Origin of the sequence: uncultured Rhodoblastus sp., from assembly GCF_903903185.1 — a bacterium.
GTDB lineage: Bacteria > Pseudomonadota > Alphaproteobacteria > Rhizobiales > Beijerinckiaceae > Rhodoblastus.
This window is the reverse complement of the sequence record NZ_CAIUXT010000110.1, coordinates 1-54,989: the sequence shown is the minus strand read 5'-3', so window position 1 is coordinate 54,989 and position 54,989 is coordinate 1. Positions and strand designations below refer to the sequence as shown.

The following is a 54,989-nucleotide window of genomic DNA, read 5'->3' as shown; positions in this document are numbered from 1 at the left end:
CCAGTCGGTTTCATAGAAGGTGAGGCTGAAGCCGTCGTCGGGGGTGCCGAATCGTTCCGGCTGGTCGGCGCGGCGGATGGATACGCCGCCCGAGCCATAGGCCGAATAGGACTTGGAGCCGGGATATTGCGGGCCGACGCCCGGCATGCCGGACACGGTGACGATCCAGTCTGGAATCGGCAGCGGCGGCAGCGCGGCGGGCGAAGGCAGGTCGGCGGCCCGCAAGGCGTCTGCTCCGCCAAAGACGAACGCGCCGCAAGTGGCGAGCGAAAGGATGACGTGGCGCGACAAAGATTTCAAAATCCAACCCTCGAATCTGTTCTACTTTTCTAGCAGTAGGAAAGAGCGGCGAACAGCGCCGAAAGGCCTTCGTGGCGGGATTGCGGCAGGCGTCGTTTTCTTGCAACAGTCGGGCGGCGAAGGCGTGCAGGATTAACGATTTGCCAACATCGGGTTCAATGGTTTCAAAAGCGCCGGTCATGGCGGCGCGCGGCCTGATCCGGCTTTATCGGCTCAGCCTTTCCGGGCTGGTCGGCCGCAATTGCCGCTATCTGCCGACCTGCTCGGCCTATATGGACGAGGCGATGGCGCGGCACGGGCTTTGGGCCGGCGGCTGGCTCGGCCTGTCGCGGCTGTGCCGCTGCCATCCTTTAGGCGACGACGGTTTCGATCCGGTCCCGCCGGTCCTCGTCGGCGGCGCCCCGCTCCATCCATGGCGCTACGGCCATTGGCGCCGCAAGCCGCGCTGCGAGGCGGTGGACAAGCAGCAGGACTGAGCCATCCGAATCACTCATGAGCCATGACTTCCACCGCCAGCGCATAGAGCCGCAACCTTTGCAGATCGGGCAGGCTTTGCAGCGCGTCGAGATAGATGAGGCCGTTGCGGCAGGCCTGCGCGTCGGTCAAGGGCGGGTTGGGAGTCTTGCCGTCGAGCAGAAGGTCGATGGCGGCCTTGTCCAGCCCCTTCGACAGCAAAAGCCGCTCAAGATCGTCGAAATCCTGCGAATTCGGCGCCTCGCGGTCGATTTTCTTGTGCGCGCCATCGTCCATGGCTTCGAGGCCGGCCAAAGCCTCGGCCGCCATCAGGGCGCGATGGGCGGCGGTGAAGGCGACGAAACGATCCGCCGGGGCGCCGTTGAGAAAATCGACGCAGAGCGCCGCGTCGCTTGCCCCCAATTCGCGCAAGACATTGCGGTTGGCGTCGAACAGCTGGTCCAGCGCCTGTCCGCCGGCCTTGCCGGCCAGCAACCCGCGCGTCTGCCGCAATTGCCGCATCGCCTCGCTCAGGAAAAGGTCGGCGGCGTTGTCCTGCGCCTGACCGCCGCCGGCCAGCACGGCGCGGATCGCGGCATTGTAATCGCTGGGGTACAGCGCGCGCAGACGGTTGAAAAAAGCCTGATGTTCGCCCGCCTGCGCCAGTCTTTGCTCCTGCGCGTCTTTCGCCTGCGGGTCGACCGGTGTGGAATCAATGGGCTGCGGCTCATTGTCGGGGGCCGGCGCGACCGGCTGGGTCGTCACCTGCTTGACCGGCAGCGGCGGCTCCGCGGCGTCGGGCGTCCGCCCGCCCGTCGCGAGGAACCAGCTGCCGAAGGCGGCGGCGGCGGTGGCGGACAGGGCCAGGAAGGCAATGCGAAGCTGCTTTTTCAAAACGCCTGCTTTTCACCGACGAGAAATCGAGAGCGGCGCAGTTTTGCTCTGTGGCCCGCCATGCGTCAATTGTCCCGAGCCTGCATTGCGGCTTTGAGCGCCAAATTCATTGCGCGGCGCGGGCAAATCGTAATAGGAATCGCTTCGCAAAAAAAGCTTACGCCGGCCCGTCTCGGCGAGTGAGCAAAAGGAGCGATAAAATGGTTGCGATCACTTTCCCCGATGGCGCGCAGCGCGAATTTTTAGCCGGGACCACCGGCCTCGACATCGCCCGGGGCATTTCGCCCTCGCTCGCCAAACGCGCCGTGGCGATGGCGCTCGACGGCCAGCTCACCGACATCGTCGCCCCGATCCATGCCGACGCGAGGCTCGAATTCGTCCAGCGCGACGACCCGCGCGCGCTGGAATTGATCCGCCATGACGCCGCCCATGTGCTGGCCGAAGCCGTGCAGGAACTGTTTCCCGGAACGCAGGTCACCATCGGCCCGGTGATCGACAACGGCTTTTACTACGATTTTTTCCGCTCCGAGCCGTTCACGCCGGAAGATTTCGCGGCGATCGAAAAAAAGATGCGCGAGATCGTCGCCGCCGACAAGCCGATCGTCCGCGAGGAATGGACCCGCGATCGGGCCCGGTCCTGGTTCGAGACCCATGGCGAAGCCTTCAAGGTCGAACTGGTGGACGGCATCGCCGCCGATCAGGCGCTTTCGGTCTACAGGCAGGGCGACTGGCTCGATCTGTGCCGCGGTCCGCACATGCCCTCGACGGGCAAGATCGGAACCGCCTTCAAGCTGATGAAGGTCGCGGGCGCCTATTGGCGCGGCGATTCCAGCAAACCCATGCTCCAGCGCATCTACGCCACCGCCTTCGCCAAACAGGAAGACCTCGACGCTTATCTCAAGCAGATCGAGGAGGCGGAGCGCCGCGACCATCGCCGGCTCGGGCGCGAAATGGACCTGTTCCATTTTCAGGAGGAGGGGCCGGGCACGATCTTCTGGCATCCGAAAGGCTGGACCCTGTTCCAGGCGCTGATTTCCTTCATGCGCCGCCGCCAGCAGGACGCCGGCTATATCGAGGTCAATACGCCGCAGGTGCTCGACCGCGCCCTTTGGGAGACGTCGGGCCATTGGCAGACCTATCGCGAGAACATGTTCATCACCAAGACCGAGGACGACCGCGTCTTCGCGTTGAAGCCGATGAACTGTCCGGGCCATGTCCAGATTTTCAAGAACGGCCTGAAAAGCTATCGCGACCTGCCGCTCAAAATCGCCGAATTCGGCATCGTCCACCGCTATGAGCCCTCGGGCGCCATTCACGGCATGATGCGGGTGCGCGCCTTCACCCAGGACGACGCGCACATCTTCTGCACCGAAGACCAGATCATGGACGAGGCGTTGAAGATCAACGACATGGTGATGTCGATCTACAAGGACTTCGGTTTCCACGACATTGTGGTGAAACTCTCTACCCGTCCCGAAAAGCGGGTCGGCGGCGACGAGGGCTGGGACAAGGCCGAAGCCGCCCTGCAAAAAGTGCTCGATGTCGTGGCGGGGCAGGGCATCAAAACCGGCATCAATCCGGGCGAGGGCGCGTTTTACGGCCCGAAACTCGAATATACCCTTCGGGACGCCATCGGCCGCGAATGGCAATGCGGCACCACGCAGGTCGATTTCAACCTGCCGGGCCGTTTCGGCGCCTTCTACATCGACAATAATTCGGAAAAGCAGACGCCGGTGATGATCCACCGCGCCATTTTCGGCTCGCTGGAGCGCTTTACCGGCATATTGATCGAACATTTCGCCGGTCATCTGCCCTTGTGGCTGTCGCCGGTGCAGGCGACCATCTGCACCATCACCTCCGACGCCGACGATTACGCTTTGGAGATTCTGGCGCTGGCGAAGAAAAAGGGCCTGCGCGTGGAAGCCGACCTGCGCAACGAGAAGATCAATCTGAAAGTGCGCGAATTATCGCTGTCGAAAATTCCGGTGCTGATCGTGGTCGGACGCAAAGAAGCGGCGGAGCGCACGGTGTCGATCCGGCGGCTCGGCTCGCAGGCGCAGACCTTTGCGACGCTGGACGAAGCGCTGGCAAGTCTGGCGCAGGAGGCGGCGCCGCCGGATTTGCGGGAAGGGTGAGGACGTCTGTCCCCTCTCCCCGCGCGCGGGAGGGGGTCAGGGTGACGGGCCGGGCGACTGGCCGCGATTTTGACCGCATGGCTTCGCCGCGCTTACTGACGACATTGCAGACAATGCACCCCCGCCCCTTGTATCTAGACAATCGCATGAATGTCGGGTGGAAGCGATGTAGTGCTGGGGCCTGCGTCCGATGACGCTTGTCTATAAGGGCGTCGAACTGACTTTCGACATGCCGGGATGGTATGGCGACCAATCGGATGAAAGCATCCAAAATGGCGAGGACATGAGAATTTCCGACCGCGCCTTGAACGAACTCAAGCGTCGGTCCCGCGCCTGAAATCAAACCAGCCCTTCCAGCCTTCGCGCGCCATGAATCACGCGGACGATTTCCGCGCCGTCTTCGAGGGCGCGAAACAGCATGAGATAATTGCCAATCGGAAAAATGCGCACGCCTGCCGCGATCTCGTCATGCGCGACGCCAATTTGCGGATTGTCGCGCAACAGACGGGCGACTTCCTCGAAACGTTCGACCAGCCGCAAAGCCGCGCGCAAATTGTCCAGCGCGATCAGGTCGGCGATGTCTTCGATGTCCGCCGCCGCGCGCGGCGTAATCACAAGACGGTTCATTTATCGCGCCTGCCGCTGCAATTTCCCGCGCAACCCCTCGAAGAACGCCTCGCCCGCAATCGGCGCGCCGCTCGACAGACCCTCCTGCCAGAGCTTTCGCAATTCCTCGATCTCCGACTCCCGGCCGGCGCGCTGCGTTTTCCAGAGGCGCAAGGCGTCGCGCACCACTTCGCTGGTCGAAGTATAATCGCCGGCGCCCACCGCCTCCTTGATCATGCCGATCATTTCCGGCGTCAGCGCAATGCTGAGCTTTTGCACATTGGACATTCTTTCTCTCCTTGCCCCCATGGTAGCAAGATTGCTAAAAATTGGGAGAAAAATCGCCTGTCGGCCGGAAGCGCAACGCCCATGCCCAAGCCCCGCCTCTATCTCGCCGGCCCGGAAGTCTTTCTGCCCGACGCCGCCGCCATCGGCCTTCGCAAGAAAACCCTGTGCGAAAATTTCGGCTTTGTCGGGCTGTTTCCGCTCGACAATGATTTCGCTGCGGAGACCGAAAACATCGACGAGAAAATCTTTGCGGCCAATCTCGCTTTGATGCGCGAGGCCGAGGCCGGGATTTTCAACCTGACGCCGTTTCGCGGCGTCCATGCCGATCCAGGCACGGTTTTCGAACTCGGCTTTTTCAAAGCCCAAAACAAGCCGTTATTCGCCTATACCAACAGTCCTGAACATTATTTCGACCGCGTCGCGGAAAAATTCGGCTTGCTTCGCCCGTCCGATGGCGATTATTGCGACTCTGAGGGACTGATGGTCGAAAACTTCGGCAATGCCGACAACCTGATGCTCGACGTGGCGTTAAAGAGTCAGGGCCGCGAGATCGTCCGGCCCGCCGCCTCGCAACAAAGCCTTGACGATCTGGCCGGATTCACCGTCTGTCTGCGGCAGGCGCGTCAACATTTCGGCTTCTAAAGCGTTTTCAAGCGAAGTGGCCCCGGTTCGCGTGAAGAAAACGCATAAAAACAAGAAACTGGAGCCTTTTCCGTTCCATCGGATCGGAAAAGGCTCCAGCCCTCGCAAAGGAATTTAAGTGGAATTTCGTAAACTCGGCCGCACCGATCTCTCCGTTTCGGAAATCTGCCTCGGCACCATGACCTTCGGCCAGCAGACCAGCGAGGCCGAAGCCTTTGCGCAGATGGATTACGCCGTCGCGCAAGGGATCAATTTTTTCGACACCGCGGAGCTCTATTCCATTCCCCCACGCTCCGAAACCTATGGCGCGACCGAGAAAATCATTGGCGCCTGGCTCAAGAGCCGGGGAGGGCGCGACGGCCTGGTCGTCGCCAGCAAGGTAGCCGGGCGCAGCACGATGAACTGGCTGCGCGAGGGCGGAGCGACGGCGAGGCTCGACCGAAAAAATATTTTTTACGCCGTCGAAGGCTCGCTTAGAAGGCTCGGGATCGATTGCATCGACCTTTATCAATTGCACTGGCCGGACCGGCCGATGGACCTGTTCGATGGCCTCACCAATACTTATCGCGACCTCGGCGGCCCCGACGGCCCGACCTTCGAGGAAACGCTCGGCGCGCTCGACGAACTCGTGCGTCAGGGCAAGATCCGCCATTATGGCCTGTCCAACGAAACCGCCTGGGGCGTCGCGCAGTTCTTGCGCGCGGTTGACGCGGGAGCGGGGCCGCGCCCGGTCTCGATCCAGAACGCCTATAATCTGGTCAATCGCCAGTTCGAAATCGGCCTCGCCGAATTCGCGCTGCGCGAGCAGGTCGGGCTATTGGCCTATTCGCCGCTCGGGCAGGGCTATCTGACCGGGAAATATCTGCGCGGCGCCCGCCCGCCCGGCGCCCGCAGCACGCTGTTCCCGCGCGGCCAGCGCTATGAGAAGCCCGGCGTCGATGAGGCCATCGAGGAGTATGTGAACCTCGCGCAGGAATTCGAGATGCATCCGGTGCATCTTGCGCTGGCTTTCGTCACCTCGCGGCCTTTCGTCACCTCCAACATCATCGGCGCGACGACGCTCGAACAGCTCAAGATCATCATGTCCGCGCCGACGACACTCTCGCCCGAACTGGCGACGCGCATCGACGCCATCCATCAGCTTCGCGGCAATCCGGCCCCTTGAAGCGTCGCCGTCCGCGTTCGGCTTCGCCCCAAGCCATTTTCCGGAATGGGCTTTATTTCGCCTTCGCGGAATCGAGGCTGCGGATATAGGCGACGAGATCGGCGATTTCTTCGCGCGAAAGATGCAGGTTCGGCATTTTCGGATGCGGGTCGGTCAGAAAGGCCGCCAATTCCTGGTCGGTCTTGCTGCGCGCGAGGCTGAGGAAGGGCGGTACGTCGGCGCTGGCGCTCTTCTGGTCCGGCGCGGCGACGTGGCAGGGCGCGCACCAGCGCCTGGCGATGTTTTCGCCCCGCCCGGCGTCGACGTAAGCGAAAGCCGCCGACGGCGCCAGAGCCGCCAGCGCGAGAGCCAGAACAGGGACAACCAAAACAGAGCGCATCGCGCGGCCTCCTTCATCGATTCCAGACTATGCGCCATCCATTTGGCCGGCGCCATGCTTCAACTCATTCCGCCGCCGGCTGCCGGGCCAGAATCTCGACGTCGCGATCCTGATTGGAGATCACTTTGAAGGTCGCCTGATAGGTCTTGTTCTCGTGGCGGGCGATGGCGACATATTCGCCTTCCGCGAGCAGCAGCGAAGGAAAGGCCCCGATCATTTCGCGGATGACGTCCCCGCCGGGGGTGAGGACGGAGAAACTGGTGTTGGCCAAGGCTTCGCCGCCGGCGTTATTGACCAGTTTGAGCGTCATGGCGGCGGCGCGGTGGCGCAGTACGCCCGAGGTGATCTTGCCGGCCTGCACCTTGAGATCGGCGTAAACGGTGGAATTGGTCGGCGTCGTGGCGCCCGGCGTCGCGTCGAGCAGTTTCGAAACGATGTGGTAGGCGCCCTCGGGCAGGCATTCGGACGCGCCGGCCTTGAGATTGGGCAGGATCAGCTTGGCTTCCGGATCGTTGCGGTCGGGAAGGTAGATCATGATGTTGAGCCGCGCCGGCGGGATCGGCGCGTCGCCGAGCTGGGCGGAAATCTTGAGGCCGCCGGCGTTCATCGTCAGCTTCTGGGTCAGCGGCGCGCCGGTGACCTTGATCTGCCTCGCGGCGCCGGCGAGGCCGCAGGCGACATGGACAATATACTCCCCGTCCGGCAGCGCGAAGGCAGGGGTGGATTGGCTGGATTCGGCGACGAGGGCGTGGACGCCGTCGTCGTTCGCATGGGCGTCGAACACCCGCCAGTTGAGGCCGGCGCGAATCGGCTGCGTGTCGCCCTGCGCGTAGACGGCGCTGAGCGAGACCAGGGCATGGGGCGCGGGCGCCGGCGCGACGGGCGGCCCCGGCGCGGGCGCGGTCGGCGCTTGCGCCAGGACGGGCCCGCAAGCCAGCATTGGGCCGAGCAAAGCCAAAAAAAACCTTCCCGATCGCCGCAAATCGTCCCTCCAATTTTCAACAGGTTCCGGCTTCGGTTTACAAAGCGGCCTTTTTAGGGCTTGTCTTTGTGAAAGGCCCGGATGATCGCATGAACGACACGATAAGACTTCTCGAACGGCGCCGCTCCGTCCCGCCCGCGCATATGCGCGGCCCGGGGCCGGACGAGGCGCAGTTGCAAACCCTGCTGACGCTGGCCGCCCGCGTCCCCGATCACGGCAAGCTCGCGCCCTGGCGGTTCATCCTGTTCGAAGGCGAGGGACGCGCGCGGGCCGGGGAGATTCTGGCGGAGATCTATGCCCGTCGCGAGCCGGAGGCCGAGGCCCAGCGCATCGAGACCGAGCGCAACCGCCTGTTGCGCGCGCCGCTGGTGGTCGCGGTGGTGTCGCGCGCCGCGCCGCATGTCAAGATTCCGCTGTGGGAGCAGGAAATGTCTGCGGGCGCGGTCTGCATGGCGCTGACCATCGCTGCGGCCTCGATGGGCTTTCGCACCGCCTGGCTGACCGAATGGTGCGCCTATGACCGCGAGGTTCTGGCCCGTTTCGGCGTCGCCGAGCATGAAAAAATCGCCGGCTACATCCATATCGGCCGGCTGGAGGCGGAAATCGAGGACCGCGCGCGGCCCGTTCTCGCCGATCTGGTCACGCGGTTCTAGAGCGTTTTCAAGCGAAATGGCTCTAGGTCTTTTCCGCGAGAGCTTGCGGGAAAACGTCATTGACGGTTTTCGCCTGCGCCGCCGACAACACCAGCTTGCCGGCAAAACCGTCGCTGCTGGCCGCCGCGCAGGCGCGGAAAAAATCCTCGCCCTCCAAGGGTTCGGCGGCGTCATAGGCCGGCGCGCCCGCCGCCGCCGCCGCGAACAGGCAGAGCGCGCGCGCGACCCGCAACGGCTCCGGGCGCTCCCCCGACGCGCCCGCGGCGACGCCAAGCAGGCGCCGCAACGACAGTTCGTCGCGCCCGATACCGATCAGCCTCCGGGCGCCGCGCGTAAAAGTCCCGAGTTCGAAGATCGCGGCGGGCGAATCGGCGGCCAGAGCCAGGATTTTGCAAGAACCGTCGGGCAAGCCGGCTTCCGCCTCGCGCACCGCCAGCTTGGCGCCCAGATGCTGCGCGTCGCGGCGGCCGTGGGCGTCGGGCAGGAGAATGCCGAAGGGCCGCGCGGCGACGACGGCGTCGAGATCGCCATCGGCCAGACCGGAGCCGAGCCGATGGATGAGCGCGAGGCAAGGCCGGCCGAGGCCGCTTGCTTCGGCGATCCAGGCGGCGGCGTTCTCGCGCGCGACATCGACGTCGGCTGCGCCGGCGAGATCGAGCGCAAGTCCATCGGCCTCGCTCGCCAGCCCCGCCTCGAAAGCGGCGCGGGAGGCGGCGGAAAGGACGAGAATCGAACGCATGGCGGGCGTCTCCTGAATGGAGCGAAGCTTATGCGAGGCTTGCGCCAATGGCGACCGGTCGCGGGCGACAAAAAATATTAAGCGAAATTTTACCTTGAATCCTCACACTCGATTAACCGGAAGCCAAGGGGGCTTTCGCTTTTTCGCGAGTGACGCATGACCATCCGTGCTTTCGCCCCATCGTTGGAAAACGCCCCGGCCAGCGCGCGGGCGGGGGGCGCCGCGGCGCTGGCGCGGGCCTGGCTGGACGGAGATCTGGACCCGGCCCAGCGGGAGCGGGCGGAGAAGGTGTTTTTCGCGCTGCTCGACGATCCCTCGCCTTTGCCGCGCCGGGCGCTGGCCGAAGCCTTCGCCGGGGCGACGCAAGCGCCTCCGGCGCTGATCTGGGCGCTGGCCTGCGATCCCTCGCCGGCTTCCGCCCTCGTGCTGGCGCGCTCGAAGCTTCTGAGCGACGCGCAATTGATCGATTGCGCCGCCATCGGCTCCCCCGGCGCCCAGGCCGCCATCGCCCTGCGCTCCGAACTGTCGTCCGCCGTTGCGGCGGCGCTGGCCGAGATCGGGGCGCGCGAGGCGCTCATCGCGCTGGCGGTCAACGCCGGCGCCAATCTGCCGGAATTCGCCATGCGCCGCATGGTCGAACGGTTTTGGGACGACGGCGAATTGCGCGAGGCCCTGCTGGGCCGTCCGTGGCTGCCGGCGACCGTGCGCGCCGCGCTGGCCGCCGCCGCCGCGCGGCAATTGACCGATCTCGCGCTCAAACGCAACTGGATGGCGCGCGCGCGCTGCGAAAACGTCGCAAGGGATTCGCGAGACCGCGCCGCCATGATCATCGCCGCGGCTTGCGCCGACTATTCCGACGAGACGGCGGCGCTCGCCGCTTATCTGCGGGTTTCCGGGCAATTGACGGCGGGGCTCGCGCTGCGCGCGCTGCTCTGCGGCCAGAGCGGCCTGTTCGAGGCGACGCTGTCCGAACTGACCGGTCTGGGCCCGCGCCGCATCGCCGGCCTGGTCAGGGACCCGGCCTCCCCGGCCTTTGCCGCTGTTTACGCGAGGGCCGGCCTGCCCGAGACCCTGTTGCTCGCCTTTCAGATCGCGCTGGTTGCGCTGGCGCGCCTGCCGCAGGAAGAAACCGATGACGGCGCCTTGCGCCTGCCCCTCGTTCAGGCGGTGCTGCGCCAATGCGAAGGCGCGGGCGACGAAAGTCTTTCCCGCCTGATCGCGCTGTTGCGCCGGTTCGAGGCGGATGCGGCGCGCGAGACGGGCCGGCGCGCGCTTGCGCGGCTGAAACGGGAAGCGCCGGCCATGGCCGCCGCGCCGGCGGAACCGCCCGCCGCGCCGGCGCTCAAAGCGCCGGTTTTGCCCGAAACCGCTCCGGCGCCGGTTTTCGAGCCCGCCGCATCGGGCGAAAGCGGCGAAATCGCCGTCGATCTCGACGCGCTGGAAAAACAACTGATCGCCGCCTGATCGGCGTTCTGGCCCCAAATCGCCGCGTCAATTTTTTCGTGATTTTTTGCGCGCAAGGCGGCGGCGCGAAAGCGCAACGCCGACGATGATTCAATCCACGCGGGTTGAAGCGGTTCGGCTTGTTCCGCGCCAAAGGAAAGGCCGCCTCGCGGCGGCCTTTCGGATGTTGTCGATGGCGCTAATTCACGCGATCGAAACCGTCTTCACCCGGCGATGGCTGAGAAAGCCGAGGCCGCACAAGCCGAGCGCCATCAAGGCCCAGGTCGAAGGCTCGGGAACGCCGCCAACCTGCGTATAATAGCCGACGGTGTGATTGTCGGATTCGTAGCCGCCGCCGAAGTTGTTGCCTTCGGAAAACGTCACCTGGTTGAATGTGCCGGTTGTGTCGTAGAAGTTGATGAACACGAACGGTTCGCTACGGTCTTGACCATTGAATTGGGCGTTCGGATTGCCGTAATAGCGCTTGTCGAGTTGGGTGATCGCCGATACTTCTTTCGGCGTCACCTGACCGACCTCGACGCCATTATTGTAGAACGTCACGATATTGCCCTTGTCGAGCGCCGACAGCCAGTAGCCGAAATAGTTGATCCCCTTGGGATTGAGGATCGCATCGTTGCTCAGGGTGAGCGTGTAGGACGTGTTCGGGAAGGAGACCGGATAGGTCCCCGTTCCGCCGGCGCCGCCAAATTTGTCGGCTGCATCGATCTGGACGCCCTTCGAGTTTCCCGAACCGGGGGTGTAGACGCCGGAGATTGCGCCTTTGGTCTGGGCGGCGAAGTCGGCGACGATGGGTTTGTAATAGCCGGGTTTAAGCTCGTCGAACGTTTCGACGCCCTTCACGCTGAAGATCGCGGTGGAGTTCTGGACGCCCGGCGCTTCATAGTTGAGTTGGAACACATCGGCTCGAGCGGTGTTTGCGGCGAGGACCGCAGAAGCGCCGGAGGCGACGACGACGAGAGCCTTTTTCATTATGATATTCAATGGATTAACCCCTCTGGAGGCTGACGCGGACTTGCGTCTCGCCCATCTTTGGCAAGTGCGGCGCCAAGCGGCCGAAAAGGGTTGAATATCAATAAAACCAGGGGGTTCGCAGGATCGTCCAGGAGTTCATGGGGGCGGGGAAATTGCGAATTGCGAATCGCCAGGCGGTCGCTATCGCAATTTGCGGTGCATAAACAGCAAGTTCGGCGAATTACGAATCCATCCGGGCGGCTGCGCCCGTCGGCCGATGTTGCGATGAAAAGCCGGCGCGGCGGGGCGCCAGCCAGCGGCGCGGCCGCGAAACTTTTCTGATCCTGTGAAATTGGATCGGGCGGGAATTCAGCCCATCAGCCCCGATGCCTTGAGCCAATAGAGCAGGGTCAGCGTCTTGCCGTCGCGGATCGCCCCGGCCTGCGCCTCGGCCAGGGTCTCGAAAAAGCCGGCTTCGACGATTTCGATCTCCTCGCCTTCCTCCTCCATGCCGCCGCCGTCGGCGACGCGGGCGTCCGGCCCATAGGGCGCAACGAAGAAATAGAGCTTTTCCGTCGTCGCCGCCGGGCTGACGAAAGCCTCGAACAGCAAGCGCAGTTCATGGACGCGCAGGCCGATTTCCTCCATCGCCTCGCGCCGCATGCAGGCGTCGGGCGCCTCATCGGGGTCGATCGTCCCGGCGCAGGCTTCGAGCAGATTGGGCGTGGAATCGTTGATGAAGGCGCCGAGCCGGAACTGCCGCGTCAGCAGCACTTTTTTGCGCTGCGGGTCATAGGGCAGCAGCACGGCGGCGTCGGGCCGGCGGAACAGGTTGCGCTCATGTCTTTCCCAGCGCCCGTCGGCGCGGCGAAAATCATAGGTCAGCCGCGAGAAGGAATATTTGTCGCGCGCCAGAATTTTTTCGTCGAAGCCGCGCAACCGGGCGGCCATGTTGTCGTCTTCGTCGGCCATGATTCAATGCCTGAATTGTTCGCGCAGGATGCGCTCTTCCATGGAATGACCGGGATCGTGGAGAATCTCCATGCCCGTCGAACGGTCGGTCGTCACTCTGACCCGCAGCACATCGCGGAACTCGAAGTGATCGGCGGTGGCCGCCACCGGGCGCTTGTCCGCTTCGAGAATTTCCAGAACCACCTCGGCCTTGTCGGAGAGCAGCGCGCCGCGCCAGCGGCGGGGGCGGAAGGCGGAAATCGGCGTCAGCGCCATCAAGGGCGCGTCGAGCGGCAAAATCGGGCCGTTGGCGGAGAGATTATAGGCGGTGGAGCCGGCCGGCGTGGCGATCAGCACGCCGTCGGCCATCAATTCCTCAAGCCGCACATGGCCGTCCACCCGCACCCGCAGCTTGGCGGCCTGGGCGGACTGGCGCAGCAGCGATACTTCGTTGATCGCCCGCGCCTGGGTCTTCGGTCCGTTGACCGTTTCGGCCTCCATCAGCAACGGATGAACGATCGAGCTGTGCGCCGAGCTGAGCCTCTTGCGCAGCCCGGTTTCGCGGAACTCGTTCATCAGAAAGCCGACCGAGCCGCGATTCATTCCGTAGATCGGGACGTTGCGGCCCATGAACTTATGCAGGGTCTGCAACATCAGGCCGTCGCCGCCCAGCGCCACCACCACTTCGGCTTCGTCGGAATGGACGTCGCCATAGCGGCCGACCAGCCGCGCGCGGGAGTCCTCCGCCTCCGGCGTCCCCGAGGACAGGAAGTTGATCCGCTCGAACCGGCGCGTAGGGCCTCGGGAATGAATCATTGCGCTCGATCGCCGTCGCGCCGGATTGGCTCTTTTGATCCATAGGCGATGGCGCCGCCTTGAGCAAGGCTGCGCAAACGTCGGGCGACCGACGGAAAGCCTGCGCGCAGGCGAAGGTCTATGCGGTAGAATCTGCAAGTTTTCCGCCTTGTCGTTGACAAGGATCAAAATTTTTGACCATCAAGGCTTGCGTCATAGGAAAGAATGTCATCCTATTGTAAGTCGGTCGGATGCGCCGGCTCCAGCGGGAGTTTGTTTTGGAAAGCTTGGCCGAAAAGACTATGACGGACACGGTCTTCGGTCGCATGGAAGCCAGTGTGCGCAGTCTGTCCTGCGCTTCGCAAAAGCCGCCCCAGGGCGGGGCGCTCGATTGCGCCGATTGCGATGTGCGCGGCCAGAGCATCTGCCAGGCGCTCGACCCGGACGAATTCGAAGCGCTGGAAAAAATCGGCCGCACCGTTTCGTTTCCCTCCAAGGCGACCGTGTTCGAGCAGGGCCGCGACGCGGTCCATGTCGGCAATCTGACCTCGGGCGCGCTGCGGCTGTCGAAACTTTTGCCGGATGGGCGCCGGCAGGTGGTCGGCTTCGCCATGCCCGGCGATTTCCTCGGCCTCGCCCTCGCCAAGACCCACATGTTCACCGCCGACGCGCTGACGCCGGCCAAAATCTGCCAGTTCTCGCGGGTCGGCTTTTCCGAGCTTATCGACGAAAAGCCGCGTCTGATGCGGGCTTTGCTGGAGGCGGCCTCGCATGAGCTGACCCTGGCGCAGGACCAGATGGTGGTGCTCGGCCGACGCACGGCGGAGGAAAAGATCGCCGCCTTCCTGATCGGCATGCGCAACCGCTATGCCCGCATCCATGGCGCTTCCGTCCATGTGCCGCTGCCGATGACCCGGCTCGACATCGGCGATTATCTCGGCCTGACGGTCGAGACCGTCAGCCGGATGATGACCCGGATGGCGCGGGAAAAGACCATTGTCATCGTCCCCGATGGCGTGCGCCTGCTCGACGTCGCGCGGCTGGAGCGGCTTGCCGAAGTCTGAGTCATGGCTTAACGGCAACGCGACCCTTCCGGTCAAGCATAGTGGACGCAGGTTCGCGTGAAGAAAACGCTTCGAGGCCATGCAACCCAAGCCTTTGCCGATCCGGGATCGTCGGAATGCGAAAAACGCGCCCGGGGCGACCGAGGGCGCGCTGTCGGAAAACCGGGACGACCCGGACGACACGCTCGATGAAGGCGCGTTTGCGCGCTGGTTCTGCGCCGGGGCGCGGGCGGCGTTTTCGGGTCCGGCGTTTTATGTCGCCTTGTCGCTGATGGGCGTTGGCGGTCTCGCGCGGGCGGCGGGTTTTCCTATCGGCGCGGCCATGCTCTCCACCTTGCTGGTCTGGGCCGGCCCCGGACAATTGCTGTTTTTCGGCGCGGTCGCGGCCAAAACCGCGCCTCCTGCGATTGCGTTGGCGGTCAGCCTGTCGTCGGTGCGGCTGTTGCCGATGTGCCTTTCGGTGCTGCCGATGCTGCGCGGTCGAAAAACCCGGCTGGCCACCTTGCTCGCCGCCTCGCATTGCATCGCCGTCACCGTCTGGGCGGAATCGCTGCGCCGCCTGCCCGATTTGGCGAGGCCGACCCGCCTGCCATTTTTCTTCGGGCTGGCGACGGTCTGCATCGTGCTGACGACCTTGTCCACCGCGCTTGGCTTCTGGCTGACCGGTTCGCTGCCGGCGCCGCTCGGCGCGGGGCTGATGATGCTGTCGCCGATCTATTTTCTGGCCACCACGGCGCGCTCGGCGCGTTCGGGCGCCGACTGGCTGTCGATGCTGTTCGGCGCCGTTCTGGCGCCGTTGACGCAGAGCTGGATCGGCGGCGGCCTCGACCTGCCGGCGCTGGCCCTGATTGGGGGCGGCGGCGCCTGGCTTGTCGGCTATTTCGCGCGGCGTTCCAGATGAGCGTCTTTACCGGCGATCCGACGCTCGCGCCCTATCTGGCGCTGATCGTTCTGGGCTTCCTGCCGAGCGAAATCTGGCGGGTGATCGCGGTGTTCTTCGCGCGGGGAATCGACGAGGAATCGGAAATTTTTCTGTTCGTGCGCAGCGTCGCGACCGTGCTGCTGGTCGGGGTGGTGGTCAAGATCGTGCTGATTCCCTCGCATGAACTGGCGATCGTGCCGGTCTGGGCGCGCGTCGCCGGCATCGCCGCCGCGGCGGTCGCCTTTTTCGCCGCGCGCCGCTCGGTCTTCGCCGCCATTCTGGCCGGCGAGGCGGTCATCGTCTGGGCCGCCTGGCATTGGGGCGGATAGGCTACCCCTCCGCGATATGGGCCCACCAGGCCATATTCTTTAATGAATCGTGCAACTTTGGCGGCCGTTGGCGGCGTCTCAAGGCCGCGGAGTCCGGCGCCTCGCCGACCATCCCGATCGCGCCCGCGACTGCTGCAAGCTGACCCTGTGCGGGAATTCGATCACCGGATCGCCAACGGCGGGGATCGGCGAAGACGCGGCATCGTCGGGGACGGCCAAACCCTGCCGATCCGGCCTCGCTTCGGGTTTTCCAGCGAAGCGGGCGCCGGTTCGCGCGATGACGGCCGTCCGTCGAAACCCCGGTTTGCTTGGCCAGCGCCGAATCTCAGCTTGCGCGCCTTCTCTTCGGGAAAAACTTAAACTACACTGCCGGCGTTTTACGGGGGGCGCCGCCGATATGAACAGTTTGGAACAGGCGCTCGCGCAAGTCGCCAGGGGCGACAGGCAGGCCTTTCGCCAAATTTATTCTCAAACCTCGCCGCAACTATTCGCCATGGTCCGCGCGTTAATGCGTAACAGGGAACGTAGCGAAGAAATCTTGCAGGAGGCTTTCATCCGAATCTGGCGCAATGCCGACAAATTCGATCCGGCCAAGGGATCGGCCATGGCCTGGCTGGCGACGCTGACGCGGCGCGTGGCGATAGACGATCTGCGCCGGCGTCCCGAACCCGTCTGCTCCTTCGACGCCGACGACGCGCTGCTCAATTCCCTGGCCGACGAATCCGCGGCCGCTCCGGAGCTGGAGAAGGATCGTCTCGGCTTTTGCCTCGGTCGTTTGCGCGAGGATTATCGCCGGGCCATCGTGCTCGCTTACGTGCAGGGGTTCACCCACGAACAATTGGCGCAAAGGCTCGACCGGCCGCTGGGCACCGTCAAGGCCTGGGTGCATCGCGGTCTGGCGTCGATGAAGGAATGTATGGGATGAAGGGGCAAGACCAGGACCGGGACATGACCGCTGCGGCCTACGCCATCGGCCTGCTGTCGGACGAGACCTATGACGCCGCCGCCGCCACGGCGCGGGAAGACAGGCAATTCGCCGATGAGATCGCCGCCTGGGAACAGCGGCTCGCGCCGCTCGCCGGCGGTCTGGCGCCGGTTCCGCCGCCCGCCGACATGCTGGCGAAAATCGAGGCAAGGCTCGACGCCGAGACGCGGGATAGCCTGAATTGCAGGGTCACGCGCGCCGATGAGGGCCAATGGGTTGAACTCGAGCCGGGCGTCCGCATCAAGGTGCTGCACCGCAAACCGGAAATCGGCCGCCAGACCTATCTGCTCGAACTTGCAGCAGGCGCGACTTCGACGCTGAGCCACGATCACGACGACGACGAAGAATGTTTTGTCGTGTCGGGCGACATCGCCTTCGGCGACACTTTGCTCGGTCCCGGCGATTATCATCTGGCGCCGAAAGGCGCGCTTCATGGAAAGGCGCGTTCGTCGCGCGGCTGCGTCTGCGTGATCGTCGCCGCGATGAATTGAATTTTTCCGCGGCGCACAAAAACCCGACGGCTGTCGAAAATTTGCGCCCGGCTGCAACTCTCTCGCTTGTCCCCTCGTATCAGCAGCCATTCGCCGTTCCGGCGTCGATTGCCGTTCGGCTGAATCGCAATCGGCTCCGGATTGCCTCGTTTTCGCAATTTTTTTGCGAAAAGCCGGTATTCGCTCCTTCGCCCAAGGCCTCGCAGCCTCGGCGGACGCGCGTTCTATTTCGATAAGTATCTTAAAATATAAAAATAAGAAATTTCCAAAAAATTTGCAGCGGCTTTGCAACTAACTGCAGGGTCCACCCGTAAAGTCCCTCGAAGGCCAAATGAAAAGGCTTTCATGTCGCAAATGGGCGACTAACCTGAGAGGATTTTACTATGAAAAATGTCCGCAACCTTGCTTTCTCCACCCTCTTTGCTGTCGCCATGATTCCGGCGGCCGTGGCCTTGGCCAACCCCAACGTCGGCGGCGCGCCGATGTATGAAAACCGGAACATTGTCGAAAACGCCGTGAACTCGAAGGACCACACCACTCTGGTCGCCGCAGTCAAGGCCGCCGGTCTGGTCGACACCCTGATGGGCCCCGGCCCGTTCACCGTCCTCGCGCCGGTCAACGCCGCTTTCGCCAAATTGCCGGCCGGCACGGTCGATACGCTGCTCAAGCCGGAAAACAAGGGCACGCTGACCGCCGTCCTGACCTACCACGTCATTCCCGGCAAGCTCTCGGTGGAAGATCTCGAAAAGAACGCCAAGGCCCATGGCGGCGTCGCCAAAGTGACGACCGTCGAGGGCGAGCAGCTCGAAATCTTCCCCAAGGGCCGCAAGCTGGAAATCAAGGACGCCAAGGGCGACATCGCCACCATCACCATCGGCGACGTGGTCCAGAGCAACGGCGTCATCCATGTGATCGACAAGGTCCTGCTGCCGAAATGAGTCTTGAGCAAAAGGGGCGCGGCGTCGGTCGCGCCCTTCTTCCACTTGCGGGAGCGCGGGCATGGCTCATTCGAAACCTGTTCATCCGGCGATCGTTCGTCTCACCCATTGGGTCAATGCGGCCGCGATCATGGTCATGATCGCCAGCGGGCTGGCGATTCACAACGCCCATCCGACCTTGCCTTTCGCCGTTCCGCCGGCCATGACCTTCGGTCTCGGCTTTATCGGCGGCCTGCGCTGGCATTTCGCCGCCATGTGGGTGCTGGCCGCCAATTTCATCCTGATGATGCTCTATGGTCTGGCGTCGGGCCGTTTCCGGCGCAAATTCCTGCCGCTCGCGCCCGCCGAGGTGCTGCAAACCCTCGGCGACGCCCTGCGCGGCAAGCTCGCCCATGCCGATCTGTCGGCCTATAATGGCGTGCAGAAACTGTTTTACATGGGCGTGCTCGCGGCGATCGCGCTGGCGATCCTGAGCGGGCTGGCGATCTGGAAGCCGGTCCAGTTGCAGATCTTCACCCTGGCCTTCGGCGATTTCGACCGAGCCCGGCTGGTTCATTTCTGCGCCATGGCCGCGATCTTTCTCTTCCTTTTGGTTCATGTGGCGATGGCGTTGCTGACGCCGCGCACCATCGCGGCCATGATCAGGGGGCGCTGATGTCCATTCGCAAAATTCCCCATCCCGACAGTGGGCTCATCTTGCGCGACGCCGCCCGCCGCGTCGATCTATCGAGCCGCCGGTCGTTCCTGCGCCATGCGCTGGGGCTTGGCGCGCTGACCATGCTGACCGGCTGCGACGTGGTCGACGGCCAATCCGCCGAGCAAATGCTGTCCAAAGTGTCGGATTTCAACGACAGGGTGCAGGCCTGGCTGCTCAACCCGCAAAGGCTGGCGCCGGAATATCCCGAATCGATGATCACGCGGCCGTTTCCCTTCAACAGTTTCTACACGCCCAACAGCGCCGACAAGGCCCCGAGGATCGATCCAGCCGACTGGCTGCTCAACGTCACCGGCAAGGTGGAGAACACTCAGGATTGGACGCTGGAACGGCTTTCGTCGCTGCCGCAGTTCACCCAGATCACCCGCCATGTCTGCATCGAGGGCTGGAGCGCGATCGGCAAATTCACCGGCATTCGCTTTTCCGACTTCCTGCGCGCGGTCGGCGCCGACTTGAACGCGAAATATGTCACTTTTCGCTGCGACGACCATTATGTCACCAGCATCGACATGGCGAGCGCGCTGCATCCGCAGACCCAGCTGACGCTCGGTTTCGACGGCGGCGTTTTGCCGCGTGAACATGGCTTTCCGCTGAAATTGCGCATTCCGACCAAGCTCGGCTTCAAGAACCCCAAACATATCGGGGAAATCGAAATCGGCGACGAATTCACCGGCGGATTTTGGGAAACCTACGGCTACAACTGGTTCAGCGGGTTGTGACGATTGGCGGCTTCGCCAACGAACCTTTCGCACGGCGGATCTCGATCCGGCGTGCGAACGTATATTTGCGGCATATATAATAAGAAATAATCATTATAATTTAATATAAAAGCATAGAAACAAAAATATATCATAAGCTGCATCTATAAAACCTTCATTCTCGTATTCAAGTCATAGGAGTTTGATCGGCAAGCTCCTGATCTGGCCTTTTACGGCCTCAATATTCTGGAGAGAACCCATGAAGACGTTTCAAATGACGCCGCTGCCTGGCCGGCGTTCCGGCGCCGGCGCTCCGCCGCTGAGGCCAATGGCCATTCTGGCGATGCTGGCGCTGGGGGCGACGCTGGCGCCTTCCGCCCATGCGGCCTTGATAGACTTCAAGCTGACCGGCTCACGGCAGGCCAGTTTCCAGATCGACTCCAGCCGCATTCCGGACACGTCGAACGCGTCCTTTTTTGGCGACAGTATCCAATACTTCAATGTGAACGGCGTGTTCGGCGGGGTCCAGGAAACGGCCACCATTGGCTTCGGCACGTTCTTGTTCGCCGATCTCAATATTTCGGCCGCCGGCCTCGGATTCACGCAGTTTGCGGGACCTGACCTGTTCACCGGCTCCCCGTCGAGCCCGAATTTCAAGTTCGGAACTTTCGCCCTTTCGAGCATCGTCTCCGGCCCGAGTACGATCACGATATCGGCCACGCCAGCCGTTCCCGAAGCTTCGAGCTGGGCGATGATGCTGGTCGGCTTCGCCGGCATCGGATTCATGGCCCGCCGCGCGGGTCGCCGCGCGGGTCGCGGCGCGGGTTTCCGCCTCGCCTGAACGACGTTTCGCAGTCTGCGCCCGGCGCGAATGTCGCGCCGGGCGTCCGCGTCACGGCGGTCGAGTCGAGATTTGGCCAGCCTGGAGCCAAATCGCGATCGGCCGACGGCAAATCGATAAACATCACGAGACCGGGCGAAGAATTGTTGGTTGGCGTGGCCGTCGCAACGATTCCGAATTGCGCGTCGCATAATTTTGAGACGTTGCACGAATTCAATGGGCGGTGGCGACGCCAAAGCCCGTTTGGCGTCAAGGTTCCGATGTGGTCGATAGCGAATTTGCGCATTTTCGCAAAGCATGTGTCGGCAGGCGCCGCCGGATTTCCGCTCCCGGCGCGATCCTGCCCTTGCCGGCGGCGCGCGCGGCTTTTCGCTTCGCGCCGAAATGGGCCATTGCAGGAAGCGGCGGCTTTGGCGCCAAAAGGTCAAGTCCGACTGCCGCAGCAGCGCGAAAACCGTCAAACCGTTGGCCAGGGACGGCTCACGCCTCCGCCAGCGCCGCCCTGATCTTGTCGGCATGGCTTTTAAGCGTCGCGCCATCGGCCATTCCGCCGCCATGCGCGCGCAAAGCCTCGCCTTCCCAGCGCGGAATCACGTGAAAATGAATATGGAACACGCTCTGGCCGCCGGCGGGCTCATTGAACTGGTGCAGGGTGATCCCCTGCGCGCCCATGCCCTTTTTCACCGCGCGGGCGATCTTCTGGACCCGCAGGATCAGCGCGGATAGCGCTTCCGGCGCAATATCGAGCAGGCCCCTCGCGGTGGTTTTGGGAACCACCAGCACATGACCGTCGGCGCGCGGCATCACGTCCATGAAAGCCAGCACCGCATCGTCTTCGTACACCTTCTCGCAAGGAATCTCGCCGCGCAGGATTTTGGCGAAAATATTGTTCGGGTCATAGGCGACGGTCATGGGAAGGCTCCGGCGGTGATTTCGGCGCGGACGGTGGCTCAGGGACCTTGCCCGGTCAAGAGGGGTTTTCCCCTTTGCGGAACGGCGCATGTTCGGCGTAATCCTCGATCAGCGATTCGACCGCCTGGGCCTCGCGCGCAAAAAAATCCGCCGCCGCATCGGCAAGGCGCGGATCGGCGAATTGATGCGCCGAAAAAGTCGCCACCGGCTCATAGCCGCGCGACAGCTTGTGCTCGCCCTGAGCGCCGGCCTCGACCCGCGACAGCCCGCGCGACAAGGCGAATTCGATCGCCTGATAATAGCAAAGCTCGAAATGCAGGCAGGGGTGCTGTTCAATCGCGCCCCAGTTGCGGCCATAGAGCGCGTCGTCGCCGATCAGATTGAGCGCCCCGGCGATGAGCCGCCCCTTGCGCCGCGCCAGCACCAGCAGCACGCGGTCCGCCATGGCGGCGCCGAGCTTTGTGAAAAACGCCCGGGTCAGATAGGGGCGGCCCCATTTGCGCTCGCCGGTATCGAGATAGAAGGAATAAAAAGCGTCCCAATGCGCCTCGGTCAGATCGGCGCCGGTCGCCCATTCGATGGCGAGGCCGGCGGCGGCGACTTCCGCGCGCTCCTTGCGGATCGCCTTGCGCTTGCGCGAGGCCAGCGTCGCGAGGAAGTCGTCGAAGGTCTTGTAGCCGCGATTGTAGAAATGGAACTGCTGGCCCTTGCGCTGAAGAAAACCGGCGTTTTCGAGAAAATCGCGGTCGGCGGCGTCGGGAAAATTGATGTGCAGCGACGACGCGCCGGCGTTCTTGCCGAGAGAGCGCAGGCCGAGCGTCAAAGCCTCTGCGGCGCCTTCGGGGGCGTCGGCGGCGACCAGCAGGCGGCGCCCCGTCACCGGCGTGAACGGCACGGCGACCAGAAGTTTCGGATAATATTTGCCGCCGACGCGGTGAAAGGCGTCGGCGAGGCCATGATCGAACACATATTCGCCGAGCGAATGGGTCTTGAAATAGGCCGGCGCGCAGGCGACGAGCTTTCCCTCCGGCGTTTCGACCAGCACATGGGCGGGAATCCAGCCGGTCCGCCCGCCGACGCAACCCGAGGTTTCGAGCGCGTCGAGAAAGGCGTGGCCGATGAAGGGGTTGAAGCGCTCGCCATCGGGACAGGCCGGGCCGCCGGGATTGGCGCAGGCGTCCCAGTCAGCCGCATTGACGGAGCCGAGGCGGTCGATCTGGCGGATGCGGAAAGGGACAGGGCTCATCGGCCTGCATCATCGCCTGAATTTTCGCGGCAATCCAGCCTGTTCCGCCAGTTCTCGCATGTAAGGACCCGTGCGGGTTGGCTGGCCGTCGAAGCCTGACGCTTGGTTTGCGCCAGAACCTTTTCCGATTCAATTGGATCTGGAAAGGCTCCAGGAAAACGAACCCGAAAACCGCCGGCGGCGCGTGAAGCCCTCGCAAACCGCCCATTCGTTACCCGTAATGGCCTGAGAAGGGGCAGTTTTTCTCTTGCCTAGAGCAATTCCAAATACTCGATGCGGAGCTTGGCTGCTTTAGGCCAGCCGCAAGCTATTTGTGCAGGACATTTCCGTGTTAATACGGATATTGAGGACTCGTGCATGGCAGTGTTAAAAAGCAGATAGATTAAGCATGCATCCGCTTAGTCGCACTCATGGCGGCTGGTTAAATTTCCGATGGAAAACAATTGGGCGAATTCGTAAAAACATAATAAGAAAGGCGTTATCATAAAAATATATTATATATAAATGATATCAAATAGGAAAATGGTTACATATGGATAAATATGCTAAATCTGTTTCTTGCCTGTGAAAGATTAAAAATGAACAATCTGAACATTTCAGAAGAGATCGCGCTCTGCGTTTCCCCGCCGCGGCGAGCCGATGCCGTCGTCCGCCTCGACCTTGAATCCCTGGCCGGAATTGAAAGCGAATGGCGCGCGCTGGAGGGTTGGGCGACGTCATTCTGCCAGTGCTATGATTATGCCCGCGCCGCCCTTTCAATCGCCGAGGCGCAAGGTAAAACATCGTTCCTTGTCACGGTCCGCGACGACGATGGGCTGCGCGGCGTCTGGGGGCTGACGCTCTCGCGTTCATTCCACGCGGTGCTGCGCCCGTTCAGTTGCGGCACTAACGAGGAATACAGCGCGCCTCTGGTGGACAGTCCTTCCATCGGCTCGCGGATTTTGACGGCGGTCTCGACTCTCGCCGGCGTGGCGGACCGGTTGATAATTTACAATACGCCGGAGGATTCGCCGTTCGACCGGGCCGCCGCGACCCTTCCGTTTCCGCAGAAGATCACCTGCGTGCCCGGCGTGGTCATCCCTTCGTCGAGCTACGCGACCTGGGGGGAAGCAGAAAAGCGCCTGTCGAGCGGGATGCGCTACAATCTGCGGTCGCGCGCCAAGCGGCTTGCGCAGCGGGGCGAGGTGAAAATCGGCTGGTGCGATTCCATCGGTGAAGCGGACCGCGCCATGGCCTTCTTTTTTGAGCGCAAGGCCCTTTGGCTAAAGGAAAAAGGCAAGCGCTCGCCCTGGGTGGGCCATTCCGAGGCGCCGGAATTCTTTCGCCGTCTCGTCCGGGCGACCGACAGCCCCACGGTCGCCGCCGTTCAACTGGACGGCGTTCCGGTTGCTGTTGCGATCTGCCTCGTTTGCCCGCGCGCGGTCGAGTACGCCCTGACGACATTCGACCCCAAATACGCCGCCTATGGGCCAGCGCAGCTTCTTGTCCGGTTTCTCGCGCAATGGGCGCTCGAACACGGTCGAGACTTCGATTTCGGCATCACCATAGCGGACTATAAAGAGCAATGGCCGGTCGAAAACCGCACCTATGTCTCGCGAAACGTGATGCTGACGATGCGCGGTCGGATTCCGGACGCCGACGAATTGAACAGATCGGCGCACACCCATGCCGTCCGAATAAAGCGATGGATTGGCTCGCGATCGAAGACGCCGCAGCAGGACTGAAATCATTTTCCGAAACCAGGTTTCGCTAAATCCGCAATCCAGCCGGCGAGAATGACCGCCGGACGCGAATGCGACGCCGCGCCTACGAAAGAAAACTGCATCCGACCCCGCAAACTCACGCCGCGCTGGCGGTCACGCAATTGCGGCCGCTGTTTTTCGAGCGGCATTGACGGAGCCGAGGCGGTCGATCTGGCGGATGCGGAGACGGAAAGGGCCAATCGGCCTGCATCATCGACCGAATTTTCGCAGCAATCCAGCCTGTTCCGCCAATTCCCGCATGGGAGGACCCGTGCGAGTCGGCTGGCCGTCGAAACCTGAAATCCGGCCCGCGTTGGGAAGGACGCAAAACAGCGGAAAGCTGTCGGGCGCAGGCGCCCAGTTCCCCAAAACGTCCAAGCTTTTGAAAAAATGGAGCTTGCTTGAGCTTGACTAGACTGCTTCGCCCAAATTTGTTATTCATTATATTGAAGCGCCAATCGGCTGATGCATTCACATGGACTTGATTCAATTGGGATTGCCTTAGATATGCTCGCAACCGCTTTTCAGACCGCCGCTCATGTTTTCGACTTGTTGCGCGGTAAACGCGGGCCGGTTCATCCGATGGACAAGGCTTTAAGAATAGAAACATCGGGACGCGTTACGCGCCGCGCCCTGGCGTCGGGGAGCAAGAACGACGTTCATTCGGTCGGCTATGTCGGAGCGCATCCGGGCATCGTACGCAAATGCCTCGACCTGATCGGCGTCGAGCCTGAGATGACATTCATAGACATAGGCTGCGGCAAGGGGCGCGCGCTGGCTGTCGCCTGCGAATATCCCTTCGCCAGGTTGATTGGTCTGGAACTGTCGCCCCTTGTCGCCCGCGTGGCGTTCCGAAATTTCGCAAAGCTTCGGCGGCGGGACGAAAAGTTTTCGCGCGTCTCCATCTTGGAGGGCGACGCCAGCCAGCCGCCTTTTCAGCCGGGATGCAATGTGTTTTTTTTCTACCATCCCTTTACCGGCGAGCCGGTAAAGACCTTGATCGCCAACTTTCGCCGACACTTCGAAGCCAATCCGACTTCGAAGGTCTGGCTCATCTGCTACAACCCGGTGTCGTTCGATGATTTCGACAAATGCGGCCTGTTCACAAGATTCTATGCCGCGAAAATCGCCGCCGACAAGGAAGACAACGTCGCGGGCTTTACCTCGCACCCTTATGACAGCGTCATCATCTACCAGAGCGCGAACGCGCCAATGCGCGATCCTTTGCCAGGCGCCAAGGCCGGGGTCGTGATCACGATCCCCGGTCTCGGCGCCGATGTCGTCAATTGGGTGTGATCGAGGGTCGATCCTTCCAGCACCAATCATCGGTCGATGGCCGAAACCTTTATCCGACAGGTCAAGCGTCGGCTTTAACACGTCGATCCAGCGAACAAGCCCTGGAGCCGCACCGAGACATTTGTGAATGAATTCACAAATGTCCTGCGAGCATGAACGCCGCGCCGATGAAAGAAAAATCGAATTCGCCGGCACAAAATTCACGCCGCCGAGGCGGTCACACAATTTCTTCCGCTGTTCTTCGAAAGATAAAGCGCCCGGTCGGCGCGTTTGAACAAGGCGTCGGGCGCATCGCCGGGGCATGAAGCGGCGACGCCGATCGACACCGTGACCGGAATCGCGCGCGCGCCCTGTTCGATGGGGAAGGGCGCGCTGGCGACGGCTTCGCGGATTCGTTCGCCGACGATCCGCGCGACGGATAATTTCGTGTCGGGCATGACGACGACGAATTCCTCGCCGCCAAACCGGCACATCAGGTCGGCGCCGCGCACCGCGCGCTTGACCCGCGCCGCGAAGATTTTCAGCACTTCGTCGCCGCAATCATGGCCGAAGCTGTCGTTGACGCGCTTGAAATGGTCGATATCGACGATCATCGCCGACAGCGGCCGGCCGGTCCGCGCCGCCTGTTCGAGCAGCGACACCAGATGGGATTCGAGATAGCGCCGGTTGTTGAGCCCGGTCAGGGGATCGACCACCGCCAGTTCCATGGCGGCCTGCACATTGGAGCGCAGATCGTCGGCATAGCGTTTCAGGCGGATCTGGGTTCGGACGCGGGCGATCAACTCGTTGCGGTCGATCGGGCGGACCAGATAATCATTCACCCCGAGATCGAGGCCGCGCAGGATGCGCGGGCGATCCTCGGCGTCGGCGAGCATCAGCAAGGGCGTGTGGCGGGTGCGCTCCAGCGCCCGCAACTGGCTGCACAGCCGCAAGCCGTCGAAACGGACGAGGCCGAGGCTGACGATCGCCAGTTCGTAATTATTTTCGGCGGCGCGCGGCAGCGCCTCAAGCGGGTCGGCCTCGACATCGATCTCGAAGCCGGGGCCCAGCGCCGCGATCACGCGCTCGCGGGAATGGGCGCGGTCGTCCACCAGCAGGATTTTGCCCCCCATGCCGCCGTCGAGCCTCGGCGGCGTCGCCGCCCTGATGCCGAGCGCGGCGGAAGTCGAGGCGCGGGCGCGCAATTCGTCCACCGCCAGTTTGAGACGCGACAGCGAGCGGACCCGCGCCAGCAGCGCGATTTCGTCGATCGGCTTGACCAGAAAATCGTCGGTGCCGGCCTCCAGCCCGCGCAGGCGGTCGGAGGCCTGGTCGAGCGCGGTGACCATGATTACCGGCAGATGCAGGGTCGCAGGGCTGCGCCTGAGCTGGCGGCAGACCTCGAAACCATCCATGCCGGGCATCATCACATCGAGCAGGACGAGGTCGCAATCGCCCCTTTCGCAGATTTCCAGCGCTTTGATCCCGCTCGTCGCCGTCACCACGTCGAAATATTCGGCGCTGAGCCGCGCTTCCAGAAGCCGGACATTGGGCAGGACGTCATCGACCACCAGCACGCGGGCCGTCATCTTTTTGGGCCTTTCATCGGGCAGGGCGGATCGAAATCATGTGTCGCCAATATAGGTCCGGACGGTTTCGAGAAACTTGACCACCGAGATCGGTTTCGACAGATAGGCTTCGCAGCCGCCCTGACGGATTTTCTCCTCGTCGCCCTTCATCGCGAAGGCGGTGATGGCGACGATCGGAATATGGGCGAGGGCAGGATCGTCCTTGAGCCATTGCGTGACCTGCAGGCCGGAAACCTCGGGCAGCTGAATGTCCATCAGAATCAGGTTCGGCATGTGCCGGCGCGCCAGCCCGACCGCCTCGACGCCGCTGCGGGTCTGCACGGTGGCGTAGCCATGCGCTTCGAGCAGGTCGTTGAACAGTTTCATGTTCAACTCATTGTCCTCGACGATCAGAACCGTCTTTTTCATGCGCATCCCGCCAAAGCCGCAACGGCCCCGATGCTTTCGCGGCCTGTTCTTTTCATTGTCAGCCCCTGTATTCTAGGCCAGACAAATTGACGAAATGAAAATTTGCGCCGAACTTGTCGCGGCAATCCCGCGCAAGGACCCACCCGTCTTGGCCATTCGTCCCCCAAACAGCCGTCAAGCGGAACGCGAGGCGGCGGAAGCCGTCGCCGTTTCGGCGCTGAATTTCATCGCGCTCGAACCCGAGCGCCTGTCGCGCTTTCTGGCGCTGTCGGGGCTCGATGTCGATCATTTGCGCGCGGTCGCGGCGCAGCCGGGTTTTCTGGCCGGCGTACTGGCCTATCTCGCCGACGACGAGGCGCTGTTGCTGGAATTCGCCGCCGTCGACGGTTTGCAGCCGGAAGCCGTCGCCAGCGCCTGCCGCGCGCTGAACCCAAGTATGGACGGCTAATTCCCGACGGCTGCATTTTCTTGAACCGCGCCGGTGGCGGTTTCGTAAAATTCCCATTAGATACGGCGCCAATGCGCTCAAGCTGCAATCGGGAATTTTTCAATGGTCAAGATCATCTTCATCAGTTCCTCCGGCGAAAGGCGGGAGGTCGAGGCCGAACCCGGCATGACGGTGATGGAGACCGCGACCAGGGGCGGCATCGACGAGATCGTCGCCGAATGCGGCGGCGCCTGCGCCTGCGCCACCTGCCACGTCTATGTCGCGCCCGAATGGTTCGACAAATTGCCGCCGGCCGGGCCGATGGAAAGCGACATGCTCGATTTCGCGGTCGATCCGCGCCCGAACTCGCGGCTGTCCTGCCAGATCAGGGTCGAGCCGGAAATCGACGGGCTGACCGTCGAGACGCCGGCGCAGCAGGGCTGAGCCGTCCCTGCGGCGAAACCGCCGCTTGTGGAGCAAGCCAAAAAATTGCATTTTCCCCGCCGGACGGGGGACACCTCCCGATATTGACCGAAAAAAGAAGGGTTCCATGAAAAAGCATCTTCTCATTGCCGCGCTGGCGGCGGCGCTCGCCTTTCCCGCCTTCTGCCCGGCGGCGGCGGAGCCGGTCGATCCGGCGGAACAGGCCCTGGCCAAACAGGAAGCCGAGGATCACGCCACGCTCGTCGAGGCGCGCGTCGCCGCCCTGAAAGCCGGCCTGAAACTGACGCCGGCGCAGGAAAAGGACTGGACCGCGCTGGAAAAGGTGCTGCGCGAGGTGGTCGTCGCGCGCGCGGGGCGGCGGAAGGCGTTTCTGGCGCAGGCGGCGGAATTCCACGAGAAGGACGAGGTCGTCCAGAGCATAAAGCTGGTCGGCCAGAATCTCGTGGCGCGCGGCGAGGAATTGCAGAAGGTCGCGGCGGCGGCGGCGCCTTTGTTCGAAAGCCTCGACGCCGCCCAAAAACATCGCTTCGCCTTGCTCCTGCATAGTTTCGCCGCGCCAAACGCCCTCAACTGAGACCCTGAACTAACAGGCTGCTGAAAAATGCGTGCGTTGATCCCCCCGTGCTTCGAGACGCGATGCTTCGCATCGCTCCTCAGCATGAGGGGATCAATGGAATCAATAACATAGCCCTCATGGTGAGGAGCCCGCGAAGCGGGCGTCTCGAACCACGAGGGCGGTCCGAGGGGTTTTCAGCAGCCCGCCAAGACTGCCCGCGCGACAATGAAAAGAGGAATCAGATGCGTAAGAGATATCTGGCCGCAGGAATCGCCTGTATTTGCGTCGCGGCCTTCGGCGCGGCTTTCGCCCAATCGACGCTGAGGGTGCGCCCCCGCTCGGCCATTCCCTTGCCGGCCAATGTGATGACCAGCGACGATTGGCTCGATCCCGGCCAGGTCGTACCGGTGGGCTCCGAAAACAATTATTCCCGAATGGTCGAGGCGCCTATGGACGTCCAGGTCGGACCGAATCTGAACCAGAACTGGTGATGCCGGGTTCCGCAGGGGGAGACAGCGGGACAGGTTTAAGCCGTGCGCGGACAGCCTCACCATAAAAAGGGGTCGCGGCTCGTTGAAACGGCAGAGATCGGCGGCAAGGCGCTTGTTCGCTCCTCCAGACCGCACCTGCGGACTTCGACCGATCTCTCAAAAGTCCCTGATTTTCAGACCGGCTGCGCTATTGCGAACATCTTGATTTTTGAAGAAGGTTCGGATTCTGGGTCGCCCTCGTTATACCTCATTGCTCCGTCCGACCTCAAAAGGAACATTCAGCTGGCGTTCATTTCCTCCAGCGCCATGAGCGACTCCGGCAACACTTGACCGCCGTCGATAATTAATGTCTGGCCAGTAATATAGGCGGCTTCTTCGGACGCGAAGAACAAGGCGGCGTTTGCGATGTCGACGACAGTGCCAAGGCGCCCCATCGGGATCGAACCTTCCATTTTCGCAGCATACTCAGGCCCCAGATCAGCCAACCCCTCGGTCGCGATGTTTCCCGGCATCACCGCGTTCATCGTGATGTGCGATGGCGCGAGTTCGATTGCAGCGGTTCGCATGAAGCCAAGTTGCCCGGCTTTGCTCGCGCCATAATGCGCCCAGCCGGGATAGCCGGTAATTGGCCCGGTGATCGAAGATGTCAGGACGATCCGGCCTTTTCGGCGCGCCTTCATCTCGGGAAGGCAGGCTTGCACGGTCAGGAACGTGCCCCGCAGGTTGGCGCCCATCACTGCGTCGAACTCCAGTGCCGTCATCTTGTCCAGCTTCGACGCCGGGAATATCCCCGCATTTGCACAAAGGATATTGATGGCGCCGTAGCGCTCGATGGCGACTTCGGCCATGCGCGGGGATTGATCCGGATCGCTAACGTCGATGGCGGCGGCGCTTGCAGAGCCCCCCGCCGCCTTAATCTCACTCACGACGCGTTCCGCTCCCTCGATGGATCGCGAAATGACCAGGACATTGCAGCCAACGGAGCCGAACCTAATGGCAATACCCCGGCCGATTCCCCGGCTCGCGCCGGTTACAATGGCCGTCTGACCGCTGATGGAAGTGAACATGACGATGTCTCCCCGATCGATACGCCAGACTTAACGATGCGGTTCTCGGTCTGGCTCTCCGCCAAGTCCACATTTTGTGGGCGTCTGGGTCCACCGTAAAGGCACGTTTTGACCCTTTCCCGTCGGACGTTCGCCGAGGCCGGTCAACCGCCAAAAGCGCTACTTCCTCGGCGCCTCCGCGCCCGCGCCGCCGTCGCCGAACAGGAACGGCGCGACATCGCGGATGGCCGGCGGCTTTTGCGCGACAAAGGCCATCGGACGGCAGACCGCCATCGCCGACAGCCCGATCCGCGCCGTCAACATGCCGTTGAGCACGCCCTCTCCGAGTCGCGCCGAGATTTTCGCCGCTATGCCATGGCCCAGAATCTGCTGCACCAGACTGTCGCCGAGCGCCATGCTGCCGGTGATCGCGAGATGGGAGCCGACCGCGCGGGCGAGGCGCCAGGCGCCGAGCATTCCGGGCCGCCCGCCGTAGATTTCGGCGATGCGGCGGATCAGCCGCAAAGCCTGATAGGCGACGAAAATCACGTCGATGACCGCGCGCGGACTCAGCGCCGCGACCACCGAAACGCGCTTGGCGGCGGCAGCGATCTCGCCGCGGGCGGCGCGATCGAGCGGCGGCATCAATTGCCGCTCGGCGATGTCGATCAGGTCGCGCCCATCGACGATCTCGCCGCGCAATTCCGCCAGTTTCTTTCGCGCCGCCGCCGTTTCGGGGCGCTTTTCATAGAGTTTCGCCAGTTCCGCGACCTCCCTGCGCGCGGCCTCGCGGTCGTCGGCGGCGTGGGCGCGCGCCAGCGCGATATGCAGCGAGGCGATACGGCGCTGGCGAAACACCGATTTGACTTCGCGCCCGAGCAGCACCAGCAGCGCCAGCAGCGCCAGCCCGGCGAGGGCGAGGCCGATGAGGCCGAGCGTCTCCGAACGGGCGAACAGGGCTTCGACCAGGCTGTTGAGCCAAAGAGCGAAGGCGAAAGACGCCAGGCCGCCGAGCGCCGAAAAAAGTAGACCGCTCCACGAAAACACCGTGCCGCGCAAGATTGTGCGGCCTTGAACCGCCTCCACCGCCTGTTCGGCGGCGTCGCCAGCCAGCGCCTCGGCTTCGGCCTCATAGGGGTCGGGCCGGTCCTCGACGACGAAATCCGGCCCTGCCGCCGAATCGAGCCGGAAGGCGCGCGGCCGCTGCTTTTTCTCTTCGTTCATAACAGCCGGTCTCCGAACAGGAACTGGCAGGCGCGGTCGAGCCTGATATGGGGCAGGGGCAGCGGCGCGCCATCCGGCCCGAGAACGGCGACCGGCGGGCGGAAGCGCAGGAAGCGATAATCGGCCTCGCCTTCGGGGATGCCCAGCGCGTCGCCGCGAAAGGCCGCGCGGGCGTCGGCGGGCAACAGGCCGGGAAAGATCGCCGCCTCGGTCTCGCCGTCGAAAACCTCGCCGTCGAGGCTTTCGCCGGCGAGCGGAACCCCAACAATGGCGTCGAGCGTTTCGCGCCCGCGCCGCACCGCGACCTCGCGCGTCGCGCGCACGGCGGCCAGCGCGATGACATCGACCGAAGCGCCGGAAAATTCCGACCGCGCGATGGCGCGCGCCGCCAATTGCCGCAAGATCGCCTCCAGCCGGTCGTGGCTCAGGTGATGCAGATGGTCGGCCTTGGTCGCCGCAATCAGGATCTTGTCGATTTTCGGCCGGAACAGATTCAACAGCGGATTGCCGCGGCCGATGCGGAAGGCCGCAAGCACGTCGTCGAGCGCGGTTTGCAGGTCGCGCAGCGCGGCGGGGCCGGAATTGAGCGCCGACAGCGCGTCCACCAGCACGATCTGGCGGTCGAGCCGGGCGAAATGGTCGCGGAAGAACGGACGCACGACATGGGTCTTGTAGGCCTCGTAGCGCCGCTCCATCATCGCGGCCAGGGTCGCCGGCGTGATCTCGTAGCCTTCGGGCAGGTGCAGCGGCGCGAAGGTCAGGGCTGGCGAGCCTTCGAGATCGCCCGGCATCAGGAAACGGCCGGGCGGCAGGGTCGAAAGCGCATAGGCGTCGGCGCGCGCGGCGCGCAGATAGGCGGTGAACAGTTCCGCCGCGCGCCGCGCCGCGGATTCGTCTTCCCCGCCTGCCGGGTCGAGGCCCAGCACGAAACCGCGCCAGTCGGCGGCGAAGGAGGCGCGCGCGGCGGCGGCGCTGGCCTCCAGCGTCTCGCGCGACCATTGCGCGAAGGATTTTTCGAGCAGCGGCAGGTCGAGCAGCCATTCGCCGGGATAGTCGACGATGTCGATGTCGAAATGCGCGGGCCCGTTGGCAAAGCGGCGGGGGCGGTCGAATTCGAGGCGCAACCGCAATTCCGAAATCTGCCGGGTCGATTGCGGCCAATGGCGGTCGGGGCCGGTCAGGGAGTCGATATGGTCTTCATAGGCGAATCGGGCGACATGATCGTCGGGCTGGGGCTCCAGCCGGCCGGCGATCAGCCGCCCTTCGGCGGCGACGCGAAACACCGGCAGCGGATTCTTCTGGTCGCGCGGCGCCAGGGCGGTCAGGTGCTGGACGAGGGCGGTGATGAACACCGTCTTGCCGGCGCGCGACAGGCCGGTGACGCCGAGCCGCAGACCATTGCCGCGCAAAAAAATCTCGGAAAGATTGGCGGCGCTGTTGCGCGCTTCGGCGATGAGATCGGCAAATGAGGTCAAGACGCACTCCGGCGGGCGCAAAAGCTGAAACCAGGCTGCTTGTCTCGTGCTTGTCCCAAAAACGCAGCCGCCGGTTTTCCGCATCGGAGCCTTGTTCGATCCGGTCAAAACGGATCGGGACTCCCTTTTTGGTTTGACGCGCGCTCTTAACGCGAACCGCCCCCCATTTAGCGCGAAAACGCTCCGACACCAAGAACTGCCGGTTGTGGAATCGCGCGTCGCGGTCAGCGCGACTGAACCAAAAGCGCGTCGCAAGCCGGGCCTGTTTCGAACCCCATGGGCCTTAGGCCAGCGATTTCGCCAAATCGCGACGGGTCGCCGTCACGCCGACTTGGCTAAAGTCAGGAAAAGGCCCAGTTCGCCGGCGCCCCAGCGCAATTGGCGCCATTGCTCGATGTCGGCGTCGAGGATCGCCAGCCCGCCCGGCGGAAAGCCGCGCGTGAGGCGGGCGAGGGCGTCGCGTTCGCCGGAGCCGGCGAAATGGACGGCGAATTCGGCGATGGCGGGATTATGGCCGACGACGATCGCCGATTCGACCGAATCGGGTAGGTCGCGGGCCATGGCCATCAGGTCGCGCCGCTCCGCATGATAGAGCTTGCGGTCGAATTGGACTTCCGGCGTCCCGGCATAGGCGGCCTGCGCCACCTCCCAGGTTTCGCGGGTTCGCACCGAATCGGAGGCCAGCACGAGGTCGATTCGTTGATGGGTCTCGGCAAGAAAGGCGCCGACCCGCGAAGCCTTGTCGCGGCCGGCGGCGGTCAGCGGCCGTTCCCAATCGCTGTACTTGTCGCAATGGACGGCTTCGGCGTGGCGGAACAGCAGCAATCGGCGCATGGAGGCAAATTAGCATGGATTTTTCGCGGGGCCGGCAAAAACACTCAGCCCTGCCGCGCCATGTCGTCGCACCGAACATTTCGGCTTTTGCCGAAAGCGGGGATGGGCTAACGCTTGCAGCCGAAAACGCGTCGAATCGCGCAACGACAAAAATGAGCGGGAGAAAACCATGAAATCATCGGCCTGGCTTTCGGCGATGACATTGTCGGCGATGTCACTTGTCGCGCTCCCGGGCGGCGCATCGGCGCAGCAGAGGCTGGAGGCGCAGCTGATCCCGGATAATTTCGCTGCCCCAGACGGGGCGATGCGGCTGATTCCGATCCCGAAGCAGCAGCAGTCGCCGGCGGCGAGCGCCTGCGCCAATGCCGGCGGAACTTATTCCGCCGAGGCGCGCCTCGCCGGTTGCGCCACATTGATCGATTCCGGGAAGTGGAAAGGCCGGGAAATCGCCTGGGCCTATGCCAACCGCTGCATCGTTTATCATGCGCAGGGGGAGACGCAAAAGGCGCAGGCCAATTGCGACGCCGCGATCCAGCAGGATCCGGGAAGCTGGCTCGCCTATCAGATGCGCGGCGAGATCGCCGAAAAGCTCGGCAGTCCGGACAAGGCGCTGGCCGATTACGACAAGGCGATCGAGGTTGGCGCGCGCAACGCCGCCATCTTCGTCAATCGCGGCGATATTTTCCTGGCCGGCGGCCATGCCGATCGGGCGCTGGCGGATTTCAACAAGGCGATCGAACTCAACGACCGGAGCGTGCTGGCCTATATCGGCCGGGGCGGCGCCTTTGTCGCCAGGGGCGACGCCGATTCGGCCATCGCCGACTTCGGCAAGGTCATCGAATTGGCGCCCGACAAAGCCATAGCCTGGTTCGATCGCGGCGCCGCCTTTTTCGCCAAGGGAGAAAACGCCCGGGCCGCCCAAGACTTCACCCAGGCGCTGAGGCTCGATCCGTCCAACGCCTATGCCGCGATCTGGCGATTCCTCGCCCGCGCCCGCGTCGGCGACGGCGACGCCGCCAAGGCCGAATTGCTGGCCGGTTCGGCGAAAATTTCCCGGACGGCCTGGCCGTGGCCGGCGGCGCAACTGTTTCTTGGCGACAAGGACGCCGGGGAGACGCTCGCCGCCGCGAAATCGCCGGGCGACCAATGCGAGGCGCAATTCTACCTCGGCGAGGAACGGCTGCTCAAAAACGCCCGCGACGAGTCCCTGGCCTATTTCCGCAAGGCGGCGGAGATCTGCCCAAGGAATTTCTCCGAATATTTTCAGGCGCTCAACGAGTTGAAACCGCCGGTCGATGCGGCGCCACGGACGGGGGAAGAGCCGCCAAAAGCGGAAACGGCGCCCAAGGCCGATGAAACGAAGGACCCTGTCGCCAAGCCTTGACCGAAGCCTTGACCGAAGCCTTGACCGAAGCCTTGTTATCAGGGGGCTGACGCGAACGCCGGGCTTTAACGCGTCAGTTCCTTCATCGCCGCCTCAATTCCTTCGAGCGTCAGCGGAAACATCCGATCTTCCATGATCTGCCGGATCATGCCGATCGACTGCGTATAGCGCCAATGCGTTTCGGGGGTTGGGTTGAGCCAGACGGCGTGCGGCCAGCATTGTAGCGCGCGCTCCAGCCAGACCTTGCCCGCCTCCGGGTTGCGATGCTCGACCGAGCCGCCCTCCTGAACGATCTCATAGGGACTCATCGAGGCGTCGCCGACGAAGATCAGCTTGTAATCGTGCGGATAAGTATGCAGCAGGTCCCAGGTTCCGAGCCTTTCGGAATGGCGGCGGTGGTTGTTTTTCCAGACGCTCTCGTAAAGGCAATTGTGGAAATAATAATGTTCCAGATGCTTGAATTCGGTGCGCGCGGCGGCGAATAAATGCTCGACCTGTTCGATATGCCAGTCCATCGACCCGCCGATGTCGAACAACAGCAGCACCTTGACCGCGTTGCGGCGCTCGGGACGCAGTTTCAGATCGAGAAATCCCTGCCGCGCCGTCGCGCCAATGGTGCCGTCAAGGTCAAGCTCCTCCGCCGCGCCGGTGCGCGCGAGCTTGCGCAGCCGGCGCAAGGCCAGCTTGATATTGCGCGGCCCCAATTCCTCGCCCCCGTCGAGGTCCTTGAATTCGCGCTTGTCCCAGACTTTTACCGCGCGAAAATTGCGATTGCGGTCCTGGCCGATGCGAATGCCTTCCGGATTATAGCCATAGGCGCCGAAGGGCGAGGTTCCGCCCGTGCCAATCCATTTATTACCGCCCTGATGGCGCTCCTTCTGCTCTTCGAGACGCTTTTTCAGCGTCTCCATCAGCTTGTCCCAGCCGAGCGCCTCGATTTCCTTCTTCTCTTCCTCGGTGAGGAATTTTTCCGTCAGCTTCTTGAGCCAGTCCGCCGGGATATCGGCGTTTTCCGCGAGATCGCCGGTCGATTCGATCCCCTTGAAGGTGGCGCCGAACACGCGGTCGAACTTGTCGAGATTGCGTTCGTCCTTCACCAGACAGGCGCGGGAGAGAAAATAGAATTCCTCGACCGACTTTTCCGCCAGATCGGCGGCCAGCGCCTGACAGAGGGTCAGATATTCGCGCAGCGAGACCGGGACTTGCGCTTCGCGCAGGGCGGTGAAGAAATTGATCAGCATGGCGCCAGTCTGCCATGGCTGCGCATGGGCGTCACGGCAAAAAACAGCGCTGAGGACGAAGCCGCGCAGGTCCTATAAAGGTCGTCCGAAAACAGAGCGATAAAAAAACCGGGCGGCTCGAAGGCCGCCCGGTTGTCGTCCGATTTCAAATTTTGCCGTGGATCGGAGCTTCAGTACTTGGCGACGACGGCCTTGGGAGCGTCCGGCGCCCAGAGCGGGATGATCACGTGCAGACCGGCGAAGGTCGCCTTGGAAGCATAGTTGGTGACGACGTCGGTCGACAGCGAGAACTGCAAGATGACTGGACCGAAGTTGTAACCAACCAGACCGCCGAGCGCGAACTGGTTGTTGCCGCCGGCGTAGGGTTGGTAAACGCCTCTCAGCCAATAGCCGTTGATCGAGTTGGTCACCGAACCGTAGCCGATGATACCCACTTCCCATTTGCCGAAGGTGTGTGTAAGGCCGAGGTCATAGTTGAAATAGTTGGAGTTCTGGGCTCCCGTGGTGTCGTTGTTGCCGACGATGCCATACATCAGGTTGGCGGTCGCGTTCCAGCCGTTGCCATGCCAAGCAAGAGCGAGCTGCTGGTGGAACGTGGTCTGGTTCCAGCCGCCACCGGAGTTCGGGCTGTCAACAGCGATATAAGCGCCGGCCAAATACGAAGCCGAGAAGCCGTTGCCCAGGTTGAAGGCGATCTGGCCGGCGACGAAGGGGTTATAAAAGCCGCGCGCATAGCTTTCAGCCGAGATGGGAGTCGACGGGGCGGAGACCGAAGCGAGCGGAGCTGCGGCGAGCAGCTGAATGCGGCCACCAAGGATGGTCCAGGGAGTAGCCCAAGCGATGATCGGAACGGTATAGTCGAAGTTTGACGCCTTTGAGACCGAACCGCGGTCGTTGCCCACGCCGGCCAGATCGACGAAATAGACGCCTTCCGGAAGTGGCGACGCCAAATCGATACCGGCGCGTTCGCCGGGCGGGGTGACCGTGTAGGCCTGAGCGGCGCTAGACAAGCTGAGGGCGGCCATCGCCGCGCCGAGGATTTTAGCCTTGAAGTTCATTGAATTACCCCTCCCGAGGGCTTCAGTTACCGAGTGTTCCAGACAAGACGTCGTTCCCGTTTGTCTCTGCTGACGGCGGGGGCCGAAATTTCTTCGACGCGGGAAATCCGATGACCTGAGATTAATCGAAGCGGCCCTGCGTTAGAAGGCGGCCGCGCCGGAAATGGCCTCATTTTGGCCGTTTTGGATCATTCGGAACCGCGAAGTTGCGCAAATGTCACATTTCAGCCGCCCTGATGGCCAAAATCGGAATCCCGGCCGATCGTTCATGGCGAGAAGTCGTCGGGACATTGAATAATTTGCTTTTGTAAACGGTACTAAAGAAGGTTTTTTCTGCCGCCTGCGGAGATCGAAGGACATTTTTCCCAGCCGAGGGCGCGAATCGCCGAGGGGGAGATTTGTCGCGACGCCGCTTGCCCAAGGCTTGCTGCGGCGCCACATTGGTAGGGCCCGCGCCGCCTCGCCGCGGCAAAAACGCAAATGGAACAGGACATGCGCTTCAACGGATCCAGCACCTATGTCGCCACCAGGGATTTGCGCGTGGCGGTCGGCGCCGCGCTGACGCTGGAGCGTCCCCTCCTCGTCAAGGGCGAGCCGGGAACCGGCAAAACCGTGCTGGCCGAGGAGGTCGCCGCCGCCCTGCCGGCGCGGCTGTTGACCTGGCATATCAAGTCCACCACCAAGGCGCAGCAGGGGCTCTACGAATATGACGCGGTGTCGCGGCTGCGCGATTCCCAGCTCGGCGATCCGCGGGTCACCGACATCGGCCATTACATCAAGCGCGGCAAATTATGGGACGCCTTCACCGCCGACGAGCCGACCGTCCTCCTGATCGACGAGATCGACAAGGCCGACATCGAATTTCCCAACGACCTGCTGCTCGAACTCGACCGGATGGAGTTTCATGTCTACGAAACCGGCGAGACCATCCGCGCCAAAAAGCGGCCGCTGGTCATCATCACCTCGAATAATGAAAAGGAGCTGCCGGACGCCTTCCTGCGCCGCTGCTTCTTCCATTATATCCAGTTCCCCGACCGCGCGACCATGGAGGCGATCGTCGCCACCCATTTCCCCAATCTCAAACATGATCTGGTCGAGGAGGCTCTGCGGCTGTTCTTCCAGATGCGGGAAGTGCCGGGGCTGAAAAAAAAGCCTTCGACCTCGGAACTGCTCGACTGGCTCAAACTGCTGCTCAGCGAGGACATCACCCCGGAACAATTGCGCGAAAGCGACACGTCCAAACTGATTCCGCCGCTGCACGGCGCGCTTTTGAAGAACGAGCAGGACGTGCACATGTTCGAGCGGCTGGCTTTTCTCCACCGCCGCGAGCGGCGTTAAGATCCTAACCGGCGCTTTGCCGCAGCGAGTCGGCGATGGCGTTAAGCGCGGCTTCCGCCGCCGCGCCGTCGGGGCCGCCGGCCTGGGCCATGTCCGGCCGGCCGCCGCCGCCCTTGCCGCCCAGTTTTTCGGCGGCGAGGCGCACGAAATCGACGGCGTTGAACCGGGGCGTCAGATCGGGCGTGACCGCGACGACGACGCCGGCGCGGCCGTCGTCGGAAACGCCGACAATGGCGACGATCCCTGAGCCGATCGTCTGCTTGGCCTCGTCGGCCAGGGATTTCAGGTCCTTCATTTCGACGCCGGACACGGCGCGCGCAAAATAAGTCACCCCGCCGATCTGGCGCGTCGGCGCCTCGGCCGCGCCGCCGCCGCCCATGGCGAGCTTTTTGCGCGCTTCCGTCAGCTCCCGCTCCAGTTTCTTGCGTTCTTCGATAAGCGCCGCCAAGCGCTCGGAAGCGTCTTCGACCGGCGCGCGGAGCAGGCTCGAAATATCGCGCAACACCCGGGCCTCGGCGTTGAGGTGGCGGCGCGCGGAAGCGCCGGTCTTGGCCTCGATGCGCTGGACGCCGGCGGCTACCGCGCTGCGGCCGACAATCGACACCAGCCCGATGTCGCCGGTGCGCGACACATGGACGCCGCCGCATAATTCGACCGAAAAAGCGTGGCGCGAACCGGCGCCCATCGAGACGACGCGCACTTCGTCACCGTATTTCTCGCCAAACAGCGCACGGGCGCCGGATTCGATCGCCTGATCGACCGCCATCAGCCGCGTCACCACCGGCGCGTTTTCCAGCACCACCCGATTGGCCAGATCCTCGACCTGCGCCAACTCCTGATCGGTGACGGGCTTGGGATGTGCGAAGTCGAACCGCAGCTTGTCGGGCGCGACTTGCGAACCCTTCTGCGCGACATGGTCGCCCAAAACTTCGCGCAAAGCCTCGTGCAGCAAATGGGTGGCCGAATGATTGGCGCGAATCGCGGCGCGGCGGTCGTGATCGACTTCAAGTTCGAGGGCGACGCCCGGCGTGACTTCGCCTTCCTCGACGACGACCTCATGGACGAACAGGTCGCCGACCTTCTTGCTGGTGTTTTCGACGCGCAGCCGCAAATTCGGACCGAGCAGCACGCCGGTGTCGCCGACCTGGCCGCCCGATTCGGCATAAAACGGCGTCTGGTTGAGGATGACGCCGCCTTTTTCGCCTTTGGCCAGCTTTTCGACCAGCGCGCCGTCGCGCACCAGCGCCATCACCACGCCTTCGGCCTTTTCGGTATCGTAGCCGAGGAAATCCGTCGCGCCGGCCTTGTCCTTGACCGCGAACCATACGGTCTCGGTCGCCGACTCGCCGGACCCCGCCCAGGCCTTGCGCGCCTCGGCGCGCTGGCGCTCCATCGCGGCTTCGAAGGCGGCGAGATCGACGCCGATTTTTCGGGCGCGCAGCGCCTCCTGCGTCAGGTCGAGCGGGAACCCGAACGTGTCGTAAAGCTTGAAGGCGACGTCGCCGGACAGTTTTTCGCCGGCCTGCAAGGTCCGGGTTTCGTCGTCCAATATGGTCAGGCCGCGCGCCAGAGTGACGCGAAAACGGGTTTCTTCCAGTTTCAAAGTCTCTTCGATCAACGCCTGCGCGCGGATGAGTTCCGGATAGGCCGCGCCCATTTCGCGAACCAGCGCGGGAACGAGGCGCCACATCAGCGGATCGCGGGCGCCGAGCATTTGCGCGTGGCGCATCGCGCGCCGCATGATCCGGCGCAGGACATAGCCGCGCCCCTCGTTGGCGGGAAGGACGCCATCGGCGACGAGGAAGGCGGAAGCGCGCAAATGGTCGGCGATGATGCGGTGGCTGGCCTGCATCGGGCCGTCGGGATCGACGCCGGTGGCCTCGGCGACGGCATGGATCAGCACGCGGAACAGGTCGATCTGGTAATTGGAATGGACGCCCTGCATCAGCGCGGCGATGCGCTCCAGACCCATGCCGGTGTCGATCGAGGGACGGGGCAGCGGGATGCGCTGGCCCGGCGCGACCTGCTCATATTGCATGAAGACGAGGTTCCAGAATTCGAGGAACCGGTCGCCGTCCTCGTCGGGACTGCCGGGTGGGCCGCCGGCGAGCGTCTCGCCCTGGTCGTAGAATATTTCGGAACAGGGGCCGCAGGGGCCGGTCTCGCCCATCGACCAGAAATTATCGCTGGTGGCGATGCGGATGATGCGGTCGTCGGAGAAACCGGCGATCTTCTTCCACAGGCCGAAGGCCTCGTCGTCGTCGTGATAAACGGTGACGAGGAGCTTGTCCCGGTCCAGGGCGAATTCCTTGGAGATCAGCTCCCAGGCGAGGACGATCGCCTGTTCCTTGAAATAATCGCCGAAGGAGAAATTGCCGAGCATTTCGAAAAAAGTGTGGTGGCGCGCGGTATAGCCGACATTGTCGAGATCATTGTGCTTGCCGCCGGCGCGCACGCATTTCTGCGACGAGGCGGCGCGGACATAGTCGCGCTTTTCGGCGCCGGTGAACAGATTCTTGAACGGCACCATCCCGGCGTTGGTGAACATCAGGGTGGGGTCGTTGCGCGGGACGAGCGACGCGGATTCGACACTGGTGTGGCCGTGTCTCACGAAATAATCGAGAAATGTGGACCGGATTTCGTTGACGCCGCTCATGGAATGTTCTCGACCCTTTTTCTTGCCGCCCGCCGCGCATTTTTCGCGGGGCTTGCCGCCTTTGGGGCAGCGAGGCAAGAGGCCTTATCTACCGGCAGGCCAAGGACCTGTCGAGGGGCTGTCGAGGGCGGGCGACGCATTATCTTGCCGGCGGAGTATGGCGCCCGGGGCCGGGACGACCCCGGCGGGGCGCGAAGGCGTCGCGCCGCCGGGCTTCCTTTCTGCTGCGTCTCGCCTTTTCGGGCGCGCGGGACGTAAGCCTCAATCGTCCTGGCCTTCGGCGACGGGATCGATCTGGTCGAGGATGCGTTCGGCGATCAGGCCGGCGTTTTCGCGGATCGTCTGTTCGATCCGCGCGGCGGCGTCGGGATTGGCCTTGAGGAAAGCCTTGGCGTTTTCGCGGCCCTGGCCGAGGCGCTGGCTGTCGAAGGAGAACCAGGCGCCGGATTTTTCGACCACGCCGGCCTTGACGCCGAGATCGACCAACTCGCCATATTTCGACACGCCTTCGCCATACATGATGTCGAATTCGACCTGTTTGAACGGCGGCGCGACCTTGTTCTTGACGACCTTGACGCGCGTCTGGTTGCCGATCACCTCGTCGCGGTCCTTGATCGCGCCGACGCGCCGGATGTCGAGGCGGACGGAGGCGTAGAATTTCAGCGCATTGCCGCCGGTGGTGGTTTCCGGCGAGCCATACATCACGCCGATCTTCATGCGAATCTGGTTGATGAAGATCACCATGGTCCGCGATTTGGAAATCGAGGCGGTGAGTTTTCGCAGCGCCTGGCTCATCAGCCGCGCCTGCAATCCCGGCTGGACGTCGCCCATTTCGCCTTCGATTTCGGCGCGCGGAACAAGGGCCGCGACGGAGTCGATCACCAGCACGTCCACGGCGCCGGAGCGCACGAGGGTGTCGGTGATTTCGAGCGCCTGCTCGCCGGTGTCGGGCTGCGAAATCAGGAGATCGTCGAGCTGGACGCCAAGCTTTCGCGCATAGACCGGATCGAGCGCATGTTCGGCGTCGACAAAGGCGCAGACGCCGCCCGATTTCTGGGCCTCGGCGATGGTGTGAAGGGCCAGCGTGGTCTTGCCGGAGGATTCCGGGCCGTAGATTTCGATCACGCGGCCGCGCGGCAGGCCGCCGACGCCGAGCGCGATGTCGAGGCCGAGCGAACCGGTGGAAATGGTCTCGATTTCGGAGATGGCCTGGTTCTTCCCGAGCCGCATGATCGAACCCTTGCCGAAGGCGCGTTCGATCTGCGACAGGGCGGCGTCGAGAGCCTTGGTCTTGTCCACGGAAGTTCCTTCTACGAGGCGGAGATTCGCTTGCGACATCGGTTTCATCCTTCTGGCATGGGTGACGCGGGTTATGCAATCGACTTGTCGTCAATGTACCTAGTTTGTTCTAGCCCGCAAGTTCTTTTTTTGTTCTCGCGTCGCAGGTTGTACTCGCAGCCGCGCCGATAAATCGGTTTAATCGCCGGAGATCGGCCATTGTGTTGGGTTTGCGCCGTTCGAAAGGCTCGAATTGTTTTGAACAAAAGGGTTAAAACGCCAGCGCCCCCGGGCGCGGCAGGCGTAATGGGAGAGCCGCAAAATTGAATCCTTGCCGCTACAGATCGAGCGTCAGGCATTTGGCCGCGCCGCCGGCCTTTAAAAATTCCGACAGCGGCGTCAGCACGGGCGTCAACCCGGCCTCGCACAGCCGGTCCTGAAGGGCTTCAGAAGCGTCGTTCATGATCGCCAGATCATCCAGCGACACGGCGTTGCAGCAGAATTGGACCGCGTCCTGCTCCCCGACCGCGATGCGGCGGGAGGGGGGAACCCGGCTTTCGATTTTTTCGCGCGACGCCGCGTCGAAGGCGCCGGGGAAATACATCAAATAGCCGCCGGGAAGCGGGCAGAGGCAAGTGTCGAGATGGTAGAAGCGCGGATCGACCAGGGTCAGTTCGACCGCGCGCGCGTCGAGCGCCGCCTCCAGAAGCGGCGCGAAGTCGCGGTCCGAGCGAAAGCCATGCCCGACCCAGTAAAGATCGCGCGATGGATCGTAAAGCGCGTCGCCGGCGCCCTCGAAAAACACGTTTGGCGGCGGATCGATCGGCGCAAAGCCGTTTTGGACGAACCAGGCGCGGTCGATCTCCTGCTCTTGTCGCCGTTCGGGGCAGCGGAAACGGCTCAGCAGGACTTTTTGCCCCTTCACCAGCCCGGCATTGGCGGTGAACACCAGATCGGGCAGACCTTCGTGCGCTGGCAGGATGCTGACAACCGCATGGCGCTCGATGATCTGCCTGAGCCCCAGCCATTGAGCCCGCGCCTTGTCGGCGTCGGTGCGGGCGTAATGCCCTTCCATCCAGGGATTGATGATATAGGCCACGCCGAAAAAATCGGGCGGACACATCAGGATCCGTCGTTGCGCGACATTGGGCAAGTTTTGGAGATCTCTGGTCGGAGGAGAGGACAGCGAGGGAACAACGCTTGCGGCCAAGCCTTGTTCCGGTCACGTTTTCAGCGGCGGTCTTCCAGACAGCGATGATCGAGCAGTTTCTCGGCGTGACCGTCGTCGCCGCTGGCCAGCACGACAAAACCCTCTTCGCCGGACGGCGCTTCATAGCCGACCACCGCCAGCGTTTCCCTGCCCGTGCGCCCTTTCGCAGATGGCGTTTCATCGGCGACCATTTTGAAAATATTGCGATCGAGATCCTTGGCGCCGATCCTTTTGGCGCGATAGCGATAGGCCCAGGGAAGGTCAATCGGGGTCCAGCCATCGCTGCGCGGCGGATGCGCCCGCAAGGCGCGTTTGAGCCGCGCGTCGACGCAATCGACATGGATATGCAACTGGTCCTGCGTCCGCGCGCGGCTGGAATTGACGGCCATGCCGATATCGGCCCAGGACAGCGGACGGCTTGCCGCCGCCGAAACTTTTCCTCGGCTGTTCCAGGCATAGGACCAGATGTTGGGGGTGTCGGGGCGCAGCAGCACCGGGCTTTCGACGCCTTCGATCTTTCGGGTCGGCACGACGAGGATGCGCGTGATGTCGGAAGGCGCGCGCAACACGGCGAAGCCGCGCTCGCGATCGACCTTGAGGCAGGGCGCGGGCAGGCCGACGAATTTCTGCATCGGCCCGCAAATATCGTTAACGACGCGCCAGAGTTTTTCGCGATCCGCGGCGCGCGCCTCGTCGGGTCCCGTCAGGCAAAAGGCGGCGAGGGCAAGGAGCAGGCGGAAGAGGCTGCGGGTGACGCCTGAGTTTGTGCTTGTGTTCATTGGCCGCCTATTTGGCGTTTTGGGGCTGATTTTGCAACATTGGGGGTCAAGTGGCGCAATAGCATAGCCGCCATTGGGCGCTGATGGTCTTTGCGGCGCAGCGATAGTTCGTCGTCGCCCTTTTCTGTCGCGAAACCCGACTCTGTTGCGAAACCCGACCGCTCTAGCCGCGTCGCCAGTCCATCGGAGTCAGCCAACGCCGCAGAGTATGGAATCGCTCGACAGCCACCAACCTTTTGTGCTACTTATATTGCACAATTGTGCTTGCAGAGACCCCCGACTCCTGGAGTGGCCAATGACCGTAACGTCCAAAATTCGCAAGCAAGGCGGCGCCGCCGTAATGACGATTCCGCCCGCGCTGCTCAAATTGATGGATGTCGAAATCGGCGCCCAGGTGACGCTTACGGTCGAAGACCGCAAGCTGGTGGCAAAGCCCGCCGCGTCGGCGCGAAAGCGTTATTCTCTTGGCGAGCTTCTGAAAGGCGCCGAGGCGATAAGACAGCTCAATGCCGACGTCGCATGGGCGCGCGAAGGCGACCCAGTCGGCCACGAGATCGCCTGATGGCGCGGGCCAATATCCCGCGTCGGGGCGATGTTTACTGGATCGATCCAAATCCGGTCTCCGGCAAGGAAATGAAGGACCGCCACCGATTCGTCGTGATCACGCCAAGGCAGATCAACGCGCTCGGCGTCAGCATGACCGTGCCGATCACGACTGGGGGTAATTTTGCACGCGACGTCGGGCTTGCCGTCCCGATCACCGGACACGACACGACCGGCGTCGCCGTCTGCAATCATGTCCGCAGCTTCGACATCGCGGCCCGTCTGCGTGCAGGCACAGCGCGCTATATCGAATCGCTCGACGAAGCGACCGTGAGCGAGATCGTCGCCCGCGTCATCAGCACGCTCGATCCAAGCGACTGAAGCCAATTCCCGAAAAATTGACCACCATGCCAATATCGCCCCATGACGGGGACGGCTTGCCGCCGTCAAGACCTTTTCGCGGCGTTCCAGGCAAAGAACCAGTTGTTCGGGGCGTCGGCGCGCAGCAGCAACGGGCTTTCGACGCCCTCAGTCCCGCGAGTCGGCACGACGAGGATGCGCGTGATGTCGGAAGGGGTGCGCAGGACGGAGAAGCCGCGCGCGCGATCGCCTTTCATGCAAGGCGCGGGCAGGCCGACGAATTTCTGCATCGGCGCGCGAATATCGTGAACGACGCGCCGGAGATCGCACCGATCCGAGGGCGGTTTTGGCAACATCAGGTCTCACCGTCAGCGCTTTATACCAAGTCTCCACAATCGCGACGCGTCGCGATTGTGGAATCCCTCGCATAAGCTTGGCGTCGCATTCGCTCCTAACCCGGACTCGGAAGTCAAGACTTCCGAGTCCGGGTATTAGCCGTCAATAACTTTGGCGCCGGCGCTTGGTCCAGTCCGCCGATCCTCGGCTCAAACCGTCGCAGTTATGAAGCCCAACTACGCCGTGGGTTGCGCCCGACTGCGGTGCGAGGCGGCTTCTAACGCAAATATCCGGTGACTTGAGACGCCTGGAAGCGATTCTGTTGCCGTAGGGTCACCTTATCAGCCGTCGCATTCATTTTTTGCTTTCTTGAAACTCTTCGTTAAATTAGCAAATTATTCCGAAAACAGACAATGATCGCGCTTATGCAAGATTCTTTAATTCAGGCGGGTGACGCTACGGGACGCTCTTTTTACGCTAGCAAGGTATCGGAATTTCTAAATTCCGAACCAGACTTAATTGTTGGACGGCTTTCTAAACAGCACATCGCGTTTCATGCATCGGCCGAGGCCGAACAGGTTCGAGCGTGGGTTCGTGAAGTCGAAATATTGCGCCAGACATTTGAAAGGGTTGGAGATACGTCACATCAATGGTCGATTTTGCTTGAAGCGCCATTACTTCGGCTTGGAAAGCGCATGGATGCGATTGTGCTTATGCCAGGCATTGTCGTGGTCATAGAATTCAAGATTGGTGAAGCGTCATATACAACGGCTCATTGTGTGCAAACCGAGAGATACGCTCTATCTCTTCAAGATTTTCATGAGGCGAGTCAAAGCCGATTGATTATCCCGGTTCTATGCGCTGAAAATGCCGATCCACGATCGCTGAATTTGTCGGTCCGTAATGGTTCAGTTGGTCTGCAACGGACGAATCGAAACACGCTTGGTGATGTGCTAATTGATTTGGAGAAAATGATCGATTTCAGAACGCCAGATCTTGATGCGCTTTCTTTCGATTTATCGCCTTACAGGCCGACGCCGACGATTATCGAAGCTGCCCAGGCGCTTTATGCAGGTCACGGAATCGCAGATATTGGCCGCGGCGATGCTGCGGATTCGGAACTTCAAGAGGCCGCGCGAATCCTTCGCGCGATTGTTCGAGAGGCAGAAGCTGGCCGTCAAAAAGTCATTTGCTTTGTCACGGGCGCCCCCGGAGCGGGGAAGACCCTGTTAGGGCTAGACCTCGCGATTAAAAGTCGTTCCAATTCACAATCCGGCGCGCTGCTTTCGGGGAATCGTCCGCTTGTGCATGTGCTTACGGAAGCCCTTGCCGCAGACTGCGCCGCCCGGACGGGGGTCTCGAAGTCCAAAGCAAAATATGAAGCGGACGCCGCCATTCAGAATTTGCTTGGGTATTTAAAAGAGCACACGGACGGCGCTACGCCGCCCGAAAATGTCATCATTTTCGACGAGGCGCAGCGGGCGTGGAACGAAGAAGTTGGCCAAAAACTGATGGGACGGCCCACATCGGAACCCGCATTGTTTTTGGGCATTCTCGATCGTCTCGATTGGAGTTGCCTCGTTTGTCTCGTCGGGCCGGGCCAAGAAATCAATCGCGGAGAGGGTGGCTTGGCGCTCTGGGGAGAAGCTCTCGCTCAATCGGCAAAATCCGGTTCCGTCTGGAAAATTATCGCCGCGCCCCAGGCGATCGATGGAGGTCCGTCGGTATCTGGCGCTGGCCTAGCTCATTGCGGAACCCTTGATCGAAACCAGCTTCATTCCGAGGCTGGCCTGCATCTCGCCAACGGAGTTCGCGCTTATCGGAATCCCTTGCACGGGGATTGGGTCGCTGCGCTATTGGATAGCCAAATCGAAAAGGCGAAATGTATTTCCGCTTTGATGGCTTCGCCGCCGGCGATGATCACTCGTGACCTGCGAAGGGCCAAGGCTTGGTTAAGTGAATATCGGCGAGGCGGAAGGTCGGTGGGACTTTTGACAAGTTCCGGGGCGGTGAGGATGGTCGGCGAAGGCGTGCCTCCTGCCCCTCGATCTGATGACCTTACCACAATCGGGCATTGGTTCCTCAAACCATATATGGATTTTCGCAGTTCTGGCGCCCTGGAGACACCCATGAGCGAATTCGGCTGTCAAGGGTTGGAGTTAGACTATGTCGGATTGTGCTGGGGGAATGACCTGATCTGGTCCGGATCAGAATGGTTGCCACGGATGATGCGTGCGCCTCGCTGGCAAATCATCCGTGAATCCGAGAAAAAACGATTTCGGCTGAACGGCTATCGCGTTTTGCTGACTCGCGCCCGCGCCGGATTGGTTGTTTTCGTTCCAAAAGGGAGCGCTGATGATCCTACCCGCTCACCTTTTGAAGCCGACATGATTTTTGATGCGCTTATAGCCGCGGGCTGTGGAGAGCTAGATTAAGTGTTTCGAAAAATTCACGCGTCTGCCCCTCACCGCATATTCGCCTTAACCGTCTCGATCAACTGCTTCAAGGTAAACGGCTTCGGCAAGAATCCGAAATCCTCGCCCTCGGGGAGGTTTTTCGAAAAGGCCTCCTCGGCATAGCCCGAGACGAAAATCACCCGGCATTTGATGCCGCGCTTGCGCAATTCGCCGAACATCGTCGGGCCGTCCATCTCCGGCATCACCACGTCGGAGACCACCAGATCAATGTGCTCGCTGGTCTCCTCCACCACGCGCAAGGCGTCGACGCCGGAATCGGCTTCGAGCACAGTATAGCCGCGCGACGCCAGCGCCCGCGCGCCAAACGAGCGCACCGCCTCCTCGTCTTCGACCAGCAGCACCACGCCATGGCCGGTATGGTCGGCGGCGGGCTTTTTCTCCTCCGTCTTCGGCGCCTCGGCGGGTTCTTCCTCGGCGATATGGCGGGTCAGGAAAATGCGGAAGGTCGTGCCGCGCCCGACCTCGGAATCGCAGAACACGAAACCGCCGGTCTGCTTGACGATGCCATAGACCATCGACAGGCCGAGGCCGGTGCCCTTGCCGACTTCCTTGGTGGTGAAGAACGGATCGAAAATCTTGTCGCGGATTTCCGGCGCGATGCCGCTGCCATTATCCTCGACCTCGACCACCACATAATCGGCGGCGGGCAGAAGTTTTTCGCCATAGGCGGCGCATTCCGACGCCGCGACATTCTTGGTGCGGATAAAAATCTTGCCGCCGTCCGGCATGGCGTCGCGGGCGTTGACGATCAGGTTCATGATCACCTGTTCGAACTGGTTCAGATCGGCCTTGACGAGCCACAGGTCGCGGCCCTGTTTCAGATCGACCTCGATCTTTTCGCCGACGAGACGGCGCGTCAGCATTTGCAGTTCCGACAACACGTCGCCGAGTTGCAGCACCTGCGGGCGCAGCGTCTGGCGGCGCGAGAAAGCCAGCAATTGCCGCACCAGGCCGGCGGCGCGGTTGGCGTTCTGCTTGATCTGCATGATGTCCTGGAAGGACGGATCGGTCGGGCGGTGATTGGCCAGCAGCAGATCGGAATAGCCGATGATCGCGGTCAGCACATTGTTGAAGTCATGGGCGACGCCGCCGGCCAGTTGCCCGACCGCCTGCATTTTCTGCGACTGGTGCAATTGCTCTTCGCGGTTGCGCTCCTCGGTGGTGTCGAGCGCGAAGATCACCGCGCCGCGCTGGTCGGCCTCCTCGTTGGGCGTGACGAACAGCCGCGCCGAGCCTTTGGCGCCGGCCAGCGCCGCGTCGATCGGCGCATGATCCTCGGCCCCGCTGGCGGCGACGGCGATGGCCGCCTGCAAGGCGCCGCGCTGGGCTTCTTCGATACCATTGGCGATCTGACGGCGCCCGCCGATGTCCTTGAGCGCGCCGGGCAGCAGCCGGGCGAAAGCGGCGTTGGAGCGCAGGACCAACCCGTCGCCGTCCACGGTGGCGATGGCCATCGGCGTCGAATTGAAGAAGCGGGCGAAGCGCACTTCCGCCGCCCGCGCCTCCTCCGCCGGCTCGCCGCCGGGGGCGCGGTTGAGCGCCAGCGTGCGCGAGGCGCCGGGCGCCCCGTCATGGCCATAGGCGACGCGGTGCAGCAGCCGCACCGGCAGGCGCAACCCGTCGCGGCGGCGCAGATCGAGATCGATCTGCTCGGTGCGCACGGAATTTGGCGGCCCCATGCCGGCAGACAGCAGCGCGATGGCGTCGCCGACCACGATGTCGCGCAGCGCGAGGCCGCCGGAGCCGACCTGGGCGAGGTCGAAATCCAGCCAGTCTGCCAAAGTCGCATTCATGTAGGAAATATTGCCGCCGGGATCGGTGGAGAAAAACCCGGCCGGCGCGTGATCGAGAAAATCGATGGCGTGTTGCAATTCCTGAAACACGTTCTCATGGCGCTCGCGTTCGCGGGTGACGTCGGAAACCGTCCACAAGGCGCCGACGGCGCCGGAATCCCGCTCGATCGGCCGGACGCGGATGCGATACCAGCCGACCGCGCTTTCGCCGAGCAGGGGCGGGGTCAGGCGCAGCTCCTCGGCGCCGCGCTTGTGGTCGCGCGCCGCCTGCGCCAGCCGGTAGAGCGGCTCGGAAACTTCCGGCGCCCCGGAAAACAGCCGGTCCACCGTGCGCAGGCCGGAGGCGTCGGCGGCGCCCGACAGCGCGAGATAGGTCTCGTTGGCGTAGACGATGCGCGATTCGCCCTCGGTGACGATCATGCCGTCGGGGCTGGTGTCGGCGATGATCTTGGTGACGTCGTTGCGCGCCTGCGCGCCGGAAATCTGCAAAAAGCCGAGGGCGTAGGCGAGCAGCGCCGAACTGCCGACAAAGGCCAGAAACGCCAGCAGGACGAGGATGAGCTTCGTCGCCTGTTCCTGTTGCAGGAAGGAAAAGACGGCCATGACCGCGACCAGGCCGAAGGCGAGCAGCAGCACGAGCCCGGGACTGCCGGCGCGTTCCGACCGGTCGACGCTCGAATGGGGAGAGATCTCTGTCACTCGACTGCCCTTGCAAATGCCGGCGAAGCCTGGGTTGCGCCGGTTTTCGCGATTCGCCCGAATCGCGGAAAAGTCCAATTTATACCAAGACTCTCCGGTGGGAACCCGCGAGTCTCGGTCCGGCGCGCGCGCGCGCCGGGCCCGTCGAAAGAAGGGCGACTTTCAGGGCGCCGAACGCGTTCCGGTAGTCTGGTTTTCAGGCGTCGCATGCGCCGACTCGAGAACTGCCGCGCAAGCGAACCGGAGTCCGCCTCGATCTCGCCGATTCCTGTCCGGTTGACAGAAAATGTCCCGTTCGCGTCCCATTGGCGCGGGCAGGCGTTAACCAAACATTAACCTTTCTTGCGCACCCCCCCCAACCTTGAGTTATAGAAGAGCATGAACGGGTCCGAGAATCTGGAGGCGGGCAGCGCCCATGCCGACTTTTTTGCAAGATAACAAGATGCTCGCCTGGATTTTGGCAGCCATCGCCTTCGGCGTCGCCATCATCCTCATCCTCAAGATCGTCGAGATCGCGGTCGATCTGCGCCGGCGCCTGCCGAGCAGCGCGCGTTCGCGGCAATTGCGGCTTGGCTTCGTCGAAACTTTCGACCTCGACGGCGAGCGGCAATTGCTGCTGGTGCGGCGCGACAATGTCGAGCATCTGTTGTTGATCGGCGGCCCCAATGACGTGCTGGTGGAATCGGGCATCGTCCGGATCGAGCCGCGCGAATCGCGCGGGCCGCGCGCCGGTGAGGTTTCGGCGCCGTCGATTCCGATTCAGCCGCCCTTGCCGGTTCCCGCGCCGCCTCAAGCGCAGGTTCCGGCGCCCGCGCCAGTTCCCGCGCCGCTGCCGGAGTCGATGCCTTTGCCGGAAGTGGCCGCCGCGATCGAGACCGCCATCGCCGCCGCCGAAGCCGAACCCTTGTTCGTCCCTGGGCCGGCTTTGGCCCCCGAGCCTGTCCCGACGCCGGCGCCGGCGCCCGAATTGGCGCCGCCTTTGGTTCCCGGCCTCGTCCCGCCGGTCGCCTCGGAGCCCGACGCGCCTCCCGCCCCGCCGCCTGAACGGCAAATACCGCGTTTCCCGCTGCCGCCGAGAAGCGGTCCGTCCGCGGGACCGGCCTTCGGTCCGGCAAGACCGCTCGGCCCGCCGCCGCGCCTCACGCCGCCGGGTTTTCCGCCGCTCGGCCCGAAGGTCGACGCGCCGCCGCCGAGGCCGCGTTTCGTCATGCCGCCGATCGCGCGCCGCTCCAACCCCGTCGCGCCTGCGCCCATCGCGCCGGTCGCCGCCGAACCGGCTCAGATAATTCCGCCCTTCGCGCACGAACCGCCGCCAGTCACGCACGAGCCGCCGCCAGTCACGCACGAGCCGCCGCCCGCAGCATACGAGCCGCCGCCCGTCGCGCATGAGCCGCCGCCCGTCGCGCATGAGCCGCCGCCTGTCGCGCATGAGCCTCCCCCGGCGCCCGAGGTCGAGCCGCCGCCGGCGCCCGAGGTCGAGCCGCCGTTCGCGGAAGCTTTCCATCCGCTCGCGCCAAAGCCCGAACCGGAATTGCCGCCAGAGTCGCAGCCCGAATTCGTCGCAGAGCCCGAGCACGCGCCGGCCCCGGCGCCGAAGCCTGCGCCGGAACTGGTTTTCGACGCCGATTATGAACCGCTGGAATCGCTGGAAGAAGAAATGGCCAAACTGCTCGGCCGTCCGCTGAATAAATAAGACCGCGCGGCGAGGCCGCAATTTGACAAGCCGAATAAAAAGACGCCGCTCCGAATTTTTCGGGGCGGCGTCTTTTTATTCGGGCCGATGAGCTGCGGATGGAAGCCGGTCAGTCGTCGCGATAGACGCGTTCGCGGCGCTCGTGACGTTCCTGGGCCTCGATCGACAAAGTGGCGATCGGGCGGGCGTCAAGCCGTTTCAACGAAATGGGGTCGCCGGTTTCCTCGCAATAGCCGTAGGTTCCCTCGTCGATCCGGCCGATGGCCGAGTCGATCTTGGAAATCAGCTTGCGCTGGCGATCGCGCGCCCGCAGTTCGATGGCGCGGTCGGTTTCCGAAGAGGCGCGATCGGCGATATCGGCGTGATTTTCGCTCTCGGCTTGCAGCGCGGCGAGCGTCTCGCGCGCCTCCTGCAAAATTTCCTCTTTCCAACTCAACAATTTGCGCCGGAAGTACTCTTTTTGACGATCGTTCATAAACGGTTCGTCTTCCGATGGGCGGTAATTTTCCGTTTGAGTGGCCGAGGCCATGATTCCAGATCTCCCCTTCGCGACGCGCGGCCCTTATATCTCGCGCCGTTGACGGCGACAATGGGCGTTGTGACGGTTGCGTCCGCGAAAACTCGTAAACGCCGAAGGAAAGCAAGTAAAGCTTCGAATGCGCGAGGGACGCGCCGCCCGCTTTCCGCGCGGCCGGCGAACCTCGGCGCGCTTTTTCCGGGCAAGTCTCGCGCAGCTGGCGCGGGGCCCGCTCGACCGGGCTCGTCACAATTCCCGGACGCGCGACTCATTGCCGCTGCGGCGGGCGAAGGGCTCGAAACGCATGGCGGCGCATGCGCCCGCCGCCATGTCGATGCAGAGGAGGAAAGGGGGCAGGCCGTCGCCGCGATGGAGGCTTGCGGTCCAGCCGTCCTCGGCGCCGTAATCGGCGAAATCCGACGGCAAACGGGGCGTCGGCGTCTGGACCGGCGGCGGCCTGAACCAGGGGGCGAACAAAGTCTGGACGAAATGAACGCCCGCCCCGGCCGGCGATCTGGCGGCAAACCATGGCCTGTTTCTCATTCTTCCATCCTCCATCTGCGCCCATCAGGATAGGGGTGTAAACTTTTCAATCAAGTTGGTTAATTTACAATTCACATTGTTATGCACCGCTTTTGAAATGTAAAGATTTCATTCGTAAATTTACCGCGATTGGGCTAGAATTTTTCTGCAAAGCCATTTGTTTACTATATGTTCCAGTCATCGACCGTGCTTGCACCGGTGCTTGCCCTGTCCTTGATCGGGATTTTCGGCTTTGGTTCAGATTGGAACCATGCCGTCGGTTGGCGTTGCTTGCCGGGCGACGCGCCTTTCCTGGCGATTTGAGTTGCGAAGGGTCAAGGTGTGGGACAATTTCATTGGCGCCCAGCCAAAGTGGGGAAGGGAAGGCGATGAGCGCGACTTTCGAGCAGAATGCGGAGTTTCTCGCCCTGGCGGCGCGCGAGGCGCGCGAGGAGGCGCGGCGGCTGCTGGCGCGCATCGAGATCGTCATCGCCGGCCTCACGACCAAGGATCCCGCCGCCGGCCTCGATCTGCGGCGCTCGGCGGTGGAATTTCTCGTCGCCGCCGGCGACGCCCAGGGCCGGCGCGGCGACAGCCATTTGTCCGTGGTCGGCAGGGCCTCGGCCGACCGCGCCGGCGAGATCGAACCGATGATCGTCGAATTGCTGGAGGGCGAGACCGGCGGCATGCATGTCGACGCCATTTTCGAACTATTGTGCGAAATGGGTTTCGAAATTACGAAAGGTAATCTTTCTGTAAAATTACATCGGATGATCAAGGCCGGCCGGCTGATTTCCACCGCGCGCGGCTTCTACGCGCTTTCGACCATGGAGCGGGCGCGCCGGCAGGCGGTCTGAGCGTCAAAACCCTAGTCCGCCTTGCCGCCGGATTCCTCTTTTCTCGCGAAGGCGCGGGCGGCTTCGACGAATTCGCTCGGCATCATCACGATGGTCATGGTGTTCTGTTCGGCGCCGACTTCGGTCAGCATCTGCATCCGCCGCAATTCCAGCGCGGCGGGCGAAGCCATCATCACCTGCGCCGCCTGACGCAGTTTTT

General features: G+C 62.9%; 57 protein-coding genes and 1 pseudogene (1 of these 58 running past the window's edge). 29 read left to right on the top strand and 29 right to left on the bottom strand.

The genetic code is table 11. The features are described 5' to 3' along the window. A protein-coding gene (locus tag QZY01_RS10125; RefSeq protein WP_294536565.1) for a MipA/OmpV family protein crosses the window boundary here: on the bottom strand, positions 1–300 show its beginning. Its footprint begins 564 nt before the window's first position; 300 of the gene's 864 nt are visible here — the first part of the coding sequence; it begins with the start codon at positions 298–300; its stop codon lies off the left edge, out of view. 179 nt (positions 301–479) lie between these two features. On the opposite strand from QZY01_RS10125, the gene yidD reads away from it, so the two are divergent. Next, the gene (gene yidD, locus QZY01_RS10120) at positions 480–776 is read left to right on the top strand and encodes a membrane protein insertion efficiency factor YidD (RefSeq protein ID WP_342394894.1); all 297 of its coding nucleotides are present in this window, start codon (positions 480–482) and stop codon (positions 774–776) included. A 10-nt stretch (positions 777–786) separates the two neighbouring features. On the opposite strand, the gene QZY01_RS10115 is transcribed toward yidD, so the two are convergent. Then, positions 787–1,647, bottom strand: coding sequence for a hypothetical protein (locus QZY01_RS10115; RefSeq protein ID WP_294536562.1), 861 nt, complete (start codon positions 1,645–1,647; stop codon positions 787–789). Positions 1,648–1,847: 200 nt separating this feature from the next. On the opposite strand from QZY01_RS10115, the gene thrS reads away from it, so the two are divergent. Beyond that, positions 1,848–3,782, top strand: a complete 1,935-nt coding sequence (gene thrS / locus QZY01_RS10110; protein WP_294536559.1) for a threonine--tRNA ligase — start codon at positions 1,848–1,850, stop codon at positions 3,780–3,782. 190 nt (positions 3,783–3,972) lie between these two features. Then, complete coding sequence (locus tag QZY01_RS10105) at positions 3,973–4,119, top strand: XRE family transcriptional regulator (protein ID WP_294536557.1); 147 nt, start codon at positions 3,973–3,975, stop codon at positions 4,117–4,119. A 2-nt stretch (positions 4,120–4,121) separates the two neighbouring features. Here QZY01_RS10105 and QZY01_RS10100 read toward each other — a convergent pair whose 3' ends face one another. Both QZY01_RS10100 and QZY01_RS10095 read right to left on the bottom strand, forming a co-directional pair. After that, positions 4,122–4,409, bottom strand: a complete 288-nt coding sequence (locus QZY01_RS10100) for a type II toxin-antitoxin system RelE/ParE family toxin (protein ID WP_294536555.1) — start codon at positions 4,407–4,409, stop codon at positions 4,122–4,124. Further along, a complete protein-coding gene (locus QZY01_RS10095) occupies positions 4,410–4,676 on the bottom strand; it encodes a type II toxin-antitoxin system ParD family antitoxin (protein ID WP_294536554.1) in 267 nt (88 codons plus the stop codon). Between the two features lie 81 nt (positions 4,677–4,757). On the opposite strand from QZY01_RS10095, the gene QZY01_RS10090 reads away from it, so the two are divergent. Both QZY01_RS10090 and QZY01_RS10085 read left to right on the top strand, forming a co-directional pair. Next, positions 4,758–5,318, top strand: a complete 561-nt coding sequence (locus tag QZY01_RS10090) for a nucleoside 2-deoxyribosyltransferase (protein ID WP_294536553.1) — start codon at positions 4,758–4,760, stop codon at positions 5,316–5,318. A 118-nt stretch (positions 5,319–5,436) separates the two neighbouring features. After that, positions 5,437–6,483, top strand: coding sequence for an aldo/keto reductase (locus QZY01_RS10085; protein WP_294536551.1), 1,047 nt, complete (start codon positions 5,437–5,439; stop codon positions 6,481–6,483). Between the two features lie 52 nt (positions 6,484–6,535). On the opposite strand, the gene QZY01_RS10080 is transcribed toward QZY01_RS10085, so the two are convergent. Together QZY01_RS10080 and QZY01_RS10075 are read right to left on the bottom strand one after the other, a co-directional pair. After that, positions 6,536–6,862, bottom strand: coding sequence for a cytochrome c (locus QZY01_RS10080; RefSeq protein ID WP_294536550.1), 327 nt, complete (start codon positions 6,860–6,862; stop codon positions 6,536–6,538). A 64-nt stretch (positions 6,863–6,926) separates the two neighbouring features. Then, on the bottom strand, positions 6,927–7,820 hold the full coding sequence (locus QZY01_RS10075; RefSeq protein ID WP_294536549.1) for a hypothetical protein: 894 nt from the start codon (positions 7,818–7,820) through the stop codon (positions 6,927–6,929). Positions 7,821–7,933: 113 nt separating this feature from the next. On the opposite strand from QZY01_RS10075, the gene QZY01_RS10070 reads away from it, so the two are divergent. Further along, positions 7,934–8,497 (top strand): nitroreductase, encoded by a 564-nt coding sequence (locus QZY01_RS10070; protein WP_294536548.1) that lies wholly within the window; start codon positions 7,934–7,936, stop codon positions 8,495–8,497. Between the two features lie 22 nt (positions 8,498–8,519). Here QZY01_RS10070 and QZY01_RS10065 read toward each other — a convergent pair whose 3' ends face one another. Continuing rightward, positions 8,520–9,236 (bottom strand): aldolase, encoded by a 717-nt coding sequence (locus tag QZY01_RS10065; protein WP_294536547.1) that lies wholly within the window; start codon positions 9,234–9,236, stop codon positions 8,520–8,522. A gap of 156 nt (positions 9,237–9,392) precedes the next feature. On the opposite strand from QZY01_RS10065, the gene QZY01_RS10060 reads away from it, so the two are divergent. After that, entirely contained in the window at positions 9,393–10,700 is a 1,308-nt protein-coding gene (locus QZY01_RS10060; RefSeq protein WP_294536546.1) for a DUF2336 domain-containing protein, read from the top strand. Between the two features lie 183 nt (positions 10,701–10,883). Here the strand turns inward: QZY01_RS10060 and QZY01_RS10055 are convergent, their stop codons facing one another. From QZY01_RS10055 to QZY01_RS10045, 3 genes are all read right to left on the bottom strand, one after another. Further along, entirely contained in the window at positions 10,884–11,669 is a 786-nt protein-coding gene (locus QZY01_RS10055; RefSeq protein ID WP_294536544.1) for a PEP-CTERM sorting domain-containing protein, read from the bottom strand. Between the two features lie 351 nt (positions 11,670–12,020). Further along, the gene (locus tag QZY01_RS10050; protein ID WP_294536542.1) at positions 12,021–12,623 is read right to left on the bottom strand and encodes an NUDIX domain-containing protein; all 603 of its coding nucleotides are present in this window, start codon (positions 12,621–12,623) and stop codon (positions 12,021–12,023) included. A gap of 3 nt (positions 12,624–12,626) precedes the next feature. Beyond that, on the bottom strand, positions 12,627–13,418 hold the full coding sequence (locus tag QZY01_RS10045) for an NAD kinase (RefSeq protein ID WP_294536540.1): 792 nt from the start codon (positions 13,416–13,418) through the stop codon (positions 12,627–12,629). Positions 13,419–13,699: 281 nt separating this feature from the next. On the opposite strand from QZY01_RS10045, the gene QZY01_RS10040 reads away from it, so the two are divergent. The 9 genes from QZY01_RS10040 to QZY01_RS10000 all read left to right on the top strand — a co-directional run bounded on the left by QZY01_RS10040 (position 13,700) and on the right by QZY01_RS10000 (position 20,380). Further along, a complete protein-coding gene (locus QZY01_RS10040) occupies positions 13,700–14,461 on the top strand; it encodes a helix-turn-helix domain-containing protein (protein WP_294536538.1) in 762 nt (253 codons plus the stop codon). 79 nt (positions 14,462–14,540) lie between these two features. Then, positions 14,541–15,362 (top strand): AzlC family ABC transporter permease, encoded by an 822-nt coding sequence (locus tag QZY01_RS10035; RefSeq protein ID WP_294536536.1) that lies wholly within the window; start codon positions 14,541–14,543, stop codon positions 15,360–15,362. Next, complete coding sequence (locus tag QZY01_RS10030) at positions 15,359–15,712, top strand: AzlD domain-containing protein (RefSeq protein WP_294536534.1); 354 nt, start codon at positions 15,359–15,361, stop codon at positions 15,710–15,712. Before QZY01_RS10035 ends, QZY01_RS10030 begins: the two co-directional genes overlap by 4 nt. Positions 15,713–16,109: 397 nt before the next feature. Next, entirely contained in the window at positions 16,110–16,637 is a 528-nt protein-coding gene (locus QZY01_RS10025) for a sigma-70 family RNA polymerase sigma factor (protein ID WP_294536532.1), read from the top strand. Next, positions 16,634–17,188, top strand: coding sequence for a cupin domain-containing protein (locus QZY01_RS10020; RefSeq protein ID WP_294536530.1), 555 nt, complete (start codon positions 16,634–16,636; stop codon positions 17,186–17,188). The genes QZY01_RS10025 and QZY01_RS10020 overlap by 4 nt, the downstream gene beginning before the upstream one ends. 431 nt (positions 17,189–17,619) lie before the next feature. Then, a complete protein-coding gene (locus QZY01_RS10015; RefSeq protein ID WP_294536585.1) occupies positions 17,620–18,126 on the top strand; it encodes a fasciclin domain-containing protein in 507 nt (168 codons plus the stop codon). A 61-nt stretch (positions 18,127–18,187) separates the two neighbouring features. Then, on the top strand, positions 18,188–18,781 hold the full coding sequence (locus QZY01_RS10010) for a cytochrome b/b6 domain-containing protein (protein ID WP_294536528.1): 594 nt from the start codon (positions 18,188–18,190) through the stop codon (positions 18,779–18,781). Then, positions 18,781–19,560: a molybdopterin-dependent oxidoreductase gene (locus tag QZY01_RS10005; protein WP_294536526.1), complete on the top strand. Its 780-nt coding sequence runs from the start codon at positions 18,781–18,783 to the stop codon at positions 19,558–19,560. The genes QZY01_RS10010 and QZY01_RS10005 overlap by 1 nt, the downstream gene beginning before the upstream one ends. Positions 19,561–19,798: 238 nt before the next feature. After that, positions 19,799–20,380, top strand: a complete 582-nt coding sequence (locus QZY01_RS10000; protein ID WP_294536524.1) for a PEP-CTERM sorting domain-containing protein — start codon at positions 19,799–19,801, stop codon at positions 20,378–20,380. A gap of 480 nt (positions 20,381–20,860) precedes the next feature. On the opposite strand, the gene QZY01_RS09995 is transcribed toward QZY01_RS10000, so the two are convergent. After that, entirely contained in the window at positions 20,861–21,292 is a 432-nt protein-coding gene (locus QZY01_RS09995) for an HIT family protein (protein ID WP_294536522.1), read from the bottom strand. A gap of 55 nt (positions 21,293–21,347) precedes the next feature. Next, positions 21,348–22,538 carry a GNAT family N-acetyltransferase gene (locus tag QZY01_RS09990; RefSeq protein ID WP_294536520.1) on the bottom strand — a complete coding sequence of 397 codons (1,191 nt, stop codon included), beginning with the start codon at positions 22,536–22,538 and terminating at the stop codon, positions 21,348–21,350. A gap of 578 nt (positions 22,539–23,116) precedes the next feature. Here QZY01_RS09990 and QZY01_RS09985 point away from each other — a divergent pair. Together QZY01_RS09985 and QZY01_RS09980 are read left to right on the top strand one after the other, a co-directional pair. Continuing rightward, entirely contained in the window at positions 23,117–24,262 is a 1,146-nt protein-coding gene (locus QZY01_RS09985; protein WP_294536518.1) for a GNAT family N-acetyltransferase, read from the top strand. 525 nt (positions 24,263–24,787) lie between these two features. Further along, on the top strand, positions 24,788–25,576 hold the full coding sequence (locus QZY01_RS09980; RefSeq protein WP_294536516.1) for a class I SAM-dependent methyltransferase: 789 nt from the start codon (positions 24,788–24,790) through the stop codon (positions 25,574–25,576). A 200-nt stretch (positions 25,577–25,776) separates the two neighbouring features. Here QZY01_RS09980 and QZY01_RS09975 read toward each other — a convergent pair whose 3' ends face one another. After that, positions 25,777–27,144 (bottom strand): PleD family two-component system response regulator, encoded by a 1,368-nt coding sequence (locus QZY01_RS09975; protein WP_294536514.1) that lies wholly within the window; start codon positions 27,142–27,144, stop codon positions 25,777–25,779. 36 nt (positions 27,145–27,180) lie between these two features. Further along, on the bottom strand, positions 27,181–27,552 hold the full coding sequence (locus QZY01_RS09970; protein WP_294536513.1) for a response regulator: 372 nt from the start codon (positions 27,550–27,552) through the stop codon (positions 27,181–27,183). Positions 27,553–27,700: 148 nt separating this feature from the next. Between QZY01_RS09970 and QZY01_RS09965 the strand changes: the two genes are divergently transcribed. From QZY01_RS09965 to QZY01_RS09950, 4 genes are all read left to right on the top strand, one after another. Beyond that, positions 27,701–28,000 (top strand): DUF3572 family protein, encoded by a 300-nt coding sequence (locus QZY01_RS09965; RefSeq protein WP_294536511.1) that lies wholly within the window; start codon positions 27,701–27,703, stop codon positions 27,998–28,000. Between the two features lie 102 nt (positions 28,001–28,102). Further along, positions 28,103–28,423, top strand: a complete 321-nt coding sequence (locus tag QZY01_RS09960; protein WP_294536509.1) for a 2Fe-2S iron-sulfur cluster-binding protein — start codon at positions 28,103–28,105, stop codon at positions 28,421–28,423. 106 nt (positions 28,424–28,529) lie between these two features. Continuing rightward, complete coding sequence (locus QZY01_RS09955) at positions 28,530–28,997, top strand: Spy/CpxP family protein refolding chaperone (RefSeq protein WP_294536508.1); 468 nt, start codon at positions 28,530–28,532, stop codon at positions 28,995–28,997. 224 nt (positions 28,998–29,221) lie between these two features. Next, positions 29,222–29,470 carry a hypothetical protein gene (locus tag QZY01_RS09950; protein WP_294536506.1) on the top strand — a complete coding sequence of 83 codons (249 nt, stop codon included), beginning with the start codon at positions 29,222–29,224 and terminating at the stop codon, positions 29,468–29,470. A gap of 278 nt (positions 29,471–29,748) precedes the next feature. On the opposite strand, the gene fabG is transcribed toward QZY01_RS09950, so the two are convergent. The 4 genes from fabG to QZY01_RS09930 form a co-directional block, all read right to left on the bottom strand. Continuing rightward, a complete protein-coding gene (gene fabG / locus QZY01_RS09945) occupies positions 29,749–30,537 on the bottom strand; it encodes a 3-oxoacyl-ACP reductase FabG (RefSeq protein WP_294536504.1) in 789 nt (262 codons plus the stop codon). Between the two features lie 159 nt (positions 30,538–30,696). Beyond that, a complete protein-coding gene (locus QZY01_RS09940) occupies positions 30,697–31,740 on the bottom strand; it encodes a TIGR01620 family protein (RefSeq protein ID WP_294536502.1) in 1,044 nt (347 codons plus the stop codon). Beyond that, on the bottom strand, positions 31,737–33,215 hold the full coding sequence (locus QZY01_RS09935) for a YcjX family protein (protein WP_294536500.1): 1,479 nt from the start codon (positions 33,213–33,215) through the stop codon (positions 31,737–31,739). The genes QZY01_RS09940 and QZY01_RS09935 overlap by 4 nt, the downstream gene beginning before the upstream one ends. A 321-nt stretch (positions 33,216–33,536) precedes the next feature. Next, positions 33,537–34,049: a histidine phosphatase family protein gene (locus tag QZY01_RS09930; RefSeq protein ID WP_294536498.1), complete on the bottom strand. Its 513-nt coding sequence runs from the start codon at positions 34,047–34,049 to the stop codon at positions 33,537–33,539. A 169-nt stretch (positions 34,050–34,218) separates the two neighbouring features. On the opposite strand from QZY01_RS09930, the gene QZY01_RS09925 reads away from it, so the two are divergent. Continuing rightward, positions 34,219–35,433: a tetratricopeptide repeat protein gene (locus QZY01_RS09925; RefSeq protein WP_294536496.1), complete on the top strand. Its 1,215-nt coding sequence runs from the start codon at positions 34,219–34,221 to the stop codon at positions 35,431–35,433. Between the two features lie 65 nt (positions 35,434–35,498). On the opposite strand, the gene QZY01_RS09920 is transcribed toward QZY01_RS09925, so the two are convergent. Together QZY01_RS09920 and QZY01_RS09915 are read right to left on the bottom strand one after the other, a co-directional pair. Beyond that, positions 35,499–36,674 carry a VWA domain-containing protein gene (locus tag QZY01_RS09920; RefSeq protein ID WP_294536494.1) on the bottom strand — a complete coding sequence of 392 codons (1,176 nt, stop codon included), beginning with the start codon at positions 36,672–36,674 and terminating at the stop codon, positions 35,499–35,501. A gap of 170 nt (positions 36,675–36,844) precedes the next feature. Further along, on the bottom strand, positions 36,845–37,732 hold the full coding sequence (locus QZY01_RS09915; RefSeq protein ID WP_294536492.1) for a transporter: 888 nt from the start codon (positions 37,730–37,732) through the stop codon (positions 36,845–36,847). A 492-nt stretch (positions 37,733–38,224) separates the two neighbouring features. Between QZY01_RS09915 and QZY01_RS09910 the strand changes: the two genes are divergently transcribed. After that, on the top strand, positions 38,225–39,070 hold the full coding sequence (locus QZY01_RS09910; protein ID WP_294536490.1) for a MoxR family ATPase: 846 nt from the start codon (positions 38,225–38,227) through the stop codon (positions 39,068–39,070). A gap of 4 nt (positions 39,071–39,074) precedes the next feature. Here the strand turns inward: QZY01_RS09910 and alaS are convergent, their stop codons facing one another. The 4 genes from alaS to QZY01_RS09890 form a co-directional block, all read right to left on the bottom strand. Further along, positions 39,075–41,726: an alanine--tRNA ligase gene (gene alaS / locus QZY01_RS09905; RefSeq protein ID WP_294536488.1), complete on the bottom strand. Its 2,652-nt coding sequence runs from the start codon at positions 41,724–41,726 to the stop codon at positions 39,075–39,077. A gap of 261 nt (positions 41,727–41,987) precedes the next feature. Beyond that, positions 41,988–43,064, bottom strand: coding sequence for a recombinase RecA (gene recA, locus QZY01_RS09900; protein ID WP_294536486.1), 1,077 nt, complete (start codon positions 43,062–43,064; stop codon positions 41,988–41,990). 277 nt (positions 43,065–43,341) lie between these two features. Further along, positions 43,342–44,214, bottom strand: coding sequence for an arginine deiminase-related protein (locus tag QZY01_RS09895; protein ID WP_294536484.1), 873 nt, complete (start codon positions 44,212–44,214; stop codon positions 43,342–43,344). A 20-nt stretch (positions 44,215–44,234) separates the two neighbouring features. Beyond that, complete coding sequence (locus tag QZY01_RS09890; protein ID WP_294536482.1) at positions 44,235–44,993, bottom strand: CDP-diacylglycerol diphosphatase; 759 nt, start codon at positions 44,991–44,993, stop codon at positions 44,235–44,237. Positions 44,994–45,288: 295 nt separating this feature from the next. Between QZY01_RS09890 and QZY01_RS09885 the strand changes: the two genes are divergently transcribed. Then, entirely contained in the window at positions 45,289–45,555 is a 267-nt protein-coding gene (locus QZY01_RS09885) for a PbsX family transcriptional regulator (RefSeq protein ID WP_294536480.1), read from the top strand. Next, positions 45,555–45,917, top strand: a complete 363-nt coding sequence (locus QZY01_RS09880; RefSeq protein WP_294536478.1) for a type II toxin-antitoxin system PemK/MazF family toxin — start codon at positions 45,555–45,557, stop codon at positions 45,915–45,917. The genes QZY01_RS09885 and QZY01_RS09880 overlap by 1 nt, the downstream gene beginning before the upstream one ends. Positions 45,918–45,982: 65 nt before the next feature. Here the strand turns inward: QZY01_RS09880 and QZY01_RS09875 are convergent, their stop codons facing one another. Then, on the bottom strand, positions 45,983–46,252 hold the full coding sequence (locus QZY01_RS09875) for a CDP-diacylglycerol diphosphatase (protein WP_294536476.1): 270 nt from the start codon (positions 46,250–46,252) through the stop codon (positions 45,983–45,985). A 393-nt stretch (positions 46,253–46,645) separates the two neighbouring features. On the opposite strand from QZY01_RS09875, the gene QZY01_RS09870 reads away from it, so the two are divergent. Next, the gene (locus QZY01_RS09870; RefSeq protein ID WP_294536474.1) at positions 46,646–48,667 is read left to right on the top strand and encodes a DNA/RNA helicase domain-containing protein; all 2,022 of its coding nucleotides are present in this window, start codon (positions 46,646–46,648) and stop codon (positions 48,665–48,667) included. Between the two features lie 29 nt (positions 48,668–48,696). Here the strand turns inward: QZY01_RS09870 and QZY01_RS09865 are convergent, their stop codons facing one another. After that, positions 48,697–51,201, bottom strand: a complete 2,505-nt coding sequence (locus QZY01_RS09865) for a PAS domain-containing sensor histidine kinase (protein WP_294536472.1) — start codon at positions 51,199–51,201, stop codon at positions 48,697–48,699. A gap of 415 nt (positions 51,202–51,616) precedes the next feature. On the opposite strand from QZY01_RS09865, the gene QZY01_RS09860 reads away from it, so the two are divergent. Then, positions 51,617–52,894: a hypothetical protein gene (locus QZY01_RS09860; protein WP_294536471.1), complete on the top strand. Its 1,278-nt coding sequence runs from the start codon at positions 51,617–51,619 to the stop codon at positions 52,892–52,894. Between the two features lie 109 nt (positions 52,895–53,003). Here the strand turns inward: QZY01_RS09860 and dksA are convergent, their stop codons facing one another. Together dksA and QZY01_RS09850 are read right to left on the bottom strand one after the other, a co-directional pair. Further along, the gene (gene dksA, locus QZY01_RS09855) at positions 53,004–53,423 is read right to left on the bottom strand and encodes an RNA polymerase-binding protein DksA (RefSeq protein WP_294536469.1); all 420 of its coding nucleotides are present in this window, start codon (positions 53,421–53,423) and stop codon (positions 53,004–53,006) included. A 234-nt stretch (positions 53,424–53,657) separates the two neighbouring features. Continuing rightward, positions 53,658–53,954, bottom strand: a complete 297-nt coding sequence (locus tag QZY01_RS09850; RefSeq protein ID WP_294536467.1) for a hypothetical protein — start codon at positions 53,952–53,954, stop codon at positions 53,658–53,660. A gap of 368 nt (positions 53,955–54,322) precedes the next feature. Here QZY01_RS09850 and QZY01_RS09845 point away from each other — a divergent pair, with 368 nt between their 5' ends. Continuing rightward, positions 54,323–54,790 carry a hypothetical protein gene (locus QZY01_RS09845; RefSeq protein ID WP_294536465.1) on the top strand — a complete coding sequence of 156 codons (468 nt, stop codon included), beginning with the start codon at positions 54,323–54,325 and terminating at the stop codon, positions 54,788–54,790. 11 nt (positions 54,791–54,801) lie between these two features. Here QZY01_RS09845 and QZY01_RS09840 read toward each other — a convergent pair. Then, positions 54,802–54,989 (bottom strand): annotated as a pseudogene (locus QZY01_RS09840) (hypothetical protein); the annotation flags it as partial.

Bases quoted from the DNA above. Each gene is read 5' to 3' on its own strand.
- yidD (WP_342394894.1), top strand. From the start codon at position 480: ATGGCGGCGCGCGGCCTGATCCGGCTTTATCGGCTCAGCCTTTCCGGG.
- thrS (WP_294536559.1), top strand. From the start codon at position 1,848: ATGGTTGCGATCACTTTCCCCGATGGCGCGCAGCGCGAATTTTTAGCC.
- QZY01_RS10105 (WP_294536557.1), top strand. From the start codon at position 3,973: ATGACGCTTGTCTATAAGGGCGTCGAACTGACTTTCGACATGCCGGGA.
- QZY01_RS10100 (WP_294536555.1), bottom strand. From the start codon at position 4,409: ATGAACCGTCTTGTGATTACGCCGCGCGCGGCGGCGGACATCGAAGAC.
- QZY01_RS10095 (WP_294536554.1), bottom strand. From the start codon at position 4,676: ATGTCCAATGTGCAAAAGCTCAGCATTGCGCTGACGCCGGAAATGATC.
- QZY01_RS10090 (WP_294536553.1), top strand. From the start codon at position 4,758: ATGCCCAAGCCCCGCCTCTATCTCGCCGGCCCGGAAGTCTTTCTGCCC.
- QZY01_RS10080 (WP_294536550.1), bottom strand. From the start codon at position 6,862: ATGCGCTCTGTTTTGGTTGTCCCTGTTCTGGCTCTCGCGCTGGCGGCT.
- QZY01_RS10070 (WP_294536548.1), top strand. From the start codon at position 7,934: ATGAACGACACGATAAGACTTCTCGAACGGCGCCGCTCCGTCCCGCCC.
- QZY01_RS10065 (WP_294536547.1), bottom strand. From the start codon at position 9,236: ATGCGTTCGATTCTCGTCCTTTCCGCCGCCTCCCGCGCCGCTTTCGAG.
- QZY01_RS10060 (WP_294536546.1), top strand. From the start codon at position 9,393: ATGACCATCCGTGCTTTCGCCCCATCGTTGGAAAACGCCCCGGCCAGC.
- QZY01_RS10055 (WP_294536544.1), bottom strand. From the start codon at position 11,669: ATGAAAAAGGCTCTCGTCGTCGTCGCCTCCGGCGCTTCTGCGGTCCTC.
- QZY01_RS10050 (WP_294536542.1), bottom strand. From the start codon at position 12,623: ATGGCCGACGAAGACGACAACATGGCCGCCCGGTTGCGCGGCTTCGAC.
- QZY01_RS10045 (WP_294536540.1), bottom strand. From the start codon at position 13,418: ATGATTCATTCCCGAGGCCCTACGCGCCGGTTCGAGCGGATCAACTTC.
- QZY01_RS10040 (WP_294536538.1), top strand. From the start codon at position 13,700: ATGACGGACACGGTCTTCGGTCGCATGGAAGCCAGTGTGCGCAGTCTG.
- QZY01_RS10035 (WP_294536536.1), top strand. From the start codon at position 14,541: ATGCAACCCAAGCCTTTGCCGATCCGGGATCGTCGGAATGCGAAAAAC.
- QZY01_RS10030 (WP_294536534.1), top strand. From the start codon at position 15,359: ATGAGCGTCTTTACCGGCGATCCGACGCTCGCGCCCTATCTGGCGCTG.
- QZY01_RS10025 (WP_294536532.1), top strand. From the start codon at position 16,110: ATGAACAGTTTGGAACAGGCGCTCGCGCAAGTCGCCAGGGGCGACAGG.
- QZY01_RS10020 (WP_294536530.1), top strand. From the start codon at position 16,634: ATGAAGGGGCAAGACCAGGACCGGGACATGACCGCTGCGGCCTACGCC.
- QZY01_RS10015 (WP_294536585.1), top strand. From the start codon at position 17,620: ATGATTCCGGCGGCCGTGGCCTTGGCCAACCCCAACGTCGGCGGCGCG.
- QZY01_RS10010 (WP_294536528.1), top strand. From the start codon at position 18,188: ATGGCTCATTCGAAACCTGTTCATCCGGCGATCGTTCGTCTCACCCAT.
- QZY01_RS10005 (WP_294536526.1), top strand. From the start codon at position 18,781: ATGTCCATTCGCAAAATTCCCCATCCCGACAGTGGGCTCATCTTGCGC.
- QZY01_RS10000 (WP_294536524.1), top strand. From the start codon at position 19,799: ATGAAGACGTTTCAAATGACGCCGCTGCCTGGCCGGCGTTCCGGCGCC.
- QZY01_RS09995 (WP_294536522.1), bottom strand. From the start codon at position 21,292: ATGACCGTCGCCTATGACCCGAACAATATTTTCGCCAAAATCCTGCGC.
- QZY01_RS09990 (WP_294536520.1), bottom strand. From the start codon at position 22,538: ATGAGCCCTGTCCCTTTCCGCATCCGCCAGATCGACCGCCTCGGCTCC.
- QZY01_RS09985 (WP_294536518.1), top strand. From the start codon at position 23,117: ATGAACAATCTGAACATTTCAGAAGAGATCGCGCTCTGCGTTTCCCCG.
- QZY01_RS09980 (WP_294536516.1), top strand. From the start codon at position 24,788: ATGCTCGCAACCGCTTTTCAGACCGCCGCTCATGTTTTCGACTTGTTG.
- QZY01_RS09975 (WP_294536514.1), bottom strand. From the start codon at position 27,144: ATGACGGCCCGCGTGCTGGTGGTCGATGACGTCCTGCCCAATGTCCGG.
- QZY01_RS09970 (WP_294536513.1), bottom strand. From the start codon at position 27,552: ATGAAAAAGACGGTTCTGATCGTCGAGGACAATGAGTTGAACATGAAA.
- QZY01_RS09960 (WP_294536509.1), top strand. From the start codon at position 28,103: ATGGTCAAGATCATCTTCATCAGTTCCTCCGGCGAAAGGCGGGAGGTC.
- QZY01_RS09955 (WP_294536508.1), top strand. From the start codon at position 28,530: ATGAAAAAGCATCTTCTCATTGCCGCGCTGGCGGCGGCGCTCGCCTTT.
- QZY01_RS09950 (WP_294536506.1), top strand. From the start codon at position 29,222: ATGCGTAAGAGATATCTGGCCGCAGGAATCGCCTGTATTTGCGTCGCG.
- fabG (WP_294536504.1), bottom strand. From the start codon at position 30,537: ATGTTCACTTCCATCAGCGGTCAGACGGCCATTGTAACCGGCGCGAGC.
- QZY01_RS09940 (WP_294536502.1), bottom strand. From the start codon at position 31,740: ATGAACGAAGAGAAAAAGCAGCGGCCGCGCGCCTTCCGGCTCGATTCG.
- QZY01_RS09930 (WP_294536498.1), bottom strand. From the start codon at position 34,049: ATGCGCCGATTGCTGCTGTTCCGCCACGCCGAAGCCGTCCATTGCGAC.
- QZY01_RS09925 (WP_294536496.1), top strand. From the start codon at position 34,219: ATGAAATCATCGGCCTGGCTTTCGGCGATGACATTGTCGGCGATGTCA.
- QZY01_RS09920 (WP_294536494.1), bottom strand. From the start codon at position 36,674: ATGCTGATCAATTTCTTCACCGCCCTGCGCGAAGCGCAAGTCCCGGTC.
- QZY01_RS09915 (WP_294536492.1), bottom strand. From the start codon at position 37,732: ATGAACTTCAAGGCTAAAATCCTCGGCGCGGCGATGGCCGCCCTCAGC.
- QZY01_RS09910 (WP_294536490.1), top strand. From the start codon at position 38,225: ATGCGCTTCAACGGATCCAGCACCTATGTCGCCACCAGGGATTTGCGC.
- alaS (WP_294536488.1), bottom strand. From the start codon at position 41,726: ATGAGCGGCGTCAACGAAATCCGGTCCACATTTCTCGATTATTTCGTG.
- recA (WP_294536486.1), bottom strand. From the start codon at position 43,064: ATGTCGCAAGCGAATCTCCGCCTCGTAGAAGGAACTTCCGTGGACAAG.
- QZY01_RS09890 (WP_294536482.1), bottom strand. From the start codon at position 44,993: ATGAACACAAGCACAAACTCAGGCGTCACCCGCAGCCTCTTCCGCCTG.
- QZY01_RS09885 (WP_294536480.1), top strand. From the start codon at position 45,289: ATGACCGTAACGTCCAAAATTCGCAAGCAAGGCGGCGCCGCCGTAATG.
- QZY01_RS09880 (WP_294536478.1), top strand. From the start codon at position 45,555: ATGGCGCGGGCCAATATCCCGCGTCGGGGCGATGTTTACTGGATCGAT.
- QZY01_RS09875 (WP_294536476.1), bottom strand. From the start codon at position 46,252: ATGTTGCCAAAACCGCCCTCGGATCGGTGCGATCTCCGGCGCGTCGTT.
- QZY01_RS09870 (WP_294536474.1), top strand. From the start codon at position 46,646: ATGATCGCGCTTATGCAAGATTCTTTAATTCAGGCGGGTGACGCTACG.
- QZY01_RS09860 (WP_294536471.1), top strand. From the start codon at position 51,617: ATGCCGACTTTTTTGCAAGATAACAAGATGCTCGCCTGGATTTTGGCA.
- dksA (WP_294536469.1), bottom strand. From the start codon at position 53,423: ATGGCCTCGGCCACTCAAACGGAAAATTACCGCCCATCGGAAGACGAA.
- QZY01_RS09850 (WP_294536467.1), bottom strand. From the start codon at position 53,954: ATGAGAAACAGGCCATGGTTTGCCGCCAGATCGCCGGCCGGGGCGGGC.
- QZY01_RS09845 (WP_294536465.1), top strand. From the start codon at position 54,323: ATGAGCGCGACTTTCGAGCAGAATGCGGAGTTTCTCGCCCTGGCGGCG.